This is a genomic window from Bifidobacterium pseudolongum subsp. globosum (assembly GCF_004155535.1).
Taxonomy (GTDB): domain Bacteria; phylum Actinomycetota; class Actinomycetes; order Actinomycetales; family Bifidobacteriaceae; genus Bifidobacterium; species Bifidobacterium pseudolongum_C.
The window spans coordinates 286,807-344,477 of the sequence record NZ_RYUH01000010.1; the positions used below are offsets into that span (position 1 = coordinate 286,807).

At 64.7% G+C, this 57,671-nt stretch carries 50 protein-coding genes and 1 tRNA gene (2 of these 51 only partly in view); 23 read left to right on the forward strand and 28 right to left on the reverse strand.

What is annotated here, in order from left to right; genetic code table 11:
* Positions 1-505, forward strand: partial view of a metal ABC transporter permease gene (locus PG2093B_RS05445; RefSeq protein ID WP_129897716.1) — the 3' portion only. It extends 332 nt beyond the left edge of the window; 505 of the gene's 837 nt are visible here — the last part of the coding sequence; the start codon falls outside the window, past its left edge; the stop codon is at positions 503-505.
* Between the two features lie 15 nt (positions 506-520).
* On the opposite strand, the gene ispF is transcribed toward PG2093B_RS05445, so the two are convergent.
* Positions 521-988: a 2-C-methyl-D-erythritol 2,4-cyclodiphosphate synthase gene (gene ispF, locus PG2093B_RS05450; RefSeq protein WP_207215000.1), complete on the reverse strand. Its 468-nt coding sequence runs from the start codon at positions 986-988 to the stop codon at positions 521-523.
* 14 nt (positions 989-1,002) lie between these two features.
* Positions 1,003-1,599: a CarD family transcriptional regulator gene (locus PG2093B_RS05455; RefSeq protein WP_022858597.1), complete on the reverse strand. Its 597-nt coding sequence runs from the start codon at positions 1,597-1,599 to the stop codon at positions 1,003-1,005.
* A gap of 137 nt (positions 1,600-1,736) precedes the next feature.
* On the opposite strand from PG2093B_RS05455, the gene glgB reads away from it, so the two are divergent.
* From glgB to PG2093B_RS05470, 3 genes are read left to right on the forward strand one after another with little or no spacing between them, the layout of a single operon-like run.
* Complete coding sequence (gene glgB, locus PG2093B_RS05460) at positions 1,737-3,989, forward strand: 1,4-alpha-glucan branching protein GlgB (RefSeq protein ID WP_129897620.1); 2,253 nt, start codon at positions 1,737-1,739, stop codon at positions 3,987-3,989.
* An 18-nt stretch (positions 3,990-4,007) separates the two neighbouring features.
* Positions 4,008-4,721 carry a response regulator transcription factor gene (locus PG2093B_RS05465; RefSeq protein WP_129897621.1) on the forward strand — a complete coding sequence of 238 codons (714 nt, stop codon included), beginning with the start codon at positions 4,008-4,010 and terminating at the stop codon, positions 4,719-4,721.
* Positions 4,721-5,800 carry a sensor histidine kinase gene (locus PG2093B_RS05470; protein ID WP_129897622.1) on the forward strand — a complete coding sequence of 360 codons (1,080 nt, stop codon included), beginning with the start codon at positions 4,721-4,723 and terminating at the stop codon, positions 5,798-5,800. The genes PG2093B_RS05465 and PG2093B_RS05470 overlap by 1 nt, the downstream gene beginning before the upstream one ends.
* Here the strand turns inward: PG2093B_RS05470 and PG2093B_RS05475 are convergent.
* Both PG2093B_RS05475 and PG2093B_RS05480 read right to left on the reverse strand, forming a co-directional pair.
* The gene (locus PG2093B_RS05475) at positions 5,795-6,520 is read right to left on the reverse strand and encodes a ComF family protein (protein WP_129897623.1); all 726 of its coding nucleotides are present in this window, start codon (positions 6,518-6,520) and stop codon (positions 5,795-5,797) included. The two genes, PG2093B_RS05470 and PG2093B_RS05475, sit on opposite strands and share 6 nt — an antisense overlap.
* Positions 6,517-7,341: an HAD-IIB family hydrolase gene (locus tag PG2093B_RS05480; RefSeq protein ID WP_129897624.1), complete on the reverse strand. Its 825-nt coding sequence runs from the start codon at positions 7,339-7,341 to the stop codon at positions 6,517-6,519. Before PG2093B_RS05480 ends, PG2093B_RS05475 begins: the two co-directional genes overlap by 4 nt.
* Before the next feature lie 84 nt (positions 7,342-7,425).
* On the opposite strand from PG2093B_RS05480, the gene PG2093B_RS05485 reads away from it, so the two are divergent.
* Positions 7,426-7,854: a metallopeptidase family protein gene (locus PG2093B_RS05485; protein ID WP_022858603.1), complete on the forward strand. Its 429-nt coding sequence runs from the start codon at positions 7,426-7,428 to the stop codon at positions 7,852-7,854.
* 8 nt (positions 7,855-7,862) lie between these two features.
* Here PG2093B_RS05485 and PG2093B_RS05490 read toward each other — a convergent pair whose 3' ends face one another.
* Positions 7,863-9,407 carry a DUF5719 family protein gene (locus PG2093B_RS05490; protein ID WP_129897625.1) on the reverse strand — a complete coding sequence of 515 codons (1,545 nt, stop codon included), beginning with the start codon at positions 9,405-9,407 and terminating at the stop codon, positions 7,863-7,865.
* Complete coding sequence (locus tag PG2093B_RS05495) at positions 9,404-12,502, reverse strand: glycosyltransferase family 2 protein (RefSeq protein WP_129897626.1); 3,099 nt, start codon at positions 12,500-12,502, stop codon at positions 9,404-9,406. The genes PG2093B_RS05490 and PG2093B_RS05495 overlap by 4 nt, the downstream gene beginning before the upstream one ends.
* Positions 12,503-12,712: 210 nt before the next feature.
* On the opposite strand from PG2093B_RS05495, the gene PG2093B_RS05500 reads away from it, so the two are divergent.
* The 4 genes from PG2093B_RS05500 (at position 12,713) to PG2093B_RS05515 (ending at position 17,666) form a co-directional block, all read left to right on the forward strand.
* Positions 12,713-14,152, forward strand: coding sequence for an LCP family protein (locus PG2093B_RS05500; RefSeq protein WP_347379605.1), 1,440 nt, complete (start codon positions 12,713-12,715; stop codon positions 14,150-14,152).
* A 62-nt stretch (positions 14,153-14,214) separates the two neighbouring features.
* Positions 14,215-15,489, forward strand: a complete 1,275-nt coding sequence (locus PG2093B_RS05505) for an LCP family protein (protein WP_165369717.1) — start codon at positions 14,215-14,217, stop codon at positions 15,487-15,489.
* A gap of 93 nt (positions 15,490-15,582) precedes the next feature.
* Entirely contained in the window at positions 15,583-17,271 is a 1,689-nt protein-coding gene (locus PG2093B_RS05510) for an FtsK/SpoIIIE domain-containing protein (RefSeq protein ID WP_165369718.1), read from the forward strand.
* Between the two features lie 116 nt (positions 17,272-17,387).
* Positions 17,388-17,666 (forward strand): WhiB family transcriptional regulator, encoded by a 279-nt coding sequence (locus PG2093B_RS05515; protein ID WP_022858608.1) that lies wholly within the window; start codon positions 17,388-17,390, stop codon positions 17,664-17,666.
* A gap of 88 nt (positions 17,667-17,754) precedes the next feature.
* Here PG2093B_RS05515 and PG2093B_RS05520 read toward each other — a convergent pair whose 3' ends face one another.
* Positions 17,755-19,233 carry a sensor histidine kinase gene (locus PG2093B_RS05520; protein WP_129897629.1) on the reverse strand — a complete coding sequence of 493 codons (1,479 nt, stop codon included), beginning with the start codon at positions 19,231-19,233 and terminating at the stop codon, positions 17,755-17,757.
* Between the two features lie 100 nt (positions 19,234-19,333).
* On the opposite strand from PG2093B_RS05520, the gene trhA reads away from it, so the two are divergent.
* Positions 19,334-20,230, forward strand: coding sequence for a PAQR family membrane homeostasis protein TrhA (trhA, locus tag PG2093B_RS05525; protein ID WP_129897630.1), 897 nt, complete (start codon positions 19,334-19,336; stop codon positions 20,228-20,230).
* 82 nt (positions 20,231-20,312) lie between these two features.
* Here trhA and PG2093B_RS05530 read toward each other — a convergent pair whose 3' ends face one another.
* The 9 genes from PG2093B_RS05530 to eno form a co-directional block, all read right to left on the reverse strand.
* Positions 20,313-20,795, reverse strand: a complete 483-nt coding sequence (locus tag PG2093B_RS05530) for a GreA/GreB family elongation factor (protein ID WP_026648042.1) — start codon at positions 20,793-20,795, stop codon at positions 20,313-20,315.
* Between the two features lie 132 nt (positions 20,796-20,927).
* Positions 20,928-21,335 (reverse strand): FKBP-type peptidyl-prolyl cis-trans isomerase, encoded by a 408-nt coding sequence (locus PG2093B_RS05535; protein ID WP_129897631.1) that lies wholly within the window; start codon positions 21,333-21,335, stop codon positions 20,928-20,930.
* A gap of 73 nt (positions 21,336-21,408) precedes the next feature.
* Positions 21,409-22,878 carry an L-serine ammonia-lyase gene (locus tag PG2093B_RS05540; RefSeq protein ID WP_129897632.1) on the reverse strand — a complete coding sequence of 490 codons (1,470 nt, stop codon included), beginning with the start codon at positions 22,876-22,878 and terminating at the stop codon, positions 21,409-21,411.
* Between the two features lie 50 nt (positions 22,879-22,928).
* Complete coding sequence (locus PG2093B_RS05545; protein WP_242502831.1) at positions 22,929-23,543, reverse strand: cadmium transporter; 615 nt, start codon at positions 23,541-23,543, stop codon at positions 22,929-22,931.
* 65 nt (positions 23,544-23,608) lie between these two features.
* Positions 23,609-23,688 (reverse strand) — tRNA-Leu (locus PG2093B_RS05550).
* Positions 23,689-23,735: 47 nt separating this feature from the next.
* The gene (locus tag PG2093B_RS05555; protein ID WP_129897633.1) at positions 23,736-24,770 is read right to left on the reverse strand and encodes a Ppx/GppA phosphatase family protein; all 1,035 of its coding nucleotides are present in this window, start codon (positions 24,768-24,770) and stop codon (positions 23,736-23,738) included.
* A gap of 40 nt (positions 24,771-24,810) precedes the next feature.
* The gene (locus tag PG2093B_RS05560; protein WP_129897634.1) at positions 24,811-25,401 is read right to left on the reverse strand and encodes a DUF501 domain-containing protein; all 591 of its coding nucleotides are present in this window, start codon (positions 25,399-25,401) and stop codon (positions 24,811-24,813) included.
* Positions 25,402-25,456: 55 nt separating this feature from the next.
* Entirely contained in the window at positions 25,457-26,017 is a 561-nt protein-coding gene (locus PG2093B_RS05565; protein ID WP_129897635.1) for an FtsB family cell division protein, read from the reverse strand.
* A gap of 114 nt (positions 26,018-26,131) precedes the next feature.
* On the reverse strand, positions 26,132-27,424 hold the full coding sequence (eno, locus tag PG2093B_RS05570; RefSeq protein WP_129897636.1) for a phosphopyruvate hydratase: 1,293 nt from the start codon (positions 27,422-27,424) through the stop codon (positions 26,132-26,134).
* A 350-nt stretch (positions 27,425-27,774) separates the two neighbouring features.
* Between eno and PG2093B_RS05575 the strand changes: the two genes are divergently transcribed.
* The 3 genes from PG2093B_RS05575 (at position 27,775) to PG2093B_RS05585 (ending at position 30,466) form a co-directional block, all read left to right on the forward strand.
* A complete protein-coding gene (locus tag PG2093B_RS05575) occupies positions 27,775-28,638 on the forward strand; it encodes an ABC transporter permease (protein WP_129897637.1) in 864 nt (287 codons plus the stop codon).
* 125 nt (positions 28,639-28,763) lie between these two features.
* Positions 28,764-29,744, forward strand: coding sequence for an ABC transporter substrate-binding protein (locus PG2093B_RS05580; RefSeq protein WP_129897638.1), 981 nt, complete (start codon positions 28,764-28,766; stop codon positions 29,742-29,744).
* Positions 29,741-30,466 carry an ABC transporter ATP-binding protein gene (locus PG2093B_RS05585; protein WP_129897639.1) on the forward strand — a complete coding sequence of 242 codons (726 nt, stop codon included), beginning with the start codon at positions 29,741-29,743 and terminating at the stop codon, positions 30,464-30,466. Before PG2093B_RS05580 ends, PG2093B_RS05585 begins: the two co-directional genes overlap by 4 nt.
* Before the next feature lie 108 nt (positions 30,467-30,574).
* Here the strand turns inward: PG2093B_RS05585 and mfd are convergent, their stop codons facing one another.
* From mfd to PG2093B_RS05605, 4 genes are all read right to left on the reverse strand, one after another.
* A complete protein-coding gene (mfd, locus tag PG2093B_RS05590) occupies positions 30,575-34,138 on the reverse strand; it encodes a transcription-repair coupling factor (RefSeq protein ID WP_129897640.1) in 3,564 nt (1,187 codons plus the stop codon).
* Positions 34,128-34,727 carry an aminoacyl-tRNA hydrolase gene (gene pth, locus PG2093B_RS05595; RefSeq protein ID WP_129897641.1) on the reverse strand — a complete coding sequence of 200 codons (600 nt, stop codon included), beginning with the start codon at positions 34,725-34,727 and terminating at the stop codon, positions 34,128-34,130. Before pth ends, mfd begins: the two co-directional genes overlap by 11 nt.
* A gap of 86 nt (positions 34,728-34,813) precedes the next feature.
* On the reverse strand, positions 34,814-35,323 hold the full coding sequence (locus tag PG2093B_RS05600) for a GNAT family N-acetyltransferase (RefSeq protein WP_101399275.1): 510 nt from the start codon (positions 35,321-35,323) through the stop codon (positions 34,814-34,816).
* Positions 35,324-35,467: 144 nt separating this feature from the next.
* Positions 35,468-38,641 carry a UPF0182 family membrane protein gene (locus PG2093B_RS05605; protein ID WP_129897642.1) on the reverse strand — a complete coding sequence of 1,058 codons (3,174 nt, stop codon included), beginning with the start codon at positions 38,639-38,641 and terminating at the stop codon, positions 35,468-35,470.
* Between the two features lie 155 nt (positions 38,642-38,796).
* Here PG2093B_RS05605 and PG2093B_RS05610 point away from each other — a divergent pair, with 155 nt between their 5' ends.
* Positions 38,797-40,077: a glycoside hydrolase family 3 N-terminal domain-containing protein gene (locus tag PG2093B_RS05610; protein WP_129897643.1), complete on the forward strand. Its 1,281-nt coding sequence runs from the start codon at positions 38,797-38,799 to the stop codon at positions 40,075-40,077.
* 6 nt (positions 40,078-40,083) lie between these two features.
* On the opposite strand, the gene PG2093B_RS05615 is transcribed toward PG2093B_RS05610, so the two are convergent.
* The 3 genes from PG2093B_RS05615 to PG2093B_RS05625 all read right to left on the reverse strand — a co-directional run bounded on the left by PG2093B_RS05615 (position 40,084) and on the right by PG2093B_RS05625 (position 44,359).
* Positions 40,084-40,299 carry a YbdD/YjiX family protein gene (locus tag PG2093B_RS05615; protein ID WP_129897644.1) on the reverse strand — a complete coding sequence of 72 codons (216 nt, stop codon included), beginning with the start codon at positions 40,297-40,299 and terminating at the stop codon, positions 40,084-40,086.
* Entirely contained in the window at positions 40,296-42,653 is a 2,358-nt protein-coding gene (locus PG2093B_RS05620; RefSeq protein WP_129897645.1) for a carbon starvation CstA family protein, read from the reverse strand. The genes PG2093B_RS05615 and PG2093B_RS05620 overlap by 4 nt, the downstream gene beginning before the upstream one ends.
* 179 nt (positions 42,654-42,832) lie before the next feature.
* Positions 42,833-44,359: an ABC transporter ATP-binding protein gene (locus PG2093B_RS05625; RefSeq protein ID WP_129897720.1), complete on the reverse strand. Its 1,527-nt coding sequence runs from the start codon at positions 44,357-44,359 to the stop codon at positions 42,833-42,835.
* A 74-nt stretch (positions 44,360-44,433) separates the two neighbouring features.
* Between PG2093B_RS05625 and PG2093B_RS08980 the strand changes: the two genes are divergently transcribed.
* Positions 44,434-44,601 (forward strand): hypothetical protein, encoded by a 168-nt coding sequence (locus PG2093B_RS08980; protein WP_165369719.1) that lies wholly within the window; start codon positions 44,434-44,436, stop codon positions 44,599-44,601.
* Between the two features lie 71 nt (positions 44,602-44,672).
* Here the strand turns inward: PG2093B_RS08980 and PG2093B_RS05630 are convergent, their stop codons facing one another.
* Positions 44,673-45,080 carry a MarR family winged helix-turn-helix transcriptional regulator gene (locus tag PG2093B_RS05630; protein ID WP_242502832.1) on the reverse strand — a complete coding sequence of 136 codons (408 nt, stop codon included), beginning with the start codon at positions 45,078-45,080 and terminating at the stop codon, positions 44,673-44,675.
* Positions 45,081-45,210: 130 nt separating this feature from the next.
* Positions 45,211-45,675 (reverse strand): nucleoside 2-deoxyribosyltransferase, encoded by a 465-nt coding sequence (locus PG2093B_RS05635; RefSeq protein ID WP_129897646.1) that lies wholly within the window; start codon positions 45,673-45,675, stop codon positions 45,211-45,213.
* 166 nt (positions 45,676-45,841) lie between these two features.
* Here PG2093B_RS05635 and PG2093B_RS05640 point away from each other — a divergent pair, with 166 nt between their 5' ends.
* From PG2093B_RS05640 to pgl, 7 genes are all read left to right on the forward strand, one after another.
* Complete coding sequence (locus tag PG2093B_RS05640) at positions 45,842-47,299, forward strand: aspartate ammonia-lyase (protein WP_129897647.1); 1,458 nt, start codon at positions 45,842-45,844, stop codon at positions 47,297-47,299.
* Positions 47,300-47,394: 95 nt separating this feature from the next.
* Positions 47,395-47,697, forward strand: coding sequence for a FeoA family protein (locus PG2093B_RS05645; RefSeq protein ID WP_129897648.1), 303 nt, complete (start codon positions 47,395-47,397; stop codon positions 47,695-47,697).
* A 27-nt stretch (positions 47,698-47,724) separates the two neighbouring features.
* Positions 47,725-49,773 carry a ferrous iron transport protein B gene (gene feoB / locus PG2093B_RS05650; protein ID WP_129897649.1) on the forward strand — a complete coding sequence of 683 codons (2,049 nt, stop codon included), beginning with the start codon at positions 47,725-47,727 and terminating at the stop codon, positions 49,771-49,773.
* Entirely contained in the window at positions 49,770-50,093 is a 324-nt protein-coding gene (locus PG2093B_RS05655) for a hypothetical protein (RefSeq protein WP_240816134.1), read from the forward strand. The genes feoB and PG2093B_RS05655 overlap by 4 nt, the downstream gene beginning before the upstream one ends.
* Positions 50,094-50,171: 78 nt before the next feature.
* Complete coding sequence (gene zwf, locus PG2093B_RS05660; protein ID WP_129897650.1) at positions 50,172-51,731, forward strand: glucose-6-phosphate dehydrogenase; 1,560 nt, start codon at positions 50,172-50,174, stop codon at positions 51,729-51,731.
* Positions 51,728-52,681 carry a glucose-6-phosphate dehydrogenase assembly protein OpcA gene (locus PG2093B_RS05665; protein ID WP_129897651.1) on the forward strand — a complete coding sequence of 318 codons (954 nt, stop codon included), beginning with the start codon at positions 51,728-51,730 and terminating at the stop codon, positions 52,679-52,681. Before zwf ends, PG2093B_RS05665 begins: the two co-directional genes overlap by 4 nt.
* Positions 52,682-52,691: 10 nt before the next feature.
* Complete coding sequence (gene pgl, locus PG2093B_RS05670; protein WP_129897652.1) at positions 52,692-53,498, forward strand: 6-phosphogluconolactonase; 807 nt, start codon at positions 52,692-52,694, stop codon at positions 53,496-53,498.
* A 112-nt stretch (positions 53,499-53,610) separates the two neighbouring features.
* Here the strand turns inward: pgl and gndA are convergent, their stop codons facing one another.
* Together gndA and PG2093B_RS05680 are read right to left on the reverse strand one after the other, a co-directional pair.
* Positions 53,611-55,065, reverse strand: coding sequence for an NADP-dependent phosphogluconate dehydrogenase (gene gndA, locus PG2093B_RS05675; protein ID WP_129897653.1), 1,455 nt, complete (start codon positions 55,063-55,065; stop codon positions 53,611-53,613).
* A 105-nt stretch (positions 55,066-55,170) separates the two neighbouring features.
* Entirely contained in the window at positions 55,171-55,866 is a 696-nt protein-coding gene (locus PG2093B_RS05680; RefSeq protein ID WP_129897654.1) for a Type 1 glutamine amidotransferase-like domain-containing protein, read from the reverse strand.
* Between the two features lie 196 nt (positions 55,867-56,062).
* Between PG2093B_RS05680 and brnQ the strand changes: the two genes are divergently transcribed.
* Positions 56,063-57,541, forward strand: coding sequence for a branched-chain amino acid transport system II carrier protein (gene brnQ / locus PG2093B_RS05685; protein WP_129897655.1), 1,479 nt, complete (start codon positions 56,063-56,065; stop codon positions 57,539-57,541).
* Positions 57,542-57,562: 21 nt separating this feature from the next.
* On the opposite strand, the gene msrB is transcribed toward brnQ, so the two are convergent.
* Positions 57,563-57,671: the 3' end of a peptide-methionine (R)-S-oxide reductase MsrB gene (gene msrB, locus PG2093B_RS05690; protein ID WP_129897656.1), read on the reverse strand. The gene runs 887 nt beyond the window's last position; 109 of the gene's 996 nt are visible here — the last part of the coding sequence; the start codon falls outside the window, past its right edge — the gene reads right to left on this strand; its stop codon occupies positions 57,563-57,565.

Below are 57,671 nucleotides of genomic sequence, written 5' to 3' on the forward strand. Positions count from 1 at the left end.
GTTCTTCGCCCGTATGTCCAGCTCCGCCTCACAGCAGTTCCAATCCATCCTGTTCGGATCCATCCTCACGGTCACCCCAGGTCAGATCATCGGATTCGCGGTATTCGATGTGGTGCTGCTGGCCGTGCTTGCCGTCACGTACCGCCCCCTGCTGTTCAGTTCGCTTGACGAGCAGGTGGCCCAGGCGAAGGGCGTGCCGATCGGACTGATGAATGTGCTGTTCATGGCGGTGCTCGCCGGGGTGATCACGATCGCCGTGCCGGCTGTGGGTACGTTGCTTATCTTCGCGCTTGTGGTGACCCCCGCCGCCACCGCCACGATGGTCACGACCACGCCGATGCGCGCGATTGTCGTCTCCACCGCCCTGTGCCTCGTGTCGATCTGGGGTGGACTGGTGCTGTCGGCGATGTTCCCCGCTCCCCCGAGCTTCATCATCGTCGCGCTCTCCACACTGTTCTGGGGCATTGCGAAAGGCATCGAGGCGGCGCGCCACCGCACGACGTGAGTTGCAGGCGCGTCTCTACCGCACTTCGACGAGCGCGGTGGCCGTGGCGGCGATGCCTTCGCCGCGGCCGGTGAAGCCCATGCCATCGGTCGTGGTGGCGGTCAGTGAGACCTGACATCCGCAGATCGCGGACAGCTGCGCTTCGGCTTGGGCACGCCGGGGTCCAAGTTTTGGCCGGTTGCCGATGACACACACGGCGATGCTGCACGGGACGCACCGATGGTCGTGTAGATGTTCCATCGTACGGGTGAGCATCGCGGTACCGCTCATGCCAGCGCCTTGAGACGATTCTCCCACACCGAACAATGTGCCGATGTCACCCAGATGGGCCGCAGAGAGCAGCGCGTCGATCATGGCGTGCACCACCACGTCACCATCGGAATCACCTTCGATTCCGTTGCCGCTCCACGCAAGGGTTGCGAGCATAAGGGGCCGGGGATCACGCTCGTCGGCGAACCGATGCGCGTCGAACCCCTGCCCCATGCGCAACGATTCGTTCACTTCTTCTTCGACTTCTTGTTTTCGGACTCCAGACGGGCCAACGTGTCGGCGGCGGCCTCTTCAGGGGCCTGCGTGTGATGGTCCTCGTCGCCCGGCTGCGGCTCGGAGTAGCCGAGGTTGACGTCGAGCAGACGCTGCGCCTCTTCCTCCTCGAGTTTCTCCGACAGGGCGATCTCGGATGTCAGAATGCTGCGGGCCTTGGTGAGCATACGCTTTTCGCCCGCGGAAAGACCATGTTCGTCCACGTCTCGCTGCGCGAGGTCACGCACAACCTCGGCGATCTTGTTCACGTCGCCGGTCGAGATCTTCTCGACGTTCAGCTTGTAGCGACGCGACCAGTTCATCTCTTTCTCGATGATCGGCGTGCGCAGAATCTCGAAGACCTTCGCCACCTCGTCACCGTCGACAATGTCGCGCACGCCGACCTTCTTGACGTTGTCCACCGGCACGAAGATCTCCAGATCGTCGCTTGACAAGACCGAAAGCTTGAGGTACTCACGGGTCACACCCTTGACCGTTCGTTCGGTCACGGCTTGGACCTTCGCCGCACCGTGACGTGGATACACGACCATGTCGCCGACCTTGTAACCCATGAATCCTCCGTGAGAATAACCATAAAACCCGAACAATTATGGCACTTTCGGTGGACTTGTGAAGTTTTGTTGAAAAAACAGGCGTAATTTACGCAAAACGCGCTCCATGAGCGCCGCGACTGGCTTATTCTCGTTACATGACTAACAATACATTTGATATTCAGGCCATCGTCCCAGTCAACGACGATCAGCTGGACGCAGTGAGCCATGCTGCCTTCTACAACCCCCACGAAATCCTCGGTGGGCATCTCGGCTCCGGCCAGTACGAGGGCACGTGCACCATCCGTGTACTGCGCCCGAAGGCCCAGTCGGTGACGATCGTCACCAAGGACGGTGAGACGCAGGCCCAGCCGGAGCACAACGGTGTCTTCGTCGCCGTTGTGCCGGCCGTGAAGACCGACAACGGCTACAGTGTTCCCGACTACCGCATCCGCACCGTCGCAGAAGATGGCACGACGAGCACGCAGGACGACCCCTACCGCTATCTGCCCACAGTGGGCGACATGGACCTCTACCTGTTCGGCGAGGGGCGCCATGAACGCCTGTGGGAGGCGATGGGCGCACACGTGAAGCGCTACGACGACGCCATGGGTTCCGCGGACGGCACCGAAGGCGGACAGGTCGTCGGCACTGCATTCACCGTCTGGGCGCCGAACGCCCACGCCGTGCGTGTGGTCGGCGATTTCAACAATTGGGACGGCACCACCCACGCCATGCGCGAACTCGGTTCCTCGGGCGTCTGGGAGCTCTTCGTGCCGGGCGTGCAGGCCGGTGAGATCTACAAGTACCACATCCTCAACGCTTACAACAATTGGGAGATGAAGGCCGATCCGATGGAACGCTCGCATGAGATTCCACCGCGCACCGGCTCGATCGTGGTGGAATCGTCGCACACCTGGGATGATGACGAGTGGATGTCCAAGCGCGCGGCCACCGATCCGCACGAGGGTCCGATGAGCATCTACGAGGTGCACGCCAACAGCTGGCGTTCCGACGTGCATGACTACCGTGAGCTCGCCGACGAACTCGTGCCGTACGTGCTCAAGCTCGGGTACACCCATGTGGAGTTCATGCCGCTTGAGGAATACCCGTACTCCGGATCGTGGGGCTATCAGGTCACCGGCTATTATGCGGTGGATTCCCGTCTCGGCGGCCCCGACGACTTCAAGTACCTGGTGGACAAGTTCCATCAGGCGGGCATCGGCATCATCATGGACTGGGTGCCGGCGCACTTCCCCAAGGACGCCTTCGCGCTCGGCCGTTTCGATGGCACCCCGCTGTATGAGGACCCGGACCCGACGCGTGGCGAGCACCCGGACTGGGGCACCTACATCTTCAATTTCGGCCGCCGTGAGGTGCGCAACTTCCTCGTGGCGGACGCCTGCTTCTGGCTCGACGAATACCACATCGACGGCCTGCGCGTGGATGCGGTGTCGTCCATGCTGTACCTCGACTACAGCCGCGAACCGGGCCAATGGCACCCGAACAAGTTCGGTGGCCGCGAGAACCTCGAGGCGATCGACTTCATCAAGGAGGCCAATGCCACGGCGTACAAGAACAACCCCGGCATCGTCATGATCGCCGAGGAATCGACCGCGTACCCGGGCGTGACGGCCCCGACCGACCAAGGCGGCCTGGGTTATGGCCTCAAGTGGAACATGGGCTGGATGCACGACACGCTCGAATACCTGCATGAACAGCCGATCAACCGCAAGTGGCACCACGACGAGATCACCTTCTCGATGGTCTACGCCTATTCGGAGCATTATGTGCTGCCGATCAGCCACGATGAGGTCGTCTACGGCAAGGGCTCGCTCTTCGGCAAGATGCCGGGCGATGATTGGCAGCGGTACGCCGGCGTGCGCGCATTGTTCGCGTACCAGTGGGCACACCCGGGCAAGAACCTGTCGTTCATGGGCAATGAACTGGCACAGTATGGCGAATGGGACTACAACAGCCAGCTGGATTGGAACTGCCTGAACTGGCCGGACCACCGTGGCGTACAGGATCTGGTATGCGACCTCAACAAGCTGTATGTGCAGTCGCCAGCCCTGTGGAGCCAGGACTTCACCCCCGATGGCTTCCAGTGGCTCACGAGTGACGACAGCGACCACAATGTGCTGAGCTTCATGCGCATCGGCAAGAACGGCGAGCAGATGGTGGTCGTGGTGAACTTCTCGGGAACCGCCTGGCAGGAATACCAGGTGCCGCTGCCGCAGGGCGGCCGTTGGCGTGAGGTACTCACCACGGATGACAAGAAATACGGCGGTTCCGATATCCACAACACCGACATCGAAGCCAACGCGGGCGCGTACCACTCACGTGATTGGTCCACTCGTATCACTGTTCCGGCGCTGGGAGCCGTATTCCTGGTTCCGGACAACCAATGAGAGTAAGGACCAGAAGTCATGGCTTCCAAAAATGACAAACCTTCGCATACCGTCCTGGTCGTCGAAGACGAGCCGACACTCGCCTCGTCGATCGCTCAGCGGCTTTCGTCTGAAGGATGGGATGTGCGTGTGGCACAGGATGGCATCAGCGCCATTCGCGCGGCGGCGCAGGTGCACCCCGACCTCGTCGTCATGGATGTGATGCTCCCGGGCATCGACGGCGTCGAGGCCACCAAGCGCATCGTGGCGCACCGCCCGGTGCCTGTGCTCATGCTCACCGCGCGTGACGAGGAGACCGATGTCATCATCGGCCTGAGCGCCGGTGCGGACGATTACATGACCAAGCCGTTTTCGATGCGTGAGCTGCTGGCGCGCTGCAAGGCGCTGTTGCGCCGTGTGGAACGCGCCAAAGTGATCGCCAAGAACAGCGAGGACGCGAAGATCCTCGATTTCGGCTCGATTGTAATCGACCCGGCCACACGCCGTGTGACGCTCAACGACGAAGCCGTGCATCTGACCCCGACCGAATTCGACCTGCTCACGACCTTGGCGCGCAAGCCGAAGTCCGTGCTGACGCGCGAGCAGCTGCTCGAAGAGGTCTGGGACTGGGTCGACGCCTCCGGTACCCGCACTGTCGATTCGCATGTCAAGGCCCTGCGCCACAAGCTGGGTTCCAACACGATCAGGACCGTGCATGGGGTCGGCTACGCGTTTGAACCGCCGGAGCAGTGATGCCGACCACCAAATCCGGGATGGGGCGTGACGACGCACAACGCGACACCAAACGCCCCATCTCATTACGCGCAGAACTGACCATCCTGATCGTCGTTTCGAGCGTTTTGGCGTTCGTGCTCGCATGGATCGCCACGATGCTCGGATTGAACGGATGGATCGCACTGCCAATCGCCATCGCCGCGACGCTAGTGTTCACGTACGTCACCTCCCGGCATCTGACCCGTCCACTGTCCCAGATGATCGGTGCGGTGCAGGCCATGGCCGAAGGTGATTATTCCGCCCGCGTGCACATCAAGAAGAACAGCCGTGACGAAGTGGGCGAACTCGCCGATGCGTTCAACATCATGGCGGACGAACTCGAGCATGCCGACCAGATGCGGCGCGACATGATCGCCAACGTCAGCCATGAATTGCGTACACCGGTCTCGGCGCTGCAGGCGATGGTCGAGAACATGGCGGATGGCATCGTGGAACCGACCCCCGCGAACTTGGAGAGCATCCTCACACAGACCCACCGGCTTTCGGACCTCATCTCGTTCCTGCTGGACCTGTCACGTCTGGAAGCGGGCGCCGCAAGCCTGGAGATCGCGCCGATCAACCTCGCCGAGTTCATCAGCGAGACCATCGGGCCGCTCGAATACGCGGACACCGGCCATGGGCACACAATCGAACAGCGGATTCCCGATGACCTCAACCTGGAGGGCGACGAGGCACGGCTGCACCAGCTCTTCACCAACATCATCGCCAACGCGCTGAAGCATTCGCCCGACAACACGGCGATCCTGATCGAGGCCCACGGCGACGGCACGAACGACACCGTCGTGGTCAATGTGGTCAACTTCGGGTCGCATATCCCCGAATCGGTCCGCAACGACATCTTCCGCCGCTTCGTCAAAGGCAAGTCCGGCCCGGGAACCGAATCGGGCGGCACCGGCCTCGGCCTGTCCATCGCGCGTTGGGCGGCGCAACTCCATGGCGGCACCGTGCAGGTCATCGACGACCCCCGCGGCGTCAACTTCGAAATCGTGTTGCCCTGCTATCCGCAGATCGCCGAACAGGGCGACGACGAATCATGATCGATCCGGTGCCCGCGGCGGCGTATGGGCGAGGGCCAGCGCCGCGAGCACCGGATTGCCTTGTGCGCGCAGGACATCGATGCATTCGCGCATCGTGGCTCCCGACGTGACGATGTCATCGATGACGATGACCGGCATGCCTGCAGGCAAACGCACACCATTGCGGCAACGGATATGGCCGGTGACACGTTCACGCCTCCCCCGCGCGGACGCCGTCTGCACCGATTTGGTGCGTATGTGCCTGACCTCAAGTGCACACTGCACGCGCGCTTCCACTCCCCACGCGCACAACCGCTCGGCCAACGCCCCGGCGATCGGGTCAAGCTGACTGCGCCCCCGCGCGCAGATGGATCGCCACGACGACGGCGCAGGCACAACGGCCACAGCCCCCACTTGGTCGAGCGTGCTGCGCAACGGCTCGGCCTGCAGCAACGCCACCATGGCGTCACTGAACGGACCGTCGCATTCGGCGTCGCCATGGTCTTTCCATGCGAGCACCGCACGCCGCAACGGACCGCGATAGCTCCCGCACGCCATGCCGACCCCACACACCGTAGCCGGCAGATCGAAGCACACCGGCTGCACCAGACCGTGCATGCATGTGCCGCAGAGCACTTCATCCGGTGCGCCGCACCCCGCGCAGCCACGCGAGAACAGCACATCCCGTACAGCGCGCACGGCGCCTGTCAGTGCGCCGGCCGCGCCTGCCAGGCCGTTCATGCCATGCGCGGCTGGTGTGTGCCGTACCAGTCGATGATCGCGGTGCACAGGCGCAACGTCTCCTCTGGGCCGGTGACCCGAATGGCCATTGTGCCCGCTTTCGCCGCAGGGTAGTCGTTGCCGTCGGGGTCCAGCCTGTCACCGACGAACATCATCGACCCCACCGGCACATCGAGGATGCGCGCGAGCTCGCGTACGGCATAGGATTTGTCGATGCCACGGCCGGACACATCCACGCTTGTGGAGCCGCCGGAACGCACCAGAAGATGTGGTACGTCCCGCTGCACCGCCTGCGCGAGCCTGTTCTTCTTCTCATTGGTGGGATCCCAAGCCTCTTTGGCGTCCACGGGCGCTTGTTGGCCCAACGCGGAAAACGTGATCTGGCTGCCGCGGTCCTCGATGCGGTCGCCCCATGTGTGTTCCTCCCACAATCCCATGGCGCGGGCATGGTGTTCCAGCGATGCGATGGCCGCCCGACGGTCTTCGGGGTCGAGGTCACGCTGGTAGATGGGGGTCCATTCCCCTCCGGACCACCGGAAATAGCGGGTGCCGGTCGTGGGCATGAGATGGAGGTGCGTGCGGTCGGCATCGTCGGTGAGCACGTCGGTGACCTGGCTTTCCAGCAGCGGCATGGCGCCACCGGAGATGATGGCCACCGGCATCAGGGTCGTCAGCGTGGACAGCGCCTGCGCCATGTCCGGGTGCATCGGCTTCTTGGAACGGGCGAGGGTGCCGTCCAGGTCGAAGGCGGCCACACGCATCTTCTCGCATAGCGCATTGATGTCCACCTGCGCGCAATCCACGCTCACCGGTTCGCTCATGTTGCCTCCTTGTGTGACGGCAGGTCTTCCGTACAGTAGCTGTCTATCGTAGCATTGCCGTGCCGATGGCTTACAGTTGGAGGCATGCTACAACCTCCATGGAACGCCAAAGTCTACCGCAACCGTCATGGACGCGGGCTGCGCCGGCCGATGTTCGGCACGCGCCTGCCGCGGTACCGCACCAGAAGCGGCATGTTCGACGACATGGTGGTGGCCCAGATCCGCCGGCTGTCCGAAGCGTGGCCGGATCTGGTGGCACCGCTGCAGTTCGCCGTCGAGGATGTGCCGCCATCTGAGCCGGCGCCGTGGGAATCGGAACCGATGTTGTTCTCGCAGGGGTTCCCCGCCGAGCATGGCATACCGGCGCGCGTGGTGCTGTACCGCATGCCGTTGCAGGCCCACTCCCCCAACCGCATGGATCTGCAGTTCGCCATCCGCGATGAGCTTGTGGTGCGCATCGCTGAGCTCTACGGGCGTAGGCCTGACGAGATCGACCCCGATTTCGGTACCTGATGTCTGGTTCAGCGCACGATGGATGCGTCGTTTCGGGCGGTGACGGTCTGGCGTTGCACTTCCAACGATGCGGCGGGCAGGTATGCGATGCCGGCCAGACCGCTTTCGTCGATGGAGTCGTTCGTAAGGAACGCCCCCCATACCAACGATCCGGACTTCCCGGTCGTCTCCACCGCCACGACGCCTTTGCCGATGTCACCAGGGGTCAGTGTGACGGCCGAATTGGCGTCTACCTCCACCTCATGATCCCCTACCCGTTTGCCGGAGGCATCGTACCCCACGAAGGTCGCCGTGGCCTGCGACTCCTCCATGTTGGCGACCACCATATTCGCCGAGACATCTGCAGGAATCGCCAGTGCGGCTTGTTGTGTGGCCGGTTCGGCATTCACCACTGCATAATCCCGCTGTCCCTCGTCGCCGGAAGCCGTCACGCGCATCGCCAGCATGCAATCGTCATCGCTCTGCGCATAGACGGCAACCGCGCCCTTCGGCGCCTTCCCCACATCGTGGGTGGCCACCACGCCGGCGGCGATGGAGAACGAATCCATTGCCACAAGACCATGGTCGGTGATCCACGACAAGGTGACCTTCGTGTCGTGGCGCGCAAACGCATACACCGCGGCACCGTTCCATTCCTCCCCGATGGGCATGGCCTGCTCCGTCGAGGCGCTCCTCAACGGCATGATGAAGTCATTGCCCTTCGGTGTCAGCCCGTCCATCGCCACTGACCGGATCACCGCGCCGATCGGCGTGTTCTGGCTCGTGGCCGTGACATACAACGCCTGCTGTCCAGGGGCCGCGGCATTGAGCATGACGGTGCTGCGCCCATTGGCTGGAACGGTCACGGTGCTCGACGTGGCGAGCGCGATTTTCTCGCCCTCTGTGCCCCATGCGGCGATATCCACGGACGTCGGTTTGTCGGATGTGTTGGCGAGCATGAGCTGCTGTGTGTTTCCTGTGGTAGTGGCGGGCACCAGGAACCGCTGCTGCAACTGGGTGGTGACGCATGACGAGGCCGCCACACCCGGAAGATCGCCTTCAGTGGCCCACGATGCGAGAGCCCCTGTGGCCCCGGTGCCGCTTTGGGCGCTGAGCACACGGGTCTCCAGCACCGAAGGGTCTTTCGCGTTCTGTGCGGATGAGACGTAGGCCACCGTGCCGTCATCCTGGGTGGGGCTTTCGAGCACGTCCGCATCCACGCCTTCGGCATCGGTGAGGTTGCGCGACTGCGCATGGAAAATCGATCCGAACGCGGCGTAGCGGCGCCTCGATTGCAGATTGCCGACACTGGCCTGGAACTCCGTGTCGCCGAAGGCCTCGGTGTCAGCCAACCCCATCTGCGCGGGGCAGTACTGCACGATCTGCTTGGGGCTGACCGTCTCCCGCACCTCAACATTGGAGACTTGCGCCGTGTCCGCGCCCACGCCTTCGACCGGCAATACGGTCAGCCCCACAATGAGCGCCGCCACAATGGCACCTGTGGCGGTCGTGGCGATCGCTTTGCGCGCATGGTGCGCCTGGTCGATCGGCTTGCGGTTGGTGTGCGCGTTCATTCCTGTTCCTCCTTTGCGGCGGTGCGGCGCCGTGGAATGGCCACAAGGCAGTACAGCACCACGATGATGCCGAGGCACCAGAGCCATGCGGAACGCCACGGGCTGTGCTGGACCAGATGCTGTGCGCTGGCGTCGATGTGCTGGCTGGGGGTGGCGTTGAGCGTCAAACGGAAATAGGTGCCGTCAGTGCTGCCCACAACCGATTGCGTGCCTTGCGACGCCGTGACGTTGGCGAGCAATTGCTCGCTCGCGCGGGCGCTGATATCACCGGATGCACCGGTGACCACATAGATGCCGCCGAATCCCAGATCGCTCAACATGGCGATGGCATCGTCATCGCTGTTCGCCAGCAGATGCGCGCTCAACCGGGCCAATTGCTCATCGTCCGTGTCATGCTGCAGACCGTACGCCGCGCTCACCCGGTATGCCGGCGAGCTGTCGATCAGATCGCCGCGCCCTGTGCGCATGACCGAGTATTCGATGGTGCCATTGCCGCTCGCGCGCAACGCGAGGACGCGGCGGTCGCTCTGCTGGTCCAGATAGTCGCGTGCGACCATCGGCAAGCCCGAACCGGTGATGCCAATGCCATCGCGGGCAGCGATGGACCAGCCATACCAGCAGCATGAGGCCGTGGCCACGGCGAGCAGCACGGCGATGGCCGCGCGCCCGATACGGCCGGCGGAGAATGGCGATGCAGGCTCTTCCGTGAACCGATTGAACGGTTTGACCGCCGAGCCCGCCATCAACGCCGCCGAACCGAGAAGTCCGCATGCGGCGAGCGCCACACCGGGTAGCACCGAGCCGCCGGCCACACCGTAGGGCATAACAGCCACGACAACGGCTGCGGAAACGATGGCGAGCGCGAATCCGCAGATCGCCACCGTCCACAGGATCCGGCATGCGCGGAACATGGACGGGCGGAACAGGGCGACGATGGCGACGATGACGATCAGGATCATCGTGATGATGATGCACGCGTCGCGGATGCCGTCCGGTGTGGCCCATGCCGACCATGTCTGCGGTGCGTCGATGCCGAAGGTGCGCCAGATGAGCGCGTTGAGGTTGAGGATCTTCGGGGTGCCGTTCACCGTGGCGACCGGCACCATGATGTCGCCGAACAGCTGGCGCCACATGCCGTCGGCCCCGTACCGCACGGCGTTGACGAGCGTCGGCGCCAACGCGAAGGCCGCCGGGAACGGAATCAGCAGCAGCATGAGGCGGTGGCGGCGCACGAAGACGAGGAACGCCACGAAGATCACGATGAGCGCCAGCAACAATTGCGGTTCGGCCGCGACGGCGGGGATGAACATGAGGGCGGACGCCGCTGCGGCTTGGATCGATGAGCGCGGGTTGACGGGGGCTTCGGTGCGGTACAGGCCGACCGCCTTGAACGACAACGCCAATGCGCCGGGCAGGAACACCATGACGGTGAGCATCGGCAGGTTCGCTTCGGCGTAGAGTCCGAAGGCGAGCGCGCATCCGTACCACAGCAGGCCGCACAGCACACGGACGGTGTCGGAGCGGGTGACCACGCCGGCGAGCGCCCAGAACGACAGCACGCACAATGGCGCCGAGAGGAAGAAGATGAGTGCCATCGCCACACTCACATGACCACCGGTGCACACGCTGCATACCATGAGCACAAGGAGCCATGGCGTTGGGGGCACTGGGATGCCGGTGCCGATGCCGAACACCCATGGCGTGGTGGCCGATTCCACCAGTTGACGGAATGTCGCATCGGTCGGCAGCAGCTGGTTGGAGTACATCGAAGTGTCGGCGAACGCGTACCGCAGAATGCCCCAGTACATGATGACGGTGCAAATCAAGGCAAGCAGCGCCGCTGTGGCCGCAAGCGCCCAGCGCCGGATGAGGCGCGCACGCAGATGGGCGGTGGCAAGCGGGTCGAGCACCACATTGTTGCATTGGTCGTTGAATGCGTCGATGCGCGCATGCCATTGCCGGATCTGCTGCCGGTCGGCGGTCAACGGCGCCAAGGCACGCCGGGGCACGGTGCTCACCTTCTTGAGGCGGTGGCGTGCGCTGAGCGCCCCGGGAATGCCGCAGAGCGCGATCCAAGGCATGCACAGCGTGCACCACGCACGGTATGGGTTTTTACGAAACAGCAGGCGGATGGCGCTCGCGGCCGCGATGATGAGGCCGGCGATCCAGGCCAATGGCCACCACAAGGCGTTGATGTCGGTATACCGGTACTTCTGTTCACCGGAAAGCTGTGCCATCGAAGTGTTGGTGGCATCATCCTGATCGATCGGTTCGCCGCCTTTGGACCGCACGCCGTCCCACCGGGCGCGACGGTGCGCGATACGGGCCTGCGGCACGACGACCACACGCTTGCCGTTGCGGCACAACCTACGGCAGAAGTCGTCGGATTCGTCGAATGTGCCGAACCACGGATTGACGCCGTCCACGACGGTCACCGTGTTCACCGGCACGAGGGCGCCGGCGAGCGAGACAGCGAACACGTCACGGCGTGTGTCATATTGCTCCTGATCGGGTTCGCCGTCCACGACGAGCGTCGTCACACGGTGTGAGGCGGCATAGGCACCGACCGCATGCAGGTGTGCGCCTTCCCAGTCGAGTTGTTTGGCGCCGAGCAACGCGGCGGTGGGTGTGTTGCGCCACGCGTCGAGCAAAGCCTCGAGGCAGCGGTCGTCGGCCGGCCGCGAATCGTCGTGCAACAGCCACAGCATCTTCGTCGAGGTGTCGACCTGCGCGGTGCGCAGCACCTTGGCCACCGCGTCCGCAAACGATTTGGCCTGGGTCACGCGCACAAGCTGCACGCTGATGCGTTGCGGTTCCGGCACCTCCTGATAGACCTCGGCCACTGTGGGGATGATCTCGAAACTGGTCTGCACGGACTGGACGGTGTTCCCAGAGCAATCGGCGATGACGATCGTCGACGGCAACACGCTTTGCCGCAGCACCGATGCCAACGTGCGGGGCAGGAAACGCAGGTCGTGCTCCACGGTGATCACCGCGGTGACGTTCGTCACCGCCCGCTGGTCGTGTGAGTATGGGCGCGATGCCAACGCCTCGCCGATCACTTGCTGGATCTCGCTGTTACCTGAGAGGGTCATAGTTGACAGTGTACGCAACAGGGTATATTCACCCGCCCGCATACCGCTGCATACAGGGGGCTGTGGAGGCCGGCGCACATGAGAATCGAGCCGCTTCTCACATACATGCCTTATAATCGCAGAAGATTGCGGCTCGACGAGGGGCAGTGGGTGTGTTGCTCGCAGTGTTCCCGTGAGGCGCGACCGATGTCGACACGGAAAGGCGAACCTGTGGCTTCCCATAGCACAAAAGACACGCAGCAGACGAATCCGGGCTCGGCGGTGCCACGCCGCCCACGCCATAGCGCCATCGCCTACACCATCCGCCACCGCGCGCGCATGGTCATCGCATGCCTCATCGCCGGTGTACTCGTCTTTTGGGGCACAGTGGCCGCGGCCACGTGGTTCAATATCGACCACGCAGTGCAGGAGCGCCGCGTGGACTCACACTTCGAGCACCAGGAGTACCTCGATCCCAATGCCGGACAGCCGATCCGTTTCGTGCTGATCGGCCAGGATTCCCGAGACGCCGGCAATGCGGACATCGCCGGGGACGGCGCCGAGAACGCCGGTGTGCACAATGCCGACACGACGATGGTCGTCGAGATCGCCGCCGACCGCCAGTTCATCAACCTCGTCTCGATTCCGCGCGATTCGCTTGTGGACGTGCCGAGCTGCACCACGTCCCAAGGTACGATCCCCGCCCAGTACGGCGTGATGTTCAACTCGATTTTCAGCACCGCCTATGCTGTGGGCGGAGACCTGTCGTCCGCGGCGAGCTGCACGGTGAGCGCCATCAATTCCCTGACCGGCCTGGACATCTCCAACTTCATCGTCGTCGACTTCAAGGGCCTTGCCGACATGATCGACGCGATCGGCGGCGTGGACGTGTGCATCCCAGTGCATACCGTGGACGCCAATACGGACATGGACCTGTCGAAGGGCATGCACCACCTCGACGGCAAATCAGCCACCAACTACGCGCGCATGCGCTACGGCACCGGCACCGACGGTTCGGACATCATGCGCACCACGCGCCAGCAATACCTGATCAAATCGTTGTTCAACGAGGCGATCTCAAAGAACCTGTTCACGCAGACAAGCCAGCTCTACCAACTGGTGCGTGCTGCCATCAATTCGCTGAGCATCAGTGAGGGCATGGCCGACACCGCGGCGCTGGTGGGCCTGGCGATGAGCCTGCGCAACATGCCGCTCGACCATCTGTACATGCAGACCGTGCCCATCACCGAGGCGCCGACGGATCCGAACCGTGTGGTGTGGGCACCGGACGCGGACGAAGTATGGGCCAAGTTCCGTGAGGACAAACCGCTGTTCTCCACGAAGGACACCACACCATCCGACACCAACGAAGACGGCGGCGACACGGGCGCCTCGGCCACGCCGAGCGAGACCCCAAGCGCATCGCCAAGTGAGACGACCGGGCCTTCGCAGGAGGGCACCGACTCGCCAGCCGCGACGCCAGCCCCCACCGTCGACCCGCAGACCGGCCTGATCAAGCAGCCCGACGGCACACTCATCGATCCGGAGACAGGTGGCGTTGTGGATCCGGAGACCGGTGCAATCAAGGATCCCGATACCAACCAGTATGTGGGCATCGCCTACCAGTATCTCAACAACACCGTGTGCGCGGTGCCTGCCACCAAGCAGTAGCCAGCCGCTGCATCCCACCGATCGGGCATGCGCGAAGCATGCCATTGTTTCAGGAGGTCACCATGACGAACGATGAGGGGCACGGTCGTCCCGACACGCCGCCGAGCTTCGCGCCGAAGCCGCGCCGCAAAGCCACCGTTCAGGATGCGCAAGGCCAACCGGCGCCGCCGTCGTTCGCCCCCCATTCCCGCCGTTCATCATCGAGCACGCCCGCCACGCAGCCCGCCCCCGCCTCCATTCCGCCACGTGTGGCACGCGACCGGGCACCACGCGCCACTGCAGGCGCATCAAGCAATGCTGCAACGAACCAACACCCCCAACAGCCGGCTCGCTCGGCTACCACGGCGGCAGCGGTGACGACCAGACCATCAAACGCGCGTCCGCACACCACACACCATCGTGTGCGCAACGGCCTCATCGCCGCGCTTGTCATCGTGCTTGTCGCCGCGCTGTGCGCGGGGTTCGGCATCTGGAACTGGGTCAGCGGCAGCCTGCGCAAAGAGGACTGGCTCACCGGCAAAGCCGCGGGGCCGGCCACGACATGGCTCATCCTCGGATCCGATGAGCGCGACGGCACCACCGGCAGCGATGACACCCCTGGAAACCGCACCGACACGATCCTCATCCTCACCAAGCCGAAGCACGGCCCCAGCTCGCTCATTTCGGTGCCCCGCGATTCACTTGTGCAGGTGGATGACGTCCTGCTCAAGATCAACGCCGTAATGCAGATCTATGGCCGTCAGGAACTCGCCACACAGATCGAGGACATCACCGGCCAGAAGGTCGATCACGTGGCCAAGATCACCTTCGGTGGACTTACCGGCGTGGTCGACGCGCTCGGCGGCATCGAACTGTGCTACGACCAGGACGTGGACGATGAGCTTTCCGACCTGCATTGGAAGGCCGGCTGCCATGTCGTCGACGGACATACGGCGCTCGCGTTCTCGCGCATGCGCTATTCCGACCCCAAGGGCGACTTCGGGCGCGCCGAACGCCAACGTCAGGTGATCGGCGCCATCGCCAAGAAAGCGGCCTCCCCCGCCACACTGATGAATTTCGGCACTGTGCGCAAGGTCGGTGATGCGGCGCTGCAGGCGATCACCGTGGACGAGCGCACCAATCCCAAGACCCTGCTCGACATGCTGCTCGCGTTCCGTGACGCTTCGGGCTCGAACGGCATCACCGGCAGCCTCTATTGGAGCGATCCCAATTATTATGTGGACGGCGTGGGCTCCTGCGTGCTGCTCGACAATCCACGCAACCTCGAACTGTTCACCCAGCTCGCCGGCGGCACCCATGACCCCGGTGTGGTCGGCAGCGCGGCCGAACTGGGCTAGCCCGGAATACGCCACGCGCGAACAGCACCGACCGTCCGACCACATGCCCCCGCGCCGCTTGCGCCCTGCCGGCACCCCATGCACAGTGGGTGCATGAACAACACACAAGCCACCCACCGCACACGCACCACCGCATTGCGCATGTGCGCGTATATCGCCCCGTTGGTCGCACAATGCATCATGCTCGCCGCGCTGCTCGTGCGCCAGCAATGGCTGTTCGCCCTGATGATCGGTTCGGGATGTTGCGCCACCGCGGCCACGATGGTGCTGACGCTGCTGCAGTCACACCCCACGTCCTCCGACAGCGGGGTGGACGGCGCACACACGGCAACGCATGCTTCCGACACCATCAGCGAGGACATGGTCCGTGCATGCACCGGCACCACGCTTGAGCGTCTGCTCAACATGGCCGACGACGCCGTGCCATTCCGCACGATGTGCCACATGTGGGCCCGGACAGCATGCAGCACCCATCCGCCGGGCTGCACGGCGCGCATCGGCACCGACCCCTTTGGCGAGCCACTGACCATCGACTTGGAACGCCACGGCCCCCATGCGATTGTGGCGGGGACCACCGGATCGGGCAAATCGGTGCTGCTTCAGGACTGGTGCGTGGCCCTCGCCGCCACCCACCCCCCGCAGGCCCTGCAGTTCGTGCTCCTCGACTTCAAAGGCGGGTCGGCGATGGAACGCCTGTGCGCACTCCCCCATGTGCGCGGGTGCGTCAACGACCTCGACCTCAAATACGCCACGCGCGCTCTGCGTGCGCTCGAACGCGAACTCGACCGCCGGGAGCGGCTCGCCGCCGCACTCGGTGTGAGCGACCTCATGCACGCGGCGTGCCCGGTGGCCCGGCTCGTGATCGTGGTCGACGAATTCCACATGCTGCACGGACAGTTGCCCGACTACATCGACCGTTTGGTGCGCGTCGCGTCGTTGGGCCGTTCGCTGGGCATGCATCTGGTCGCCTGCACGCAGAATCCGCTGGGGCAGATCAGCGCATCGATGAAGGCGAATATGAGCCTGCGCATATGCCTGCGTGTCCGCGACACGCTGCAATCCCAGGAAATGATAGGCTCCGACGCGGCGGCCCATCTGAGCGCCGTGGCCCCCGGCATGGCGATCCTGATGGAAGACGACGAGCGGCGCGTCTTCCGGTGCGCGCACATCGAGGACATCGACGCGCTCATCAGGAACATCGCACGGTGCGCTCGCGTGCACGCCTGCACGGCGCCGCCCCCGCTGTTCACGGACGGGCTGCCCGACCATGTGAGTTCGCAGTCACTGCCCGACGCATGCGCGCCGGGTCATCTCCCGCTCGGCCTCGTCGATGACGGAGTAGCCGTCGCGCCGTTCGTCATCGACACGCGCACCGGTCCGCTCGCCGTGGTGGGCCAGCATGGGCGGGGCAAAAGCGCGCTGTTGCGCTGGATCGAGCAGGCGGCGCCGGCGTACGGCGTCACCGCGGTCTGTACCGACGACGCCGACGAACTGCTCGATCCGCTGTGCATGGATGCCCGGGCCGGCGCATTGCGTGCGCAGCTGCGTGATCCGCGCGCATTCACCGTCTTCGCGCTCTCCTCCACACGACGCCTGCGCATTCCCGAACATTGCACACGCCGGCTTATTCTGCCCTGCGGCGAACGTGCGGTCGATCTGGCCGACGGCATTCCCGCAGACCTGCTCAACACGATGGACGGTGAGGACATGCGCACACCCGGGCGGGCGGTCTATATCGACTCCGGTGTGGCACAGCTTGTGCAGCTCATGGCCGCCAGTTGATGCCAAAAAACGCGCAGCGGCACCTGAATTCCTTGGAAAACCCTTGAAAAACGGACGGGAATTGCTTAGCATAAGCAAGGTAGCCGTTCATAAGCATAGTAAGGAACACAATCCATATGAGCAGTGCATTCGACTGGCGCGCCAAGGCGGCGTGCCGCGACAAGGATCCAGAGCTGTTCTTTCCGGTAGGAAACACCGGCACCGCCTATCAGCAGATCGAAGAGGCCAAGGCCGTGTGCCGCACCTGCAAGGTCATTGACGCCTGCCTCAAATGCGCGCTGGACACCAATCAGGATTACGGTGTGTGGGGTGGCCTGAGCGAAGATGAGCGCCGCGCACTGAAGCGTCGCGCCATGCGCGCCCGCCGTTCCCAGTCGATGCAGATGCAGATCTGACGCACTCCACGCCTAGAGCATAATGCGGTGCCCCCAGCCACGGGATGTGGTTGGGGGCACCGCATTATATCCGGCGTACTGTGCGCTGTCATGCGGCGCGCAGCTTGATGTCGAGCAGCACGCGCGTGCCGCCCTCACGTGCCGGCTCCCATGTGACCGTGCCACCGAAATCATTCGTGACGAAGGTGTTGATGATCTGCGTGCCCAGCCCGGACCCGGATGTGCGCGCCATGCCGTCCTGCTCCTCGTGGTCGATGCCGTTGCCGTCGTCTTCCACACAGATGCTCAGATGGTTGCCTTCACGGCCCACCGAGACCACGATATGCCCTTCGGTGCGCCCCTCGTAGCCATGTTCGACGGCGTTGGTAATCAGCTCGGTGAGCACGAGCGAGAGCGGCGTGGCGTCCTGGGCGGGCATCATGCCGAATTTGCCAACGAAATCGATGGTGATGTGCTGTTCGCTCATCGACGCCAGATCGACGCTCATGCGCAGCAGATTCGCGATGACCTTGTCGAAATCCACCACTTCGTCGGCCGATTGACTCAGCCCCTCGTGCACCATCGCGATCGTCTGCACACGGCGCTGTGCCTCCTTGAGCTCCTTCTTCACTTCGTCCGATTTCGTTTTGCGCGCCTGCAGCCGCAGCAACGCCGACACCGCCTGCAGGTTGTTCTTCACGCGGTGGTGAATCTCGGAGATCGTGGCGTCCTTCGTCTGCAGCTCCACTTCGCGGCGGCGCAGCTCGGTCACGTCCCGGCACAGCACAATCGCACCGGTGCGCCCTCGGGCGTCCATGAGCGGCAGCGAGCGCATCGAGACCGCCGAACGGTTGGTGTCCATCTCGGTGTCCATCGCGGCTTTGCCCAGCAGGACGATCGGCAGCGATTCGGACACGGGGTCGTTTTCATGGATGAGCCCGGTGCCGATCTCGCCGAGGTTGCCGCCTTCCATCGTGTCGAGCATGCCCAGGCGCCTGAAGCAGCTGATGCCGTTGGGCGAGGCGTACTGCACGTCGCCGTCGACGGTGAGGATGATGAAGCCGTCCGCCACGCGCGCGTTGTGCCGCTGGTTGAGCACCGCGTCCTTGTAGGGGAACTGCCCGCGTGGAATCATCGTGAACAGCCGTTTGCCCGCGCTGATGCTCTCCGACTCATACCGGCCGTTCGATTCGCGCGTGGCCAGATTCGTCTCGCGCACCACAAGGCCCAACGTCTTGCCGTCATGGCGAATCGGCGCATAGACATTGCACACCGTGGAGCCGCCGATGTTGCGCAGGATCGATGAGCGGTAGACGCCTTCGCTGTGCATCGCCTCGGTGAGCTCCTCAGTGAACTCGGGGTCCATCGCGCATCCCACAAGGTCGTCGACACGCAGGCTCATCACCGTGGAGGGCCGGCATTGTTCGGCGATGACGAAACTGCCGTCGCCTTTTTGCAGTACGAGCAGCAGATCCGCGAAGCTCAGATCGGCGATGACCTGCCAATCGGCGACGAGATGATGCAGCCATTCACGGTCGGAATCGTCGAAATCCGGGCGTGTGGCGAGAATCTGTGAAAAATCAGCCATGCGCACCATCATAGCGGCCGGCACCGCCCCGATGAATGTCTGTCAACTAGTTACGCTAACGTAGCTTACGTTTGCGTAACTTCTAGTGATACGAGATGACATGGCCACTCAAGACAGGCAACACATCGAGGAGAAACGGGCGGCGGTCGTGGCCGCCCGGCAGGAGGCACTCGAGGCGAAGGCACACAATGTGCGCGCGAACGCGCAGGCGAAGGCGGACAAGGTGCGCCGCAAGGCCGAATGCAAGGCCAAGCACATCATCGCCAAAGGAGAGGCGAAAGCCGCCAAGCTCGAAGGCATTGTGCCGCAGGAAGTCGAGCGCAAAGTGCGTCTCGATGTGCACGGCAGGGAAAAGCCGCTGCTCCGCGGGTGGATGCATGCCGGTGCCACCCCCTTGGCTTTGGCGGCCGGCATTGTGCTGATCTGCATCGCCCACGGCACCGGGCTCAAATGGGCGTGCGCCGTATTCATGACGGCGTCGCTCATCCTGTTCGGCAATTCCGCCGCCTACCATCTGGGCGACTGGTCGCCCCGGGTGACCGACGTGTTGCGCCGTATCGACCATATGAACATCTTCCTGCTCATCGCCGGCACCTATACGCCGGTCGCCTTCGCCCTCGACGCCTTCTGGCGCAACACGATCATCATCGGCATGTGGAGTTGCACCCTCGTGGCATTGATCATCCATGTGGTGTGGATCAACGCGCCACGCTGGCTCTACGTGCTCGTCTACATCATCTTCGGCGTCTCCGGCGTCGCGTTCATGGGGCTGTTCTGGCGGTCGCCCGCAGCAGGTCCCGCCGTGGTCGTGCTGTTGCTGTCCGGCGGCGCCTGCTACATCGCGGGCGCCATCGTCTACGCGCTGCGCAAACCCGACCCGTGGCCGAAGGTCTTCGGGTTCCACGAGATCTTCCATCTGGGCACCATTGCCGGCTATGCATGCCATATGGTGGCCATCTACATCGTGATCGTCAGACTGGCCCAGTTGGCGCAGTGACGTCCGGTGCATATGGTTTGGCCCCGGTCCATCATGGTGACGATGGGCCGGGGCCAAACCATATGCACTAGGTGCGATGAGATCACTGCAGCGGCGTCGCCTTGGTGATCGTCACCGAGATCTCACGGCCATTGGGGGCCTTGTACGACACGGTGTCGCCCTCTTTCGCACCGAGGATGGCCGCGCCGATCGGCGACTCGGGGCTGATCACGTCGTAATCGGTGGCCACGGCGATGTCGCGCGATCCGAGCACATACACCATCTCACGGCCACCCATGTCGATGGTGACGATGGAGCCGTTGCCCACGGTGCCGGCGTCCGGCGCCTCCATGATCTTCGCATTGCGCAGTTTGACGATGAGCTCGTTGATGCGGCCCTCGTTCTTGCCCTGCTCCTCGCGGGCGGCCTGATAGCCGCCGTTCTCCGAGAGGTCACCTTCCGCACGGGCCGCGGCGATGCGCTGGGTGATCTCGTCGCGGTACTCGCCCTCGCGATACGTGAGCTCTTCCTTCAACTTGTCGTAGGCGTCCTGGGTCAGGAGCACGACCTTTTCTTCTTCGGCCATCATGGCCTCCTTTCGTACGCAGCCCACCCGCGCATCCTCCATGCGGGTGCGGCGCGTGCATGTGTCATCACATAAACAATCGAGCACCGGCCGTCGCCCGCCGGTACTCTCCGTCTTTCATTGCAATGCCAATCAGCGCGTGGCGATGATGTCGATGACGAACTCCAATGTGTCATCGGGGCCGATGCCGGCCTGCGGCACACCACGCGAGCCATAGCCATACTCAGGCGGAATCGACACGAGCAGACGGGAGCCCACATTGTGGCCCGGAACCGTCTGGTCCCATCCCTTGATCACCTGGCCGACGCCAATGCCGAAGCTCGCCGGCTGGTGACGTTCGAAGCTGGAGTCAAACGCCGTATCGTTGCCCCAGACCTGGCCGTGGTAGTTCACCGTGATGGTGTCGCCGCGGCGGACCATCGGGCCGTTGCCCTCTTCGAGTTCCACGACCTTGAGGCCCTTGGGGGCTTCACCTTCCGGGAACACGATGACAGGAAGGTCACCATATGCGCCCTGTACCTCAGGCATCTGCGTAGCCATGTTTCCTCCTTGCTGTTGACACAACGCATTTCAGCGTAGCACATCCGCGCCCGCCACGCGGCACGATGCGCGTTCAGCACTCCACCACGTTGAGCGCGAGACCGCCTTGCGAGGTCTCTTTGTATTTCGCCATCATGTCGTGCCCGGTCTGCCGCATGGTGGTGATGACCTGGTCGAGCGTGACGATGTGCGAACCATCGCCGAGCATCGCCATGCGCACCGCCCCGATCGCGGTATTGGCCGCGACCGCGTTGCGCTCGATGCAGGGAATCTGCACCAAACCGCCGATCGGATCGCATGTGAGTCCCAGATGGTGCTCCATGCCGATCTCCGCCGCATTCTCGATCTGCGCCGGTGAGCCGCCGACGACCGCACACAGGCCGGCCGCGGCCATCGAGCATGCCGATCCGACTTCGCCTTGGCAGCCGACCTCCGCGCCGGATATCGACGCATTGCGTTTGATGAGATATCCCACGGCCGCCGCCGTGAGCAGGAAGGTGCGTACGCCCGCCTCATCGGCGTCAGGCAGGAAATGCCAGTAGTACATGAGCGTGGCCGGCAAGACGCCCGACGCGCCGTTCGTCGGGGCGGTGACGATGCGCCCTCCCCCGGCGTTCTGCTCATTGACGGCGAGTGCGAACAGGTCGATCCACGCCGCTTCCGACGACTCCACATGCCGCAGGTTGCCCGAGGCGTGTTGGCTGAGCACGTCGCCCTTCGACCGCAGCCTCGTATAGACGCCCGGCGCGCGCCGGGGCACATCGAGGCCGCCGGGCAGCACGCGTTGTGTGCTTGTGCACCCTTCGTGGACACTGGCGCGCATCGCCGCCCACACGCGATCGAGGTGCGCGCGAATCGCGTCGGCGCCGTGGATCGCGCATTCATTGGCCCACACCACGTCGGCGATGCTCATGCCTTGCTCCGCGCATATGGCGAGGAGCTGTTTCGCAGTGGCGAACGGATACGGCCAGCCGTCGGTCTGCATCGTGGGGTCGGTTTCGCCGGCATCCACGCGCTGGGCGTCTTCCTGTGCCTCGACCGACCGGTCGTGCATCGAGACCACGGGGTCGGTGACGAGTCCGGGTTCGATGAACCCGCCGCCCACCGAATACCAGACCTGTTCGTAGACGGGGCGTCCTTGCGCATCGAAGGCCTCACAACGCATGCCGTTGGGGTGCGCGGCGAGGCGGTGCCAGACGTCGATGACCACATCATGGTTGTAATCGAAGGTGATCGTCCTCACTCCGGCGAGCCGTATGGTGCCGCGCTCATCGCAGATGCGGTGCATATCCGCAAGGTAATCGGTGTCCACGGTCTGCGGGTCGTTGCCTTCCAGACCAGCCACCGAAGCGCGGTCCGTGCCGTGCCCCAGCCCGGTGAGCGCAAGCGACCCATACAGTGTGACGCGCACGCGGTCCACCTCGTCAATCACACCATGTTGCACAAGCGCTTGCGCGAACCGCCGTGTGGCGAGCATCGGGCCGACGGTATGCGACGAACTCGGTCCCACACCGATGGAATACAAATCGAGGACGCTGAACATATACATGAATATATGTGCGCGTCCTCGTGGGTGCTAGATGCGTTACGCTCTCAGGCAACTGCGTGCATCATCGCGGTGAGCACATATCCCCCACCCACCGCGAGCAGCACGCTGACCACACCCAATGTAATCACCGCGGTGCGGTGTTTTGCAAGGCGCTCCCCCAACGTGAATGCGGCGAAAAACGAAGCCAGGCCGAGCACCGCGCCGTTGATCGCGGCGATGGTGGTATGGTCGGCGCTCACCGTGCCCATGCCGAGCCTGCCGCTGATCATGTTCATGATGCCCAGCACGACCCAGACCGTCCACACCCCGAAGCCGATGGCACCGGTCATGGCATAGACGACCGGCTGCAGCTTGCGCTTCATGCGGTAGGCGAAGGATTCGGCGCACCACAGCAGCGCGAAACCCACGACGTACGAGAACATCACGGCGAGCAGCATGGCCACAAGCGCCCACGGCAGGATCGGGAACACGCGGGGGGCGAAGCTCACGTACAGTGGCGAACACAGCAGCTCGCAGAAGCACAATGTACATGCCACGATGATCGCTTGGGCGAGCATGATCGGCACGCCGGATTCGCGGTGTGCTTCGATGGTCGAGCGGCGCCCGCCTTGCTTGGTGTGGTTGGTGGTCATCGGTATCCGTTCAGTCATTTCGCTCATGCCGGCCAGTGTATGGCCGAATTGTCATCTTGTGTTACGACGACATCACGGTATGTTGACATCGGTGCCCCCAGCGGGATTCGAACCCGCACGCCGAAGCGTTCGATTTTAAGTCGAATGCGTATACCAATTTCGCCATGGGGGCGGTGCCACCGCGTACGGCGCGCAACGGCACGTGGGTATTATGCCACACTACCGCCCGTGAAGCAATCGGTTCCCCAAATCGAGCACGAGCCCGTCGAGCAGACCATGCTCGCTCGCCACGAACGAGTCGATGCGCTGCCCATGGTCCGCCTGCGCGGCCTGTGACACGCGTTCGAGCACGCGGTTCCACACCAGCGCGCCCCCTCCCACAACATCGATGCGCCCCGGGTGGATCGTCTTGTACGCGCTGCGTTCCGCACGGGTCATGTGCAGGAAACGGTCGTCCACGGCGAACGCCGTGCCGAAGTCCATGCGCACGCCATCCACCGCGCGATGGTCGTATTCGGTCAGGCCCATCGCCAACGCCGTCATCGTCGTGACCGTGCCGGACACACCGATGATCGTGTGCGCACGGCCGGCCGGCACATGGGTGAACGCCTCGTCGATATGCGCGTCGATGTCGTCGACCGCCGCATCGATCTGCACCTGCGTGGGCGGGTCGTCGGTGAGATGGCGTTCCGTCATGCGCACCGACCCGATGTTCATCGAGAACGCCGCGTCCACGCGCGTGGCGGGAGAAGTCACACCGTCGCCGCCGAGCACGAGCTCAGTGGACCCGCCGCCCAAATCCACTACGAGGAACGGTGGCTCCAGATCGGTGCGCGCCGTCATGCTCGTGGCCGCGAGAAAACTCAGGTCCGCCTCCTCCACCCCGCTGATCACCTCGGGGCGCACACCGAGAATCGACTCGATTGTGTCTTCGAACTCCTGGCGGTTCTGTGCGTCGCGCGTGGCGGACGTGGCGACGAACCGCAGCGCCTGCACCGGATGCTCGTCGAGGATCCGCGCGAATTCGCGCGCCGCTGCATAGGTGCGTTCAAGCGCCTCTTCGGCGAAGCGGTGCGTACGGTCCACGCCCTCGCCCAAGCGCACGACACGCAGGGTGCGCGGCACGATGTCGTGCACACCGTGCGCGTCGACGCGGGCGATTTTCAGACGGATCGAGTTCGTACCGCAATCGATGCCGCCCACAACAACACTGGAATCGGATTGCGGCTCGGCGTTGGCAACATGGTCACTCATGATCTCTCCATACGGTATAGGGATGTGCGCGGGCGGCGGGTTAGTCGCGCTGCCCGGTGGTGATCGGCGCGCATGTGCACACGGCGGGGTCGAATTCGCCACGCAGACGGTCGAGCGCCATGTCCCCGATGGGATTGACACCCGGCCCCATGACGAGGCTCTGCGCGACGAGCGCGTGCAGGCATTTGACGCGTGTGGGCATGCCGCCGGCGCTGATGCCGTCGATATGCTCTTCACTGTCGCCGGTATGGAGGGCCAGCGCGTGGCGGAACGCCAGATACATGCGGTGGGCGCGCTCGTAGTGTTCACGCAGCTGCGGGTCCTGGGCCAACATCTCGTTGTATTCGCGCATCACCCCATCCGCTTCAAGGTGGGAGACGGCCTTGACTATCTCCGGGCCGGTCAGGTAACAGGTGGTGGGGAACGGGATCTTGCCGTCCACGAGCGGCCTGGTGACCACGGCGAGCGGGCATCCGTTCGCGCAGCGCGCCCCCACCGCCATCATGCCACGCGGATAGCGGCCCAGCTGTTCCTGCACGACCGCCACATCGTGGTCGGTCGCCGGGTGCTCCAGAATGCGGTCCAGCATGGTCTGGGCATCGTTCATTTCGGCGGCGTCGAATTGCGTCATCCGTTCCTCATTCTTTCTTGCAAACTACATCACACGTACTGCATCGGTCTGCCAGTCATTGCGCGGAAGAACCGTCGCCTTGCGCGGGGGCTTCGGTCTCATGGTCACCCGGGCCTGTCGACTGGTCACCTGACGATGCACCGCCGTCGTCCGTCTTCGCATTGCGTCGGTCGGCGTCGGATTGGCCGAACGCGTACGCGAGCTCGCTGTACCACGGCAGTTTCGAATCATTCGACGTGCTGGCGTCATTGGGCTGGGGCGTATGTTGCGCCCCACCGGTCACCGCTTCCGGGTGCTCCACGCGAATCGCCTGCTCGCCCGGGAACACATACCCGAGCCGCTCACGCGCCTGTGCGGTGACATATGCATCGTCGTTCCACCGCTCGATGTTGTTCTCGAGTTCCTGTTTCTGCGCCACCAACGCGGATTCCTGCTTTTTCAGCGCATTGAGTTCCGAAAGGTTGAGCGCATAGGTGTGGAACGTGGAGATGAGTTGGATCAGGCCGAGCGCGATGATGAACAGCGCCACGAAAAACGCGATGGGCCCGGCTCCCGAGGCGCGTTCGGGCTTGCGCTGCTGCGGCTTCGATGCTGTGGTCTTGGTGCGTGCGCTCATGGATACGACGCTACCCGCCGCGTTCGACGAGCGAACGGCGACGGGTAGCGGTGAACCAAGGCACTGGATGATCAATGCGGTGCGTCATGCCTGTGCGTGGCGCACCACCCGCGATCACATGTACTTCTTGCAGGCCTTGAACGCGCTGTAGCCGGCGTACTGCGCGGTCGAGCCGAGCTCTTCCTCGATCTCGAGCAGGCGGTTGTACTTGGCGATGCGCTCGCCACGGGCCGGGGCGCCGGTCTTGATCTGGCCGGTGTTCTTGGCCACGGCGAGATCGGAGATCGTGGTGTCCGGGGTCTCACCGGAGCGGTGCGACACCATCGAGGTGAAACCGTTCTTCGTGGCCAGCTCGATCGCATCGAGGGTCTCGGAGACGGTGCCGATCTGGTTGAGCTTGACGAGCAGCGAGTTGCCGGCGCCCATGTCGATGCCCTTCTTCAGGCGCACCGGGTTGGTGACGAAGAGGTCGTCGCCGACGAACTGCAGGCGGTCGCCGAGGGCCTTGGTGATCTTGGCCCAGTCTTCCCAGCCTTCTTCCTGGAACGGATCCTCGATGGAGACGATCGGGAACTCGTCCACGAGCTTCTCGTAGAAGTCGAGCATGTAGGCCGCGTCGCGGTCCTCGCCGTCGAAGTGGTAGGTGCCGTTGTCCTTGTTGTAGAACTCGGAGGAAGCCACGTCGAGGGCGATGCCGATCTGCTTGCCCGGCTCGTAGCCGGCGGCCGAGATGGCGTCCATGATGTACTTGAGGGAATCCTCGTTGGTCTTCATCTTCGGGGCGAAGCCGCCCTCATCGCCGAGGCCGGTGGCCAGGCCCTGCTTCTTGAGCACGTTCTTGAGGGTGTGGTACACCTCGACGCCGGCCTGGAGAGCCTCGCTGTAGGTCTCGAAGCCGTACGGGGAGATCATGTACTCCTGGATGTCGGTGGCGAAGTCGGCATGTGCGCCGCCGTTCATGATGTTCATGTTCGGGACCGGCAGGACGTGGCCGTTGGTGCCGCCGATGTAGCGGTACAGCGGCAGCTCGGCGCTCTCGGCCGCGGCGTACATGGCCGCGAGCGAGACGCCCAGGATGGCGTTGGCGCCCAGACGGCCCTTGTTCGGGGTGCCGTCAAGGTCGATCATGAGGTCGTCGAGTGCGCGCTGGTCGGTGGCGTCCATGCCGATGACCTTCGGGGCGATCTCCTCATTGACGGCCTTCACCGCGTTGAGGACACCCTTGCCCATATAAACGGACTTGTCGCCGTCGCGGCGCTCCCAAGCCTCGGCCTCACCGGTGGAGGCGCCGGAGGGGACCAGGCCGATGCCGCGGGCGCCGTCCTCGGTGTCGAGGACGACCTCAACGGTCGGGTTGCCACGGGAATCAAGAATCTGGCGTGCGTACACGCTTTCAATTGCTGCCACAACTACTCCTTATGTGTACGGGTTGTGATGACATCTGCAAGAGTAATGCCGTTGTTGGACGATTCGCAACTTCCCGTCGGCGAAAACTGTGAGCGCTCCCAGTCCGGCGCGGCCGCCGCGCGTCCCATGGGCGGCGCCGGCGCACGGGAGCCCGAAACCATACGGATCACCCCCGGTTGTCCAACGGTTCTGGCAACAATGGACGCCGACACGGGGTGCCCGGGCCATGATCTCAAACATGTGCTGGACCTCCCCGCCGCGGTATGACGCGACGGGCGGGAAAGCGGATCGGCTGGGCTGAGATCACACTCGTCGAACCTGAAATAGGCAATGCTATCGAAGGGAATGTCATGTCCGTCCCAGAGCAGATCGGCGCCGTCACGTCCAGTGCGCTGTCGTCGACGTCCGCATCATCCTCATCAGCCGCATCGTCGGCGACCCCTGCGTCGTGCGCCGCGCCCCGCTGGGTCCGGCGCACGGCGAGCATCGGCGCCGCATGGGCGTCCACGCTTGCATTGTTCGCGTTGTGGGCGCTGTGCACGCGCTCGGCGCCCGACACGCGCGCGCTGCCCTCCCCCGGCGAGGTCGCCGCCGCGTTCGTGGCCCTGCGCGACGAGGGCGTGCTGTGGCCGTCGGTGCGCGTCAGCGTGCTGCGCGTGCTCGCCGGCCTCGCCGTCGGCGTGGCGCTCGCCGTGCCGGCCGGCGTCGTCTCGGGCGCGAGCCGCATCGGCGGGGCGATCATCGACAAGCCGGTCCATATGCTGCGCGCGATTCCGTTCCCGGCGCTCGCGCCGCTGCTCATCGTCATGCTCGGCATCGGCGAGGCGATGAAGGTTACGCTGATCGCGGTCGGCGCGTTCGCGCTCGTCTACGTCAATGTGCGCGACGGCGTGCGCGCGATCGACCCGGGGCTAATCGAACTCGCACGCGCCTACCGGATGCCGCAGCATGTCGTCTTCACGAAGATCCTGCTGCGCGGCGTGCTGCCGCAGTTCATGACCGGACTGCGCTTCGCGATCACCGTCTCGTGGATCGCGCTCGTCACCTGCGAGACCGTGAACTCGTCGGTCGGCATCGGCTATCTGCTCACACGCTCCCAGCAGTTCTTCCGCACCGACCAAATGGTGCTGTGCATCGTGCTGTACGCGGCACTGGGCCTGCTCAGCGAGTGGATCGTCGGGGTGCTCGAGCGCCTGCTGCGCACGCGCGGCTGACGTCCCGCTCCCTTCATCCGGTTTTCCGGCAGGCACCGCCTTGTCTCAGGACCACCACATTCAACCATCGAAACCGGCCGCGGCACGACCATGCGGTCATGCGGCCACGCCCCGAAGGAGGCACCATGTCATCCACATCCCACTCCCACCACCGTCCGCGCCGTCTGCTCGCCGCCATCTGCGCCGCCGCGCTGCTCGCCGGCGCCGCGGCATGCGGCACATCGGCACAGGCGGGCGACGACGCCACGATGCGCGTCGCCTACCTGTCCACGGCGAACTACCTGACGACGGTGCGCGACGAACCCTTCCTCGACGAGACGATGGGCTCGACGAATGTCGACTTCACCGGTCCGTACAATCCGACCGACGCCTATGCCGCCGTCCTGTCCGGCAACGCCGACGCGACGAGCACCGGCACCGGGTCGTTCATCAAATTCCTTGCACAGGGACAGCCGTGGACCGCCTTCGCGATCGAATACTACGACGGCGACTCGCAGGGCATCGTCGCCGCGCCCGGCTCAGGCGTCGAATCGCTCGATGACCTTGCGGGCAAGAAGGTCGCGATCATCAAGCGCGGCGGCACCGGCGACTACGTGCTGCACAAGGCCCTCGAAGGCAGCAGTGTGGGCGTCGACGACGTCGACGTCGTCGAGATGAGCCCGAGCAACTTCCAGGCGGCCTTCACCTCCGGGCAGATCGACGCGCTGTCGTCGTTCGACCAGAACCTCGCGGCCGCGATGGCCACGCCGGGCGCGAAGCTGCTCGTCAACGGCAAGGACTACGACAACCACAACGTCTCGATCCACATCGTCTCGCGCGACTTCGCGACGAAGCACCCCGAAGCCGTCAAGGCGATGTACCGGGCTCTCGTCAAGGAATCCGAGGCCGCGGCGAAGCGCCCCGCGATCATCACCGACGCCTACCGGCAGTTCGGTGCCTCGGACGAGGTCGCTGACCAGGTCTCGCACTTCGACGTGCCGAAGATCCTGCCGATCGACGCCGACGGACGCGCGATGCTCGAAGCGCAGGCCAAGGAGTACGTGGACTTCGGCTTCATCGACGAGATGCCCGACATCAAGGCCGCGACGATGGACTGCGGCGCATGAGCGGCGACGTCGCGCGCACCGTCGCGCTCGATGGCGTGTGCAAGGCCTTCGACGGGCGCGACGTGCTCGCCGACGTGGACCTGCACGTCGACGCCGGCGAGACCGTCGCGCTGATCGGGCGCTCCGGTTGCGGCAAGTCGACGCTGCTGCGCATCGTCGCCGGGCTGCTCGACGCCGACCGCGGCCGGGTACGCACCACAGGCCGCGTCGCCTTCGGCTTCCAGGACGCGCGTCTCGTGCCCTGGCTGCGCGTCTGGGACAACGTGACGCTCGGCATGGAGGCGCACGCCGGACGCATGACGCGCCGCGCGCGCAGGGAAGCCGCCGCCTGCGCGCTTGCCCAGGTGCAGCTGGCCGACGCCGCCGACAAACTGCCCGCTCAGCTTTCGGGCGGCCAGCGGCAACGCGTCTCGCTCGCCAGGGCGCTGACGCGCCGGCCGCAGCTGCTGCTGCTCGACGAGCCCTTCGGCGCGCTCGACGCGCTCACCAGGCTCGACATGCAGGATCTGCTCGCCGGGCTGCGCGCGCAGCTCGGCTTCGCGACGGTGCTCGTCACCCATGACATCGCCGAGGCGGTGCGGCTCGCCGACCGCATCCTCGTGCTCGCCGACGGCCGCATCCGCGACGAGGTGTGCGCCGACCGCTCGAGGCTCGACGCACAGGGACGGCCGCCCGACCATGCGGCGCTCGAGGGGCGGCTGCACCATGCACTGCGCGGATGACGCGGCAAGCACATGTGATGCGGATATGCGTGGGGCCCGAGGGGAGATTCCCCCGGGCCCCACGCCGTCGTCCGGCGGCCGTCTGCGCGGCCCCGCGGGAACCGGCGTTCAGGAGCGCGGCTTCGGCGTCCACGCGAGGTCGTCAAGCAGCTGTCCCACCCACCGGATGACGCCGTCGGAGTCCATCGGCCCCGACCCGAGCGAGCCAGCGAACGGCGTGGGAATCGTGTAGGTCTCGGTGAGCGGACGGTACTGCGCCCCCTTGTAGATGCGTTCCATGCGCATGCGCACCGATTCGGGCGGGTCGATCTTGCCCACGCGCAGCTTGCGCCCCTGCCCCACGATCTCGGTGATGCCCAGATCACGGGCCCGGGCGCGCAGGCGCGCGATGTCGAAGAGCGACGTGAACACCGCGGGCGGCTCGCCATAGCGGTCGGTGAGCTCTTCGCGCAGCTCCTCGAGGTCCTCGTCGGTGCGCGCCTCGGCGAGCTTGCGGTACGCCTCGAGCCTGAGCTTGTCGGAATCGATGTAGTCGACGGGGATCGACGCTTCCACCGGCAGGTCGATCGTGACCGCGACCGGTTCCACGCGCTCGGGTTCCTTGTATTCCTCGATCGCGTTCGTCACCATGCGCACATACAGGTCGAACCCGACGCCCTCGATGTGCCCGCTTTGCTCATCGCCCAGCAGGTTGCCGGTGCCGCGCAACTCAAGGTCCTTCATCGCCACGTCGAATCCGGAGCCGAGCGCGGTATGCTGGGCGATTGTGACGAGGCGCTCGTGCGACTGCTCGGTCATCGGCTTGCTCGGGTCGTACAGGAAATACGCGTAGGCGCGGTCATGGCCGCGGCCGACGCGCCCACGCAGCTGGTGGAGCTGGCTGAGGCCGAATTTGCCCGCGTTGTCGACGATCAGTGTGTTGGCGTTCGAGATATCGAGGCCGGTCTCCACGATCGTGGTGCACAACAGCACGTCGATGTCGCGGTGCCAGAAGTCGCGGATGATCTGGTCGAGCTGCTTGCGCCCCATCTTGCCGTGGGCGATCCCGATGCGCGCCTCCGGCACGAGTTCGCGCAATCGCGCCGCCTTCTGGTCGATGTCCTGCACGCGGTTGTGGATGTAGAACACCTGGCCGCCACGCAACAACTCACGGCGCACCGCCGCGGTCACCTGCGCGTCTTCATACGCACCGACGTACGTAAGCACCGGCAGGCGGTCCTCAGGCGGCGTGGCGAGCGTCGACATCTCACGGATGCCCGTCACTGCCATTTCAAGCGTGCGCGGAATCGGCGTGGCCGACAGGCTGAGCACGTCGACATTGGTGCGGATGGCCTTGAGCGTCTCTTTGGCCTCCACACCGAACCGCTGCTCCTCGTCGATGATGACGAGGCCCAAGTCCTTGAACTTGACCTTGGGGTTGAGCAGTTTGTGCGTGCCGATGACCACATCGACCGTGCCGTCCTCAAGCCCCTTGAGCGTCTCGTTGATCTCTTTGGTGCTCTGGAAACGGCTCATCGCCGCCACCTTGACCGGGAACCCCTCGAAGCGTTCGCTGAAGGTCTCGAAATGCTGCTGCACGAGCAGGGTCGTCGGCACGAGCACGGCGACCTGCTTGGCGTCCTGCACCGCTTTGAACGCCGCGCGCAACGCGATTTCGGTCTTGCCGAACCCCACGTCGCCGCAAATGAGCCGGTCCATCGGAATCGGCTTTTCCATGTCGGCCTTCACGTCGTCTATCGTGGTGAGCTGGTCGGCGGTCTCCTGGTACGGGAACGCGTCTTCGAGCTCTTTCTGCCACGGCGTGTCTTTGCTGAAGGCGAACCCCTTCGACTGCTGTCGCGCCGCATACAGCTTGATGAGGTTCTGCGCGATCTCGTGGACGTGTTTCTTCGCCTTGGCCTTCGTCTGCGCCCAGTCCGACCCGCCGAGCTTGTTGAGCTTGGGAATCTCGGCACCGATGTATTTGCTCACCTGGTCGAGCTGGTCGGTCGGGATGAACAGTTTGTCCGGCGGCGCGTTGCGTTTGCTCGGCGCGTATTCGATGACGAGGTATTCACGCGTCGACTGGTTGCGGCCCGTGCCGGTGGTGCGCTGGCGCATCTCGACGAACCGGCCGACGCCGTGCTGCTCGTGCACCACGAAGTCCCCCGGCTTGAGTTCCATGAGGTCGATTGACTTATGGCGTTTGCGCGGGGTGCGCGACGCTCCCGCCGCGCTCGCACGGCCCGTCACATCGCGCTCGGTGAGCAACGCGACCTTGGCGGCGGTGTCGATGAACCCGTCCTGCGCCTGCGAGCGCACGCAGGCGAACCGGGTGACGCCGATGCCGTGCAGCATGCGCTTGAGGCGCTGCAGCGTGCCATGCGCGGCGGCGGTGAGGGTCAGCTCATACCCACTGTCAAGCAGTTCGCGCAAGCCCTGCTCCGCTTTCGTCTCGCTGCCACGGAAGTCGACCGGCGTCTGCGCGGCGATCTGCACATGGCCGGGCTGTGCGGTGTCCACGGTGAATCCGCTGACCTGCCACACTTCGCGCTCGCTGTACATGAGCTGGGCGACGGCCTCCTGGTAGTTGAGGAAGTTCGCTTGGTCGAAGGTGATCGGCGCGCCCGAACCGTGGCCGGACGCGGCGACGCTCCAGCTGGTCGCGAGGAACTCGTTCGCGGTCTTCTCGAGGTCGTCGACCGCGCGGCGCAGTTTCTCGGGGTCGCTGAGCATGACGACACTGCCGCGGGGCAGCATCGACGAGACCGGCTGCATCTCGTCGATGAGCGCGGGGATGAGCGATTCCATGCCTTCGACGGGTATGCCCTGCGCAATGGATTCGAGCATGTCGTCGGCATTGGGAATGGAGCCGACAAGCGAGCGTGCACGGTCTCGGATCTCGTCCGTCAGCTGCACTTCGCGGCACGGTGTGGCCCAGATCGAGTCGATCTCGTCGCCGTAGGTGCGCTGGTCGGAGGCGTGGAACTGGCGTATCGAGTCAATCTCGTCGCCGAAGAACTCGATGCGCACAGGGTGCGGCGCCGTCGGCGGGAAGACGTCGATGAGGCCGCCGCGCACCGCGAACTCGCCGCGGTCCATGACCAGGTCGACGCGCGTATAGGCGTTGCGCACGAGCTGCTGTGCTGCGGTGTCGAGCGGCATCTCCCCGCCGCGTGTGAAGACAAGCGGTGCGACGTCGCCGATGCCGGCGACGACCGGCTGGATGAGTGAGCGCACAGGCATGATGAGGATGCGGATGGGTCCGAACATGGCACTGCCCTGCTGCGGGTGGCACAGGCGGCGGAACACTTCCATGCGGTTGGCCACGGTGTCCGCGCGCGGCGAAAGACGCTCGTGGGGCAGCGTCTCCCACGACTGCAGTTGGACGACCGACGCGGGGTCGCCGCGGTACCATGAGCGGATGTCTTCGACGAGCTCCTCCGCCTCACGCCCGGAGGGGACGATCACAACGACGGGCGCGCGTTCGGCGGTGGCGGCGGCGAGCGCCGGGCGTATGCCTTGCGGCGCGCCGATGAGCAGGCTTGGGTCAGTTGCGTCGTCGGGCGTTTCGATCTCGCCGTGCACGAGCGCCGCGAATTGCGGGTCGCGGGCGAGCGCCTCGCGCACGTCGCCGAGGGAGCCCGCAATGAGCTCGTCTTCCGGGGTGCGGGTGTCTCGATCAGCGGGCATTGAACGTGGCCTGCGCTTTCGTCAATCCATCGAACACGATCGATTCGGCGGCGTCGGCGCCGTCGGCGAGGAATTCGGGCAGCTGCTTGCGCTGGGCGGCGTTGAATTCGCCGAGCACCCAGTTGATCGTGTTGTCGTGCGCATCGCCCGAGCGGCTCGCATGCCCGACTCCCATGCGCACACGCGCATAGTCGGGGGTGTGCAGGCAGCGGTCGATGGATTTGATGCCATTGTGGCCGCCCGCCGAACCGCCCGACTTGAGTTTGATGCGGCCGAACTCGAGGTCCATGTCGTCGTGGATGACGATGATATGGTCGGTGTTGATGCGGTAATAGTCGCGAATCGAGGCGACGGCGTTGCCTGAATCGTTCATGTAGGTCAGCGGCTTGCACAGGAACATCTTGACGTTGCTCCCATTGAGCGCCATGACGCCTTTGCCCAGATCGGCCAGCCCCTTGTGGTTGGCGAAGTGCACGCTCCAGCGTTGGGCGAGCTCGTTGACGGTCATGAAGCCGATGTTATGGCGTGTGCCACGGTATTTCGCCCCGGGGTTGCCCAGACCGACGATGAGCCAGTAATCGGAAGCCATGTCATCCTCTTTTCGTGTGCTGTGGGGCGCGCGTGCCCCCTGTGTTCCATACGGGTGGTATGCGGGTGCTCCCCGCTCCTGTGGCGCTACAGGGCGTATGACCAGAACCCCACATCGTGCAATGTGCCTTTGGAATCATACGCCGCCTGCGGCAACAGGCCATAGCGGGTGAAGCCGAAGCGCTCCATGAGGCCGCTCGAGGCAGCGTTGTCAGCGAAGATCACCGTGCACGCCATGCGCATCGCGCGGGCGCGGCATTCGTCGATGAGCACGCCCAACGCGTATTTGCCGGCGCCACGGCCTTGCCACTGGGGTGTGATGTAGTACGCGAGCGAACAGATGCCATCGTAGCCGGGGCGCGGGTTGAAGGCGCTGATGGCCGCGAATCCGATCGGTTCGGCGGTGTCGCCGGCGCCCGCATCGATGACGAAGACGACGTACGGCGTCTGGAAGGAGTCGAGCCACGCCTTGCGCTGTTCGGTGGTGACAGGTTCCGTGTCAGCGGTGGAGCCGCCCCGGATGATGGCAGCATTGTAGATATCGGTGAGCGCAGGCAAATCTGCGTCGGTGGCCACATGGTACGAATAATCTGTCATACGCGCCAGTGTAGCGCGCCACTGCCCTGATGCTCGCCGTAGGCGTAGGGTATGCGACAGGCGGGACGCGGGCCCTGCACGGACCGGCGCCCCGCCTGTCGCATCAGTGGGAATCAGCGTTCACACGCTCTGCTTCCCTACCGTTCACTCGAGTTCGAGCGCCTTGTTGATGGCCTCCTCGAGTTGCTTCTGCGCTTCGCCATAGGCACTCCAATCGCCGCTCTTCATCGCCTTGTCGGAGTCCTTCATCGCCTGGGCCGCATCGTTGAGCGCGGATTTGAGCGCCGCGGAATCCTTCGACGCGGAACCGCCCGGCTCCGGCTTCTCATCACTGCCGGCACTGGGCTCCTTGCCCTGCTGGTCGCCCTGCGTGTTCGCGGCGTCGCCTGCGGAGGCGCCGGAATTGCCGCCGAACACCTGGTCCAGTGCCTCGTCGAGCGTATTGGCGAAACCGACCTGGTCGCCGAACGCCACAAGCACCTTCTTGAGCAGCGGATAGCTGGTAGCGCCGGAGGACTTGACATACACCGGTTCCACATACACCAGTCCACCGCCAAGCGGCAATGTGAGCAGGTTGCCACGTTCCACCTGTGTGGAGCCCGATTGCAGCAGGTTGAGCTCCTTCGACACATCGGCATTCGCGTTGAAGTTGTTCTGCGCCTGCCCCGGGCCCGGCACATTGGAGTCCTTGGGCAGCTCCTGCAGGCGGATTGTGCCGTAATCCGGCCCCTTCACACCCTTGGTGCGCCCCGCGTCGGAATCCACCGAAAGGAATCCGGTGAGGATCTCACGCGTGCTCGCACCGGCCGGGATGTACGACGAGGTCAGTGAGAATACCGGCTGCTGCGAGCCACCCGTCTGCAAGGTCAGGTAGTACGGCGGCTGCAGCACGTCGCGTGCCTGCTGTTCCTGGGATTCGGTGGGGTCGACCGGCGTCTGCCAGAAATCCTCACCCGAGAAGAACTGGTTCGCCTGGGTCACATGGTACTTGGCGAGCAGCTGACGCTGCACCTTGAAGATGCCCTCCGGGTAGCGCATATGCGCCATGAGCTCGCCCGAGATCTCCGACATCGAGTGGTACTGGCCGGGGAAGATCTTCTGCCACGCCTTGAGCACCGGGTCCTGATCGTCCCACGTGTACAGGTCCACCGAACCGTCGTACGCGTCGACCGTCGCCTTGACCGAATTGCGGATGTAGTTCGCCTGCTTGTTGCCGAGCTCCTGCACCGAATCCGAGCTCAACGTCGTCGAATCCTGCGTGGCGGAAGCGAGGTCGGTCATCTGTGCGTACGGGTACTGGTCGGACGTCGTGTAGCCGTCGATGACCCACTTCACGCGGCCATCCACAACGGCCGGGTAGACACGGCCGTCGAGGGTGAGGTACGGCGCCACCTTGGCCACGCGCTCGCGCGGGGAACGGTCGTAGAGGATCTGCGACTCGGGCGTGACGCGGTCGGAGAACAGGATCTGGTCGGAGCCGAAGCGGATCGCGTAGAGCAGCCGGGCGAACATGTTGCCCACATTCGGGCCGCCGTCGCCCTTGAATGTGGTAACCGCGCCTTCGCTACCGCTCGTCGGGTAGTCGAACTCCCAGGAACGCTCGCCTTCCGGCGCGCCGACGATCGAGTATTCCGGCGCATTGGGCGAGAAGTAGATGCGCGGCTCGTAATGCTGAGTCTCGGTCAGGTACCCCTGCGTGGGGATGCCGTATTCGAAGAACTCCGGCTGGCCGTCGCTCGTCACGCGGTTGCCGTAGGCGGCCACCACACCATAGCCATGCGTGTACACCGTGTGGTCGTTGACCCAATTGCGGTTGTCATTGCCCGAAAGGTCCATCTCGCGGGCGGCGATCACTGTGTCCTGGTTCACCCCGTCGATGTCGTATTTGTCCACGGCAAGCGTGTCGGCGAACGTATAGTACTGCTTCATCTGCTGCAGCTGGCGGAACGTGGGCGCCACAATCTGCGGGTCGAGCAGGCGGATCTGCGCGGTCGTCTCGGCGTCCTTCTGCAGCGCGCCTTCGGTGCCCTTCGTCGTAGCCTTGTATTCCTCGGTCTGCACGGCATCAAGCCCGTAGGCGGCGCGCGTGGCATCGATGTTGCGCTGGATGTACGTCGATTCCATCTCCTGCGCGTTCGGATTGACACGGAAGCGCTGCAGCAGCATGGGCCACAGCGTGGACAGCAGCAGCGACAGGACGACGGCCGAAGCGACGGCGATGGCCGGCACGCGCCACGCCTTCCACGCGGTGACGAACCCGGCGGAACGGCCGCCGCCATCCTCGTCGAACAGGCGCGTGCGCATGAGCCAGATGCCGAGCACCACGCCGACGATCACCGTGATCGCCGCCATGATGATGATCACCGGGATGTGCGCATGCACCGTCGTATAGGTGGCGCCGGTGATGCGGTCTCCCTGCGCGGTCATCGTCGAGAAGATCGACAGCACCTGATTGGCCGCCCACGAGACCATCCACAGCATGAACCAGATGGCGATCTGCCGGCGTGCGCGCGTCGTCATCGCGAACAGGCCGCGCCCATGGACCGGCATACGGAACCGGATGCCGCCCATCGCGATGTGCGTGCCAATCGAGAACACGAGCGCGACGACGAGCAGCAGCGACAGGCCCGACAACAGCAGCGACAGGCCGGGCAGCACAAACACGTAGAACCCGTTGTCGATGCCGAACTGCGGGTCGGACACACCGAACGATTCGCCGTTGAACATCAGGAGGATCTCGGTCCAATTGGCGTTGAACCGCGAGCCGAACATGAGGCCGGCGACGAGCGAGACCACGATGGCCACACGCCGCGCCGTCTTCGAACTCACCGATTTGCCCACTTCAATCGTGTCGCCATGGATGCGAATCGTGGAGCCGTCGGAGTACGCGGGCCGGGCACGGATCGCGAGCGTGGCGGAGATGAAGGTGACCAGCACCATGAGCGCCGCATACGCGAGCCACAGGCCCACGCGCGTGCCCAGCAGCGTCCACACGATGCTCTGGAACCCAAGTTGGGAATACCACATGACGTCGGTGGCGAAGTTGGCGACGGCGAAGAACAACGCCACCACCACGGCGATCACCGCCACTACCGCGATCAGCACGCGGGAGCCACGGCCATGCGACGGCCGTTTGGCCTGGCGGGTGATGCGCGGCGCGCCCGTGGGCGGCTTGGTGCCCGAACCGGCCGCGGCGTGGGCTTCGTCGCCGTTGGTTTCGATGTCGATGATGACCGGCTCGTCATCATCCTTCTGGTTGGAGGGTTTGCGCGACCCCGGCGTAGCGCCGAACAAAGGTCCGAAATCGAAAAAAGACATTCGTTCAGCTTACTGGAATACCGCGAACGGCATCAAGCGCCATGCACATTCTTCCATCAATACTCCATAATTCGCCACATCCAGGGAGCGCGCGCCGCCTTGTCGCGACTCATTACACTGGTAGCAACGGACGCAAGACCAATCAAGGAGGGGCCATGGCGCAGCAACAGGCGAACAGGCACGGCAGTGAACAGCGGCATCGCACGCACGCATGGATCGCCATCGTGGCCACCGTGGTCGCCCTCATGCTGGCGGTCGGCGCCATATGGTGGGTGTGGGCACACCATGCCCACACCCCGCGCCCTCAGGCCACCACACCAGCGCTGACAGCCACCCCCAGTGTCACGCCAAGCGGTTCCCCCAGCGGCGCCGCGCCGACCGCATCCCCCAGCCCGACTGCAGCAGACCGAGCCCAGAAGATCGTGGATGGCATGAGCCTCGACGAGCGCGCGGCGCAACTGGTCATGACGCCACTGGCCGCAGGCACCGACACGTCGGCAATCCGCGCACTGATCGCCGACGAGCATGTCGGTTCCGTCATCCTGATGGGCAATTGGACGAACGGCGTGGCCGGAGTGCGCGAAGCCACCGAGATGCTGCAGTCCTATGCTGACGGCCCCACGCGCGTGCTCGTGGCCACCGATCAGGAAGGCGGCCAAGTGCAGCACCTGCAGGGGCCGGGGTTCGAGACCATGCCGAGCGAGGTCACGCAGGGGACGATGGCCTTCGCCGACCTGCAGGCAGCGAGCCGGGGCTGGGGCGAACAGCTGCATATGGCCGGTGTGCATGTGGATCTGGCGCCATGCGTGGACACCGTGACGATCGACCGCGCGTCCAACGCTCCGGTCGGCGCGCTCGACCGCGATTACGGGCTCGACGCCGCGGGCAACGCGCAGCACGCCGCCGCGTTTGTCGAAGGATTGCGTGCCGCCGGCGTGGGCGCGGCGACGAAACACTTCCCTGGGCTTGGCGCCGTGACCGGCAATACCGACTTCACAACCGATGGCATCGTCGACACGACGACCACGCGCAACGGCCCGGAAGTGCAGGCGTTCGCCCAGGCGATCCGCGCCGCCGATCCTGGCATGGTCATGATTTCGCTCGCCACGTACACGGCGATCGACCCCGATGAGCCGGCGGCGTTCTCGCCCACCGTCATCGACGGCATGCTGCGCGGTGACATCGGTTATGGCGGCGTCGTCATCTCCGACTCCCTTTCGGCGAGCGCCGTCAGCGCGATTGCCCCCGCTGAGCTCGGCGTGCGGCTTGTGCAGGCCGGAGGGGACTTGGCCTGTGTGAACGACCCCGCGTTCACGCAGCCGATCCTCGACGGCTTGCGCGCGCGAGCGCGCGGCGACGCCGCGTTCGCCGAACGGGTGACGCAGTCGGCGCGCCGCGTCGTCGCACTCAAGCTCGCCCTCGGATTGGCGCAGTAGCGCGCACTAACAGCAGCAACTGGTGTTGGGGTGCAGCCGCTCGTGCTCCTCGCGCGCCCGCAAGTAGGCGCGCTCGCTGAGCGGCTCCTCACCGGGGTGCTCGCGTGTGAACCGCTCCACGTAATGCTCGTAGCGCGCTTCGCCGCTGACCTCCCGTGCATACCACACCACGGCGCGCCATGTGCGGGCTACGATGGCGCACAACCGTGCGGGCGCGCTCATCCGAGTTCCGCCCGGCGCGCATGGTGCTGCTCGAACTCGCGCTGGACCTTGCGTTCGAGCCGTGTGGCGATGAGGCCCGAGGGGGCGAACCAGTTCGACTCGAGGAACGGCTCCTGCGAGGTCAGATGGTCGCCATAGGCACGGGCGCGCACCGTGGAGACAACCGTCTTGACGCCCACGGCCAGGAACGCGGCCATCATGACGAGGAAGAACACCGAGAGCACACCGTCGAGGTAGGCGTTCGACAGTGAGGCGTATGCGTTGGCGAGTGCCTCGCCCTCAAGCTGGCCGGAGTCAATCGAGGCGCGCAATGATGAAGCGGTGGCGAAATACCCAAGCTGCGGATCGAAGATCTTCTCGAAGTCGGCGGTGAACGTGACCGCCACATCCCACGCCAATGGCACGACGGGGATCCATGCGTACCGTCCCAAGCCGGCTTTGACGACGCAGACGGTGACGAGCATGAAGCAGCCGGCGGCAAGCAGCTGGTTCGAGATGCCGAAGATCGGCACCATCGCGTTGATGCCGCCGTTGGCGTCGGAGACGCCCATGTAGAGCATCGTGCCCCACAGGGCGGTGGCGATGAATGTGGTGATCAGGTTGCCGGGGCGCCATGTGGGGTCGGCGAATTTCCTGAGTTTGCGCACGTTGCCCAGCAGGTCGCCGATCTGATAGCGGGCCACACGGGTGCCGTTGTCGACGGTGGTGAGGATGAAGAGCGCTTCGAACATGATTGCGAAGTGGTACCAGAACGCCATGGAGCCCTCCCCGCCCAGATAGGATGTGAGGAAGTTCGCCATGCCGATCGCGAATGTCGTCGCACCGCCCGTGCGTGAGACGAGTGTCTCCTCGCCCACGTCGTGCGCGGCCGCGTCAAGCGCCTCGGCGCCCATGTACACGGTGCCGCCGGATTGCCATTCCACGCGCATGCGTTGGCCTTCGATGTTCTGCACATCCATCCGGCTCACCGCGGCCGCCGCGTTCTGCTCGGGGCTCGCGGAGGCGGAGTAGGCGCTACCGGCCGTCGCCTCGATCTGCGCGGGTGACATGTTCATCGAGAAATACACGCCTTGGCTGATGGTGATGGCCGCGATGAGCGCGATGATGGCGGTGAACGACTCGACGAGCATCGAGCCATAGCCGATCATGCGGATCTGGTTCTCCTTCTCGATCGCCTTGGGGGTCAATCCGGAGGAGACAGCACCATGGAAACCAGACAAGGCGCCGCACGCGATGGTGATGAACAGGAACGGGAACAGGTTGCCCGAGAACGTGGGGCCGTTGGAGCGCGATGCGAGCGTGGTGAGCGCCGGCACCTGCACCTGTGGGTTCGCGATGACCACGCCGATGACGAGCAGGGCGAGCGTGCCGATCTTCATGAGGGTGGACAGGTAATCGCGCGGGGTGACGAGCAGCCAATGCGGCAACGCGGCGGCGGCGAACGAGTAGAGCACGAGCGCCACCACGAGCTGCTTGGCGTTGAGTGTGAAGATCGGCGCGAGCACCGGGTTCGCAGCGATCATGCCGCCGCCGACGATCGCGAGCACGAGCAGCACGAAGCCGAGAATCGTCGTTTCGATCACACGGCCCGGGCGCAGGAACCGCTCGTAGCAGCCCATGATCAGGGCGATCGGGATCGTCATACCGAGCGAGAACACCGCCCACGGCGACGACGCCATCGCCTTGATTGCCACGAGCGCGAGGAACGCCATCGCGATGGCGGTGACGACGACAAGGAACACGGAGATGATGAGGCCGCCGACCTTGCCCATCTCGTCGGTGGCCATCTGACCGAATGACCGGCCGCGGCGTTTGGCGGAGATCCAGAGCATGAGCATGTCCTGCACGGCACCGGCGAAGATGACGCCGAGGATGATCCACAGCACGCTCGGCAGATAGCCCATCTGCGCGGCGAGGATCGGGCCGACGAGCGGGCCGGCGCCCGAAATCGCGGCGAAATGCTGGCCGAAGAGCACGCGGCGGTCCGCGCGTTCGAAATTCGCGCCGTCCTGCACGCGTTCGGCCGCGGTGGCATTGGCGTCGTCGGTGCGCATGATCTTGATCTGGATGTAATACGCGTAGAACCGGTAGGCGATCGCATACGAGCTCAGGGCCACCACAACGAACCAGATGGCGCTGATCTGCTCGCCGCGCGCAATGGCAAGCACCGACCACGCCAAGGCGCAGACGATGGCGATGGCCGCCCACAGCAACGCCTTGGGCCATGTCCATACCATCTTCGGCTTGATGCCGACGGGCAGGCCGGATGAATTGCGGATGATGCGCGCCTCTTCCTCCGTGGTATACGCCGTCTGTGGCGCAGGTTGCGATGCCGCTGGTGTCGCGGTGGTCATCGTGGAGCCTCCTTGGTTCTTCTCCGGGTGCAACAAGCGGCGGCCGTCCCGCCTCTCCCGCAAGGCGGCCGCCGTGCGCAATACAGTAAGAACCACGGATTACGACACTTTTCGTGTTCCAGCATATGGACGGATTTCACCACAAGGTGAAATAGCGGCCTACTCCGCCGCCCGTGGCCTTATGCGAACTGCGAGTCGTACAGCTTGGCGTAGGCGACCGCTTGCTCGAGCAGCCGTTCGTGCGTGCCATGTTCGACGATGTCGCCGTGTTCCATATAAAGGATGAGGTCTGCGTCACGGATCGTGGAGAGCCTGTGCGCGATGACGAAGCTCGTGCGGTCCGCCATGAGCGCGTTCATCGCGTTCGCGATCGCCTGTTCGGTACGTGTGTCGACCGAGCTCGTCGCCTCGTCGAAGATGAGCATCGCCGGATCGGCGAGGAACACGCGCGCGATGGTGAGCAGCTGGCGCTGGCCGACCGACAGGTCGTTCGCCTCGTTGTCGAGCACGGTGTCATATCCCTTGGGCAGCGTACGGATGAAGAAGTCGGCGTGCGCCGCCTTTGCGGCGGCGATGATCTGTTCGCGCGTGGCACCGGGCTTGCCGTAGGCGATGTTCTCGGCGACCGTGCCACCGAAGAGCCATGTGTCCTGCAGCACCATGCCGAATTCCCGGCGCAGGCCATGCCTGCTCATCGTCCGCGTATCGACGCCGTCGAGCGTGATGGAGCCCGTATCGACGTCGTAGAAGCGCATGAGCAGGTTGATCAGTGTTGTCTTGCCGGCGCCGGTCGTGCCGACGATCGCCACCTTCCTGCCTGGTTCGGCCACGAAATCGACGTCCTTCATGAGCGGTTTGCCCGGAACATACCCGAAGCGCACATGCCTGAACTCGACGCGCCCCCTGACCGGTTCCTCGACCACGTTGGGGTGCGCGGGGTCGGGCGTCTCCTCCGGCTCGTCGAGCATGGCGAACGTGCGTTCCGCGGACGCGAGCGCGGACTGCGTCGAGTTGATCATGAAGCTCGCCTCGGTGATTGGTTCACCCACTTGGTTCATGTACTGGAAGAACGCCTGCAGCACGCCGATCGACATGGTGCCCTGCAGCATCATGCCGCCGCCGAGCAAAGCGACGATCGCCTGCGAGAATCGGTTGAACATGCGGATGATCGAGTTGATGCAGTTGGTGAGGAAGTCGGCTTTCTGGGCCACAGAGCGCACCTGTTCGGTAAGACCGCGCACCCGTTCGGCACTGCCGTCCTCGCGGTTCGAGGCCTTGATCACGTCACGGCCTTGGTAATACTCCTCCACCGCGCCCGTCAGATGCCCGACGGCCTCCTGCCGCGCAGCCGCCACCTCGAGGTTCTTGCCCGCCAAGATCTTCGTGATGCCCAGATTGACGCACACGAACATCAGGAACACGAGCGTGAGCAGCCACGAATAGACGGACAGGTCGAGCGATTTGATGTAGATCGCGTCACGCATGTCCTTGGCCACGCGCGCGGCAAGCACCGAACAGCAATAGCCGGCGCCGATCGCGCAGCAGCCGGCCACAAGCGACGCGGCGAGCATCTGCAGGGCAGTCACGGTCATCGTGTGGAACGACATCGCGGCGGTGCCCCCGTTGAGCAGCCGCGCGGCCAGCGTCGGCACGAGCAGGGCGCCGACGACATCCGCGGCCATCAACGCGACGGTCAGCGGCTTCATCGACAATGGGAGCCACGGATTTGTAAGAAGGTCACCATGAACAACAAGACAACACGTACCGACGTGACCCCTTTTTGGCCAACAACGTCTGTCTGCTGACCGCGCTGCTCGCCGTTCTCCCCACCAACAACATAGCGCTTATGATCGTGATCATCCTCGTGATGCTTGTGAATCTGGCATACGCGGGGGCGAGGCTCTCCACGAAGGCCGACACTCAGGACACCCACAAAAAGAACGCATGATGCGCCGCGCAAGGACAGCGTCGCGGACATGCATCAGGATTCGATGCCGTCGATCCGCCGCTCCAATGCGTTCATGAACTTGTCGCGACATAGGCGATCATCGCACGGCGCTCAGCGGGCTCGAGCGCGGCCATGGACTGCAGTTCCGCCTCGCGCACGGGCATGACCACCTCGTGGCGGTAGCGCTCCCCCGCGTCGGTGAGATGGATGCGCTTGACGCGTTTGCCGTGCCTGCTGCCTTCCAAACGCAGCAGACCTTGGGAGATGAGCGCATTGATGACGTTGTTCACCGTCTGGTGAGGCAACAACGTATACGCGCAAATCTCCCGCTGTGATGTACCGTCGTTCTCGCAGATGTAATCGAAGATGAGGTACACGCTGAACGACAGCCCACAACGGCATCCGTACGCCCCGTAGATGAGGTCGACACGACGGAACTCCTCGAAGAAGGCGAAGAGCTGTGTATCAAGATCACTCACTGTGGACCGCCTGCGCGTGCTCGATAATACTGGCACGGGGCGGCTCAAATTCAGTTGGATGACTGTGAGTCATGGGCGTGACAGGGCCGACGGCAGGCGACGGAACCTCAGTGGACACGTTGTTCGAGTCTCACTGCTCGTCAAGCTGGAGGGGACGCACCTTGCCGGAATCCAGCAGCTCCTCAAGCGCCGCCGGTCCGTCGAGCACCGCGGTCGCCGCCTGGTCCACCATGAGGCTGATGCGCGTATTGGGCAGAATGCCCTCGCAATACGCATACACCGGCTTGCCCAGGGCAAAACCGTAGGCGAGCGCGAAGATCGCGCCGGCGTCCTTGTCGTCGAAGTTGGCGATGACGGCAGCGGAGTTCTTGATGGCCTCAATGCGGTGTTCGAACACCGCTTCCGGCCCCGAGACATTCACATCCTCGGCGAAACGCGGGCGGTACACGCTCAGGTTGCGGTGCTGCAGCACGCGCTCAAGGCGCTCCATGCCCTCCACCTGCTCGGCGGTCTGGTACGGCCCGGCGACATAGAAATCGTAGATGGGTTTGGACGATGTGAAGGTGACGTGCTGATTGGCGTTGAAGTTTCCCATAGTTCTATTGAACCTCCCCTGCGGCAGTGGCCGTCTGAATTGGCTGTAAGCAATAATACGCCCGCCACGCCGTGTGCGCCGCCGCTACAATATTGGCGGCGGCGCGCACGGCGACCGACTCCGCGCACATGCGCACACCGCGCCCGCCCTGCGCGAAAGGAGCGCCATGAGCACGTCATCACCAGCATCATCGACCCCGAATATGCGCGTCGAGCATGATTGCATAGGGGCGCTCGAAGTCCCCCAAGACGTGTATTGGGGCATCCATACGCAACGCGCCATCGCGAATTTCACGGTGAGCGGCATTCCGGACGGCGCGCATGAGGCGCTCATCCGCGCCTACGCCGTCGTCAAACGCGCCTGCGCGATCGCGAACGCCGAACTCGGGCTGATCGACGCGCGCAAGGCCAAGGCGATCGAACAAGCGTGCGAGGAAATCGAACAGGGCGCGCTCGCCGACCAGTTCCCTGTCGATGTATTGCAGGGCGGCGCCGGCACGAGCCTCAACATGAACATGAACGAGGTCATCGCCAACCGCGCGCTCGAGATTTGCGGGCGGCCGCGCGGCGACTACGACTACATCCACCCCAACGACGACGTCAACCATTCGCAATCGACGAACGACACCTACCCCGCGGCGTGCAAGCTCGCGATCTGCGGCGGCCTGACCCCGCTCGCCGAATCCGCCCGGCGCCTGCGCGCTGCGTTCCACGAGCTGGCAGACAAGCACACGAACGACGTGACGATTGGGCGCACGCAACTGCAGGACGCCGTGCCGATGACCTTCGGGCAGGAGTTCCATGCGTGGGCGACGTTCCTCAAACTCGACCTGCAGGCGATGGACGCGCTTGTGGGGCAATTGTGCGACCTCAACCTCGGCGCGACGGCCATCGGCACCGGCATATGCGCCGACCTGCGGTTCCGCGACACGGTGACGCGCACATTCGCCCAACTCACCGGCCTGCCGGTGCACGCCGCGCTCGACCCGGTGGCCTCGGTGACCGACATGAGCGCCTACATCGCGGCGAGTGCGACGTTGAAGAACCTGGCGGTGCATCTCAAGAAGGCGGCAGACGATCTGCGCCTACTCAATTCGGGCCCGCGTTGCGGATTCGAGGACCTGCATGTGCCCGCACGGCAGGCCGGGTCCTCGATCATGCCCGGCAAAATCAACCCGGTCATCCCCGAGTGCGTGGACCAATGCTGCTTCATGATCTTCGGCATGGATGTGACGGTGAACTGGGCCGCCGCGGAAGGCCAGCTCCAGCTCAACGCCTTCGACCCAGTGATCATCCATGAGATCCTCACCGGCATGACGCTCGCGATCAACGCGATGGACATGTTCCGTACGAAGTGCGTGAATGGGATTGAGGTAGATGTGGAACGCGGGCGCATGTATGCCGAGCGGTCCACGTCGATCGCGGCGGCACTCAACGACGCGATCGGCTACGAGCATGCGGCCGAACTCGCGCAGAGCGCCGCCGCTGAGCACAGCACCGTGCGCGAGGCGGCCAAGGCGCATACCGGTCTTCCACATGCTGAGATTGACCAGCTGCTCGACACGGTGGCCCTCAGCCGCGGGCTCGGCCAGACGTGCCGGGAACACGGGGATTCTGCGCACTGACCGCGCGGTGCGCCCGCAAGGTTCCTTGACGGTTTTCTCACTTTTTTGCCGCAAGGGTATTGACTTTGCCCAATGCGGCCATAACAATCGGCACCATGACCTCTCCTAGCAACACACCCGATGGCGCGCATGCCACCGACGCCACCGTGGAGACCTGCCCGCTGCACGTGGACATGGTGATCACCGCGATCGACATCGACGAGCGGCACCGGTTCCGCATGCTCGAGCTCGGCCTGCGGCGCGGCACCGTGATCCGTGTGACCCAGCGTTCCAACTTCCACGGGCGCGTGGTGGCCAAGGGCACCGAGCGCATCGCCCTCGACGGGCGGACCGCCGCGCATATCCATGTCCGGCGCGCCGAACACCCCGCCAGCCCCACCGCAACACCCACCAAGTAAGCCACACCACCCACGGAGCCTCCCCTGATGGACAACACCAGCCATTCCTCGCATTCGCGCGGGTTCGCCGCGCTGCTTCCCCACGGCACGTCACACGACCATGCCACCGCCAAACCATGCTGCGACACCGGCGGCCACCGGCTGCCCAGCGGACACGCCATGCCACGCATCGTGTTCATCGGCAACCCGAATGTGGGCAAATCATCGCTGTTCAACGCATTGTTGGGCGCCAAAGCGCGTGTCATGAACGCCCCCGGCACCACCGTGCTGCTCGAAGAGGGCGTGTACACCCACAACGGCGTGCAATGGGACCTCATCGACACGCCGGGCACCTATTCGCTGCTGCCGCTCTCCCCCGACGAACGCGTGGCCGCCGAAGCGGTAATGGGGCTCAACGGCGAAGCCACCCCGGACCTCATCGTGGCGGTGCTCGACGCCACGAACATCTCACGCGCCCTGTACTTCCTGTCGATGGTGCTCGAACTCGGCCGCCCCACCGTGGTGGCCCTGACGATGAACGACCTGGCCGCCAAGCAGGGCACCGGCATCGACGCCACGTTGCTGTCGCGTGCACTGGGCGGCGTGCCCGTCGTCCCGGTCAACGGGCGCACGGGCGAAGGCGGCGGCGAGCTCATGGACACGGTGGCCGCCCATCTGCACGGCACACCGCTGCCCGAAGGCCTCGAGACCATCGACCCGCAGCATGTGGACGTGCAGCGCTGGGTCGAAGACGGCGCAGATGAACGCTTCGACTGGGCGGCGCGTGTGCTGGACGGCTTGGGCACCAACGCGCGAGACCGTGTGACGTTCTCGGACCGCATCGACCGCGTGCTGTTGCATCCGGTGCTTGGCATCCTCATCTTCCTGGCGATCATGCTTGGCATGTTCGAAGCCACCACCACGCTCGCGGGCCCGGCACAGGACTGGGTCGACGGACCGGTGCGCGATTGGCTCACCGCGCTCATCGACGTGGTGTTCTCATGGTTCGGGCCGCAAGCGACGCAGTCCTGGTTCCATTCGCTCATCATCGACGGCGTGGTGGATGGCGTGATCACGATCGGCACGTTCATTCCACCGATGGGCATCATGTTCATCCTCCTGTCGTTGCTCGAGGACTCGGGCTATCTGGCACGCGCCGCGTTTGTAATGGACCGCGCCATGCGCTGCATGGGGCTCGACGGGCGCGCGTTCCTGCCGATTGTGATCGGCTTCGGCTGCAACCTGCCCGCGCTCGCTGCCACGCGCACACTGCCCGATTCGCGCCAACGCGTGCTCGTGGGCATGCTCGTGCCGTTTTCGTCGTGCACGGCGCGCCTGTCGGTGTATCTGGTGCTGGCCTACGCGTTCTTCCGCGAACAGGCCGGCCTCGTCGTGTTCCTCATGTACGTGTGCTCGATCGTGCTCATCCTGCTGCTCGGCATGCTGTTGCGCGCCGTGCAGTTCCGCGACCTGCGCTCCGAACCGTTCGCGATGAGCCTGCCGCCGTACCAGATGCCGCGCCTCATCGTGCTCGCGCGCAGCGTGCTGCTGCGCCTGTGGGGATTCGTGCGCGGTGCGAGTTCGATCATCATCTCGATGCTCATGGTGATGTGGCTGCTGCAGTCCATCCCCGCCACGGCCGCCGCCGGGTCGTTCGCGCAGGTCGACGACGTGCACGACTCGGTGTACGGCGTGGTCGCGGACGCGGTGGCCCCGGTGTTTGCACCGGCCGGGTTCGACGATTGGCATGCGTCAGCCGCCCTCATGACCGGTTTTGTGGCGAAGGAAGTCGTGGTGGCGTCGATGGCCCAGTCGTACAGCATCGACACCGGCGACGAAGACGAACAGCAGCAGGGCGAAGGCACACTCGGTGCGGCGATGCGCGAGTCCTTCGACCATGCCTCCGGAGGCCATGGCAAGGCGGCCGCCGTGGCGTTCATGCTGTTCACACTCGCCTACACGCCCTGCTTGGCGACGGTGGCGGAACTCAAACGCCAATTCAACATGCGCATCGCCATGCAATCGATCGGCTTGGGCCTTGTCGTGGCGTACCTGCTCGCGGTGATCGCCTTCCAGACCCTGCGGTTCATCCTATGAGCGAATTCAGGTCCACACACGCCCCACGCACCGGCATCACGGCCCAGGTCATCCACGACCTGGGCCGGGGCATGACCGTACGCGAATGCGCGGATGCGCACCATTTGCCCGAGGCGTTCATCGCGCAGATCGTCGAGTTCGCCCGCGCGCGTGGCGAACTCGACGTGGTGGCGCTCGACCGCGGATGCGTGACGAAAGGCATGTGCACGCCCGACCCGGATTCGGTCATCTGCGCGGGCTGCCCGCTCGCCGCACCCAACGCACGCCGTACGCCGGTCTGGCGCGCATGGTTCCGCGCGCGCCGGCATACGGACCGATAATCCAATGGCATTCCACCGACGGGGAAAGCGCGCGGTGCATCATGGCCGTGCGGCACGACACGCATTAGTATGGCGGATATGAGTGAACATACAACCCCCACACCATGCGAGCCGCAGTGGCACAATCCCCTGCGCGACCCGCGTGATCTGCGCCTGCCGCGCATCGCGGGGCCCTGCAGCATCGTCATCTTCGGTGTCACAGGCGACCTGTCGCGTAAGAAACTGCTCCCGGCCATCTACGATTTGGCGAACCGCGGCCTGCTGCCGCCCAGCTTCGGCCTGACCGGCTTCGCCCGCCGCGATTGGACCGAGGACCATTTCCGTGACTTCGTCAAAGAGAACGTCAAGGAACACTGCCGCACGCATTTCCATGAGTCCACATGGAAGCAGCTCGCCGAAGGCATCCGCTTCGTGCAGGGCACGTTCGAGGACGCCGACGCGTTCGAACGGCTGAGCAACACGGTGGCCGAGCTGGACCGCGACCGCGGCACCCGCGGCAACCACGCGTTTTACATGTCGGTGCCACCTCGCGACTTCCCGATCGTGGCCAAGCAGCTCGCCAACTGCGGCCTTGCCAAATCGGAAGGCGACGCATGGCGCCGTGTGATCATCGAAAAGCCGTTCGGCCATGACCTGGCGAGCGCCAAGAAGCTCGACGCGGTGATCTCGGAGGTCTTCGACCCCGATTCGGTGTTCCGCATCGACCATTATCTGGGCAAGGAGACGGTGCAGAACCTGCTCGCCCTGCGGTTCGCGAACACGATGTACGAGCCGATCTGGAACGCGAACTATGTGGACCATGTGCAGATCACGATGGCCGAGGACATTGGCGTTGCGGGGCGTGCCGGGTATTACGACGGCATCGGCGCGGCGCGCGACGTGATCCAGAACCATCTGTTGCAGCTCATGGCATTGACCGCCATGGAGGAACCGGTCTCGTTCTCCGCACGCGACCTGACCGACGAGAAGACGAAGGTCCTCTCCGCCGTGCGTCTGCCGAAGGATCTGGCCGCGCACACCGCACGAGGCCAGTATTCCGCAGGCTGGCAGGGTTCCGAACCGGTTGTGGGCTATCTGGAGGAAAAGGGCATCAGCGCGGATTCCACCACCGAGACCTATGCGGCCGTCCGGCTGGACATCGACACGCGCCGTTGGGCCGGCGTGCCGTTCTACCTGCGCACCGGCAAGCGTCTGGGGCGCCGCGTGACCGAAATCGCGCTCGTGTTCAAGCGCGCGCCGCATCTGCCGTTCGAATCGACCGCCACGCAGGAGCTCGGCAAGAATGCCATCGTGATCCGCATCCAGCCCTACGAGGGCGTCACGATCCGCTTTGGGTCCAAGGTGCCCGGCGGCACGTCGATGGAGGTGCGTGACGTGTCGATGGACTTCAGCTATGGCCGTTCGTTCACCGAATCCTCGCCCGAGGCGTATGAACGCCTGATCCTCGATGTGCTTCTGGGCGACCCGCCGCTCTTCCCCACCACGCAGGAAGTCGACCTGTCGTGGAAGATCCTCGACCCGATCGAGGATTTCTGGTCGACCCTTGGCCAGCCCCAGCCGTACCGTTCGGGCACATGGGGACCGCAGGAGGCCGTGGAGATGCTGGCCCGTGATGGACACCGTTGGAGGATGCCATGATCATTACATTGCGCGATACGCAAACAAGCACGATCTCCGAGAAGATCGACACGCTGCACGAAGAACGTGGCGAAGTGGCGCTCGGCCGTGTGCTCACCCTGCTCATCCTCACCGATGAAGACAATCTCGAAGACGCCCTGCGCTTGGCGAACGAGGCGAGCCTCGACCACCCATGCCGTGTGATCGCCATCACCCCGAGCACCCGCCGCATGACGGAGCCCGAGGAGGAGCGCACCTACCTCGACGCCGAAGTGCGCATCGGGGCCGATGCCGGCGCCGGCGAAATCATCGTCCTGCGCCCGCGCGGCGGTCTCATCCACCATCAGGACACGCTCGTCATCCCCCTGCTGGTGCCCGACGCGCCGGTCGTGGCATGGTGGCCCACCGAGGCGCCGGCCAATCCGTCGAAGGACCTCGTGGGGGCGATGGCGCACAGCCGCATCACCGACGCGATGCGCTCGTCGAACCCGCTGCGCACGATGGAGGACCTGCGCCGCAACTGGTCGCCGAAGAACGTCGACATGTCATGGACACGCCTGACCTTGTGGCGCGCCATGCTCGCCTCGCTGCTCGACCAGCCTCCGCATCTGAAGATCACGTCGGTCACGGTGTCTGGCCCCACCGCATACCTTCCGATGGACCTGCTCGCCGCATGGCTCACCCTGCAGCTCAACGTGCCGGTCTCGATTGAGCGCGAGCCGGACGCCACGGCGATCACCGGCGTGACGATGACGCGCGAGGACGGCGGTGTGCTCAGCCTGGAGCGCCGCCCCGCCGAAGACGGCATCGCCACAATCAGTGTGCCCGGGCAGTCCCCCCAGACGATCCCACTGCCGATTCGTTCGCTCGGCGATTGCCTGAGCGAGGAGCTCGGCCGCCTCTACCCCGACGAGATCTATGCGCAGGTCGTGACGCAGGGGTGGAAGAAAATCCACCCGAACGACGACTGAGAGGAGTACCATGCACGAACGCACATTGATCGTCTATCCGAACCCGCGCCTGCTCGCGCAGGCCGTGGCGGCGCGCACGCTGCTCACGCTGAACGAGGTCCTCGGCACGCCGGGCCATGACCGGGCCGACATCGCCGTGACCGGCGGCACCGACGGCACCGCGATCCTTGAGGCGATGGCTTCCAGCGCACTGCTCGACATCGTGGATTGGTCACGCGTGCATGTCTGGTGGGGCGACGAACGGTTCGTGGCCGCCGACAGCGACGAACGCAACGACCGCGCGGCCCGCGCCGCACTGTTCGACGCGCTCATCGCCGAGGGGCGTATGACCGATGCGCAGATCCATGCGATGCCCGCCGACGACCGCAGTGCCGAAGCGCGCGCCCATGCCACCGCCCGCGATGACGGCGAGGCGCTCGAACACGCGGCCGCACGTTACCAGCAGGAATTGCTGCACGAGCTCGGCGAGGCCGCCGCGATGGACCTCATGATGTTCGGTGTGGGCCCCGACGGCCACTTCGCCTCGTTGTTCCCCGGCCGCCCGCAGCTTGGGCTGGACGGAGACGACGTGCTGGTGACGGGCGTGCAGGATTCCCCAAAACCACCGCCGCTGCGCCTGACGATGACCGTGCCGATGATCGCCCGCAGCGCACGCGTGTGGATGTGCGGGTCGAGGCCCGGCAAGGCCGAGGCGATGGCGCACACGTTCCTGCAGAGGCGCGACACCGCGTTCCCCGGATCGTTCGCCGACGCCACGCAGGAAGTGCTGTGGATCTGCGACGGGGATTCCGCCGCGCGGATTCGACAGCGGCAGTAGACATCCGTGCACGCGGCTGCATCGCGTACACCAGCCAAAAACCGCTTGTGGGCGGCCGCTCCTCGATGGAGTGGCCGCCCACAAGCGGTTTTTGGGTCGCTACATCAGGGCCTCACTTCGAGGTCTGGATCTCCTCCTGCCCCGGTTCGGCCCACAGGATGTGGAACGAACCCGGCTCATCGACACGCTGGTAGGTGTGCGCGCCGAACAGATCGCGCTGGCCTTGGATCAGCGAGGCCGGCAGGCGCGTCGAACGCAATCCGTCGAAGTAGGCGAGCGACGACGCGAACACCGGGTCCGGAATGCCGTGCGCAGCGCACGTGGCCACAATGCGGCGCCATGAGGCTTCGCATTCCTCGATGGCCTTCTTGAAATACGGCGCGAACAGCAGTGAGACATCGGCCTGCCCGGTCTCGAACGATTCCGAGATGCGGTCGAGGAACTCGGCGCGGATGATGCAGCCGGCGCGCCAGATGCGCGCGACCGCCGCCAGATCGATATGCCAGTCGTACATCTTGCCGGCGGCGGTGATCTCATTGAACCCTTGCGCGTAGGCGATGATCTTCGAGGCGTACAGCGCATGGCGGATGTCGTCGATGAACGCCTTGCGTTCGTCGTCGTCCAATTCGATCAACGCCTGCGGGCCGGCGAAATGCTGCTTCGCGGCTTCGTCACGCAGCTCGGTCTCCGAAGACAGTCCCCGGGCGAACACGGCTTCGGCGATGCCGGTGACCGGCACGCCGAGCATGAGGGCCGTCTGCACGGTCCACGTGCCGGTGCCCTTCATGCCGGCATGGTCGAGGATCACATCGACAAGCGGCTGGCCGGTCTTCTTGTCTTTCTTGTGCAGCACTTCAGCGGTGATCTCGATGAGGTACGAGTTGAGTTCGGTGCCGTTCCACTCCTGGAACACGTCGCCGATCTGGTCCGGGCTCATGCCCAGGCCGCGGCGCATGAGGTCGTAGCTTTCGGCGATGAGCTGCATGTCCGAATATTCGATGCCGTTGTGCACCATCTTCACGAAATGGCCGGCGCCATTGGGGCCGATGTGCGTGACGCAGGGTTCACCTTCGGCCTTGGCCGCGATGGATTCGAGGATCGGCTTGAGGCGCTCCCACGACTCATCGCTGCCACCGGGCATGAGGGACGGCCCGAGCAGCGCGCCCTCCTCGCCGCCGGAGACGCCCATGCCCACGAAATGGATGCCGCGGGCGCTCATCTCCTTCTCACGGCGGATCGTGTCCTGATAGAACGCGTTGCCGCCGTCGACGATGATGTCACCGGGCTCCATGAGGTCGGCGAGCTCGTTGATCACATCATCGGTCGGCTCGCCGGCCTTGACCATGATGATCGCCGTGCGCGGACGCTCGAGCGACGCCACGAATTCCTGGACCGTCTTGGCCGGGTAGAACGTGCCTTCATCACCATAATTGTCGATGAGGTGCTCAGTTCGTGCATAGGACCGGTTGAACACAGCCACCTTGTTGCCATGCCGGGCAAGATTCCTTGCCAGGCTCGCGCCCATGGCGGCCAATCCGACCACGCCTACGTTCGCTTGTGCAGTCATGCCATTCCTCCACATCGTATACAACAGTTTCCGTGCCCATTCTAACGGGTCGAGCGCCGAACGTGTCAGGTATCCGCGCATGGCCATAATTCGCGCAACGCATGCTCACATGGCAAGCGGCAGCACCGCGCGCGTCGTGAAGACCCGCGCCTGTGTGCCGGCCAGCACAAGCGCCTGGCCATTGCGCAGCGGCACAAAGCGCGGATCTGCGGCATGTGCACGTACGATGCGTGCGGCCTCGCGCCCCAACGCCAGCCCGTGCACATGCGGCACCACCCGGTATGCACTGAGCGCGAGACCAGGCACGGGCACCGTCGATTCCCCCGCTATCGCGGGCCGCTCGTCCATCGGCGCGATGTAGTCAATCGACGGCGCAGCCGCCACGGCGCCGGCGGACTCCCCCAGATACGGCACGCCCTGTGCCACGCGCTCGCGGATGATGCCGGCCGCCCCACTCGACTGCAGGCAGTGCATGAGGTAGAACGTGTTGCCGCCGCACACGTAGAACACGCCAGCGCGGCGTAATTCGTCATGGATGCGCCAACGGCGCGCATCGGTCAGGTCGACCACATGCACGTCCACGCCCAAGGCACGCCACCACCAGTGCATCAGACGGTTCGCCACACCGTAGTCGGCCGCATAGCTCGCGGTTGGGATGAACGCCATGCGCCGGCACCCCAAGTCGGGGATGAGCCGGCGGATGACCGGCGTCATGCCGACGAGCGACGACATGAGGAAGAGCCGGCGCGCACGACCATGCGCATGAGGGTCGGCGCCACCCCAATCGTCTGCGTATGCCATGCCCCGCCCCGGTCCGTTGTGCTGATGGGTCACATCCGTTAATGTGCCTGCACACAGTGTATGCCGCACAAGGCGAACCGCACCACCATACAGGGTGGCATTTGCCCCCACCGCGCAACCCCAGTGTGCCGGATGCGGGGCGGCGGTACCCTAGTCCACAGCTTTACCCATACGACACATGAGGACACCACCGGCAATGGCATCGCTTACCCCATCTCAGCACACGCACACCGACGACCCCGCGCACGAAACACCCACCGCTGTGGCACAAGATCTTGCGCAGAGCCGCGAATCCGGATTGGCTCAGGCGCCGGAGTGTGAGCGCACCCAGCTGACCGGCAGACAGCGATTCGTCGTGGCCGTCACGTTCTTCTCGATGTTCTTCGGCGCCGGCAATCTCATCTTCCCGCCGCTCGTCGGCGCGTTGAGCGGCCACGCGGCGGTGCCCGCACTGGTCGGCTTCACCATCTCGGCGGTCGGCCTGCCAATCCTCGGGGTGATTGTGGTGGCCCGTGCCGGTGGGTTCGCGCATCTTTCGGCGCGCGTCTCCCGCCACTTCTCACTCATCCTCGGCGTGGCGATCATGCTCACGATCGGCCCGCTGTTCGCGATTCCACGCACGGCGTCGACCTCGTTCGAGATGGCGGTCGTGCCGTTTCTGCCCAGTGGCGCGCGCCCATGGGCGCAATTCGCCTATTCCGTGGTGTTCTTCGCCCTCGCGTTTGTGGTGGCCCAGCATCCTGACCGTTTGACCGCCGTGCTCGGCCGGATCATGGGGCCGATCCTGCTGGTCATGATCGCCGCGCTGTTCGTGGCGTGCCTTGTGGTGCCGCACGGTCCGTTCACCGCACCGATCGGCGTCTACAAGCACGACCAGCTCATTCAGGGATTCCTTGACGGCTACCAGACGATGGACCTGATCGCGGCATTGTATTTCGGCATCGTCATCTCGGCGAACATCAAGGAGCTTGGTGTGCGTGACGAATCACGCAACCGGGCGGAGACCGGCATCGGCGGCCTATGGACCGGCGCCATGCTCATCATCGTGTACGGCGTGTTGGGATTCGTGGGCGCCGTGTCCGAGACCTTCCACGCCATCGACCCCACGACCGATACGGGCGCCACCGTGCTGACGAACCTCACGTCGCACGCATTCGGCCCGGTCGGTCTCGCCTTCATCGGCATCGTCTTCGTCATCGCATGCTTCAACGTGTGCACCGGCCTCATCTCCACCTGCAGCTCGTACTTCCACACCACGTTTCCCCGTATGGCCGGCCACCGTGTCAGCTACCGCGTATGGAGCCTCGTGTTCACGCTGATCAGCTTGGCCATCGCCAACATCGGCCTGAGCGCCATCATCGCGCTTTCGGTGCCGGTACTGGAGTTCCTCTACCCCATCGCAATCGTGCTCGTGGCGCTGGCGCTGTTCGGCCGCGTCTTCACGCAACGCTTCCCACGCGCCTATCTGTGGACCGTTCTGGGCGCCGGCATCGTCAGTGGCGCCAACGCCATCCGCGGATTGGCCGCGGTGTTCGGCGCACATCTCGAATGGCTCGACCGCGCGTGCGCGCTGTTGCCCCTGCAGCAGGTGACACTGGGATGGCTCGCGCCTGCTGCAGTGGGTCTGGTCATCGGCATCGCCATCAGCATCGCCGAACGCCGGCGCGCACGCTGACTCGGCCGGCGCTGGCGTGGCTCAGGCCTCGGATTGGTCGCGAATCCGCGCGTCCAGGGCCTCCACCAGATCGCCATAGCCTTCACTGGCCATCCGGTCGCGTGGCACAAAACGCAGCGACGCCGAATTC

Bases quoted from the DNA above. Each gene is read 5' to 3' on its own strand.
- PG2093B_RS05560 (WP_129897634.1), bottom strand. From the start codon at position 25,401: ATGACGCAATTCGACGCCGCCGAAATGAACGATGCCCAGACCATGCTG.
- PG2093B_RS05580 (WP_129897638.1), top strand. From the start codon at position 28,764: ATGTCATCCACATCCCACTCCCACCACCGTCCGCGCCGTCTGCTCGCC.
- PG2093B_RS05615 (WP_129897644.1), bottom strand. From the start codon at position 40,299: ATGAGCGCGCCCGCACGGTTGTGCGCCATCGTAGCCCGCACATGGCGC.
- glgB (WP_129897620.1), top strand. From the start codon at position 1,737: ATGACTAACAATACATTTGATATTCAGGCCATCGTCCCAGTCAACGAC.
- PG2093B_RS05610 (WP_129897643.1), top strand. From the start codon at position 38,797: ATGGCGCAGCAACAGGCGAACAGGCACGGCAGTGAACAGCGGCATCGC.
- PG2093B_RS05545 (WP_242502831.1), bottom strand. From the start codon at position 23,543: ATGAGCGAAATGACTGAACGGATACCGATGACCACCAACCACACCAAG.
- PG2093B_RS05455 (WP_022858597.1), bottom strand. From the start codon at position 1,599: ATGGGTTACAAGGTCGGCGACATGGTCGTGTATCCACGTCACGGTGCG.
- PG2093B_RS05485 (WP_022858603.1), top strand. From the start codon at position 7,426: ATGCTACAACCTCCATGGAACGCCAAAGTCTACCGCAACCGTCATGGA.
- PG2093B_RS05600 (WP_101399275.1), bottom strand. From the start codon at position 35,323: ATGACAGATTATTCGTACCATGTGGCCACCGACGCAGATTTGCCTGCG.
- PG2093B_RS05540 (WP_129897632.1), bottom strand. From the start codon at position 22,878: ATGTTCAGCGTCCTCGATTTGTATTCCATCGGTGTGGGACCGAGTTCG.
- mfd (WP_129897640.1), bottom strand. From the start codon at position 34,138: ATGCCCGCTGATCGAGACACCCGCACCCCGGAAGACGAGCTCATTGCG.
- PG2093B_RS05585 (WP_129897639.1), top strand. From the start codon at position 29,741: ATGAGCGGCGACGTCGCGCGCACCGTCGCGCTCGATGGCGTGTGCAAG.
- PG2093B_RS05520 (WP_129897629.1), bottom strand. From the start codon at position 19,233: ATGGCTGATTTTTCACAGATTCTCGCCACACGCCCGGATTTCGACGAT.
- PG2093B_RS05640 (WP_129897647.1), top strand. From the start codon at position 45,842: ATGAGCACGTCATCACCAGCATCATCGACCCCGAATATGCGCGTCGAG.
- PG2093B_RS05665 (WP_129897651.1), top strand. From the start codon at position 51,728: ATGATCATTACATTGCGCGATACGCAAACAAGCACGATCTCCGAGAAG.
- pth (WP_129897641.1), bottom strand. From the start codon at position 34,727: ATGGCTTCCGATTACTGGCTCATCGTCGGTCTGGGCAACCCCGGGGCG.
- PG2093B_RS05495 (WP_129897626.1), bottom strand. From the start codon at position 12,502: ATGACCCTCTCAGGTAACAGCGAGATCCAGCAAGTGATCGGCGAGGCG.
- PG2093B_RS05555 (WP_129897633.1), bottom strand. From the start codon at position 24,770: ATGAGTGACCATGTTGCCAACGCCGAGCCGCAATCCGATTCCAGTGTT.
- PG2093B_RS05655 (WP_240816134.1), top strand. From the start codon at position 49,770: ATGAGCGAATTCAGGTCCACACACGCCCCACGCACCGGCATCACGGCC.
- PG2093B_RS05515 (WP_022858608.1), top strand. From the start codon at position 17,388: ATGAGCAGTGCATTCGACTGGCGCGCCAAGGCGGCGTGCCGCGACAAG.
- PG2093B_RS05680 (WP_129897654.1), bottom strand. From the start codon at position 55,866: ATGGCATACGCAGACGATTGGGGTGGCGCCGACCCTCATGCGCATGGT.
- PG2093B_RS05530 (WP_026648042.1), bottom strand. From the start codon at position 20,795: ATGGCCGAAGAAGAAAAGGTCGTGCTCCTGACCCAGGACGCCTACGAC.
- PG2093B_RS05625 (WP_129897720.1), bottom strand. From the start codon at position 44,359: ATGAAGCCGCTGACCGTCGCGTTGATGGCCGCGGATGTCGTCGGCGCC.
- PG2093B_RS05535 (WP_129897631.1), bottom strand. From the start codon at position 21,335: ATGGCTACGCAGATGCCTGAGGTACAGGGCGCATATGGTGACCTTCCT.
- gndA (WP_129897653.1), bottom strand. From the start codon at position 55,065: ATGACTGCACAAGCGAACGTAGGCGTGGTCGGATTGGCCGCCATGGGC.
- feoB (WP_129897649.1), top strand. From the start codon at position 47,725: ATGGACAACACCAGCCATTCCTCGCATTCGCGCGGGTTCGCCGCGCTG.
- PG2093B_RS05620 (WP_129897645.1), bottom strand. From the start codon at position 42,653: ATGACCACCGCGACACCAGCGGCATCGCAACCTGCGCCACAGACGGCG.
- zwf (WP_129897650.1), top strand. From the start codon at position 50,172: ATGAGTGAACATACAACCCCCACACCATGCGAGCCGCAGTGGCACAAT.
- brnQ (WP_129897655.1), top strand. From the start codon at position 56,063: ATGGCATCGCTTACCCCATCTCAGCACACGCACACCGACGACCCCGCG.
- PG2093B_RS05480 (WP_129897624.1), bottom strand. From the start codon at position 7,341: ATGAGCGAACCGGTGAGCGTGGATTGCGCGCAGGTGGACATCAATGCG.
- PG2093B_RS05645 (WP_129897648.1), top strand. From the start codon at position 47,395: ATGACCTCTCCTAGCAACACACCCGATGGCGCGCATGCCACCGACGCC.
- PG2093B_RS05510 (WP_165369718.1), top strand. From the start codon at position 15,583: ATGAACAACACACAAGCCACCCACCGCACACGCACCACCGCATTGCGC.
- PG2093B_RS05605 (WP_129897642.1), bottom strand. From the start codon at position 38,641: ATGTCTTTTTTCGATTTCGGACCTTTGTTCGGCGCTACGCCGGGGTCG.
- PG2093B_RS05470 (WP_129897622.1), top strand. From the start codon at position 4,721: ATGCCGACCACCAAATCCGGGATGGGGCGTGACGACGCACAACGCGAC.
- pgl (WP_129897652.1), top strand. From the start codon at position 52,692: ATGCACGAACGCACATTGATCGTCTATCCGAACCCGCGCCTGCTCGCG.
- PG2093B_RS05575 (WP_129897637.1), top strand. From the start codon at position 27,775: ATGTCCGTCCCAGAGCAGATCGGCGCCGTCACGTCCAGTGCGCTGTCG.
- PG2093B_RS05490 (WP_129897625.1), bottom strand. From the start codon at position 9,407: ATGAACGCGCACACCAACCGCAAGCCGATCGACCAGGCGCACCATGCG.
- PG2093B_RS05475 (WP_129897623.1), bottom strand. From the start codon at position 6,520: ATGAACGGCCTGGCAGGCGCGGCCGGCGCACTGACAGGCGCCGTGCGC.
- PG2093B_RS05635 (WP_129897646.1), bottom strand. From the start codon at position 45,675: ATGGGAAACTTCAACGCCAATCAGCACGTCACCTTCACATCGTCCAAA.
- PG2093B_RS05505 (WP_165369717.1), top strand. From the start codon at position 14,215: ATGACGAACGATGAGGGGCACGGTCGTCCCGACACGCCGCCGAGCTTC.
- PG2093B_RS05465 (WP_129897621.1), top strand. From the start codon at position 4,008: ATGGCTTCCAAAAATGACAAACCTTCGCATACCGTCCTGGTCGTCGAA.
- ispF (WP_207215000.1), bottom strand. From the start codon at position 988: ATGGGGCAGGGGTTCGACGCGCATCGGTTCGCCGACGAGCGTGATCCC.
- PG2093B_RS05565 (WP_129897635.1), bottom strand. From the start codon at position 26,017: ATGAGCGCACGCACCAAGACCACAGCATCGAAGCCGCAGCAGCGCAAG.
- trhA (WP_129897630.1), top strand. From the start codon at position 19,334: ATGGCCACTCAAGACAGGCAACACATCGAGGAGAAACGGGCGGCGGTC.